This window comes from Burkholderia sp. AU33545 (assembly GCF_020419685.1).
GTDB lineage: Bacteria > Pseudomonadota > Gammaproteobacteria > Burkholderiales > Burkholderiaceae > Burkholderia > Burkholderia diffusa.
Genome location: NZ_JAIZRQ010000008.1, coordinates 343,700 through 399,010 on the forward strand (window position 1 = coordinate 343,700; position 55,311 = coordinate 399,010).

Here is a 55,311-nt window from a genome sequence, read left to right on the forward strand (position 1 = left end):
CGGCGCAGCGTGCAAAACGGAGTGTGCGCGACGATCGCTTCGTCGAGGTCGACGCGATGGCCGCCCACGTCGATCGACTCGATGGCGAACCGTGGCGCGTCGGGCTGCAGGTCGAGCAGGGGTTCGAACAGGTCGGTGTAGTACGACGAAGCGGCATCGGGCCAAAGGCCGCATGTGAACCGCGCCGCCGTGTCCCACGTTCGCAACCATTGCCGTTGCTGTTCGATCAGGTCATACCACATGGCGCATGGGCGGGAAGTCGCGTGAAATTCGGACAAGCCTACTGTCGCCGGATCATGCGGCGACGGGTTGACTTGCATCAGCGTCGCCCCGATCGCCGGTGCATGAGCTGGTGTACGGATCCCGGACGGATGCACGGAGCGAAACATGGACACGTCTCGCGCATGCTCGTCGTTTTCTACTCGCGCGGTGAAACGACGGCGGCGGTCGCGCGCCGGCTTGCCGACCGCGAACGGCACATGAGCGCGTAGCGGGCAACGTGACGGCGCGGACGACGCGCGCGTCGCCCGATGCGTGACGGTCGATCACACGACCGGCGATTTGCGAGCCGGTCGCCTCGCGGACGACGATGACGGCCCCATGCCTTGCCCGAACCACGGAATCTCGGCACCGAGCGAGGCGACATACCGTGCCCAGCCTCCCGGGTTGTCGGAGAACAGCCACGCGCATACGGGCTCCGCGAGGGCATCGCGATCGAGCGGCTCGTCGAGCAACAATTGCGGCCACAGACAGTATGCGTGGAGGACCGCGCGCGTGAATTCACGCACGGTCATGTGCGCGAACACCTGATTCAGCAGTGGAATGTCCGCGAGCATCGGCTGCGCGGCCAGCAGCGAATCTAGCGTCCTGTCATCCGGTTCGTATTCGAGCACGCAACTGAGCGTTCGCAGGATGCTGCCCAGGTGCACGAGCAAGGCGCGGCGAGCTTCGGCTTCGTTTGGCATGGGTGGCGTCCGGATTGGCGGAACGGATTGCTCCGCGTGTTTCCTTTAAATCTATGAGCGACGTCGCGCGAGAACGTTGATGGCGGTCAATCACAGCGGTCAGGACCGTTCGGCATATCGGCGACGGTGGCCTCAGCAGCGCGCGTATTTCCAGAGCGGGATTTCACGCCGCACCGGGCGACGGGAAGTTCGACGCGAAGACCGGGCAAGCAATCCGGGGCTGTCCCGCGAGGCGTGCGCATCGGTGTTTCGATGGGCTTGCATCAGACGAATCGGGGAACGTTTCGATCGTTCGCGTCTGCCGGATGACCTGCATCAAGAACGATTGCCCGGCAGGAGCGAATATTGATGTCCTTGCATGTCGACCTCTACATGTGCCGTGCCGTCTGCGTCTTCACGTTCATGATACGGACACCATCATGCCCGCCTTATTTACGAACACGTTGAATCGCCAGATCATTTCCCGTTCCGAAGCATCGGCACCGAGCGTGTCGGCTGCTACGCCTCACCAGCATCACCGGATCGACGCCGATGGCGACCGGCTGCTGAGTCCGCACGAAATCGCGATCCTGATGGTGCTCGCCAGCGAGCCGCGCCGCCAGCAGGGCGACCCCGTCGACCTGCGCTGCCTCGTCGATCGCGGTCTCGTTCGACTGGATGCAGCGTCGCTTGCCGAGGCGCCCGCCTGCCTGTCGGCGGACGGGCGCCAGATGGTGTTGCGACTCGCCAGAAGCGATCGCACCAGGCAAGGGCGCAACGTCGACGTCACGACTGCATTTCGCGCGATCGCGGCGGAAACATCGGCCGGGATCGCGCTCCACGCCGCGCGCTGACCTGTATCAATTCCGCGCGGCGCAGCGGGAATTACCGTTGTCTTCATCGATTGCGGACAGGAGTCGATGGCCATGAAAAGCGACAGCGAGCTGAAGAAGGACGTCGAACAGGAACTCGAGTGGGATCCGTCGATCGATGCGGTGCGCATCGGCGTCGAAGTGCACGAACGCATCGTGACGTCGACTGGCCAGATGGGCTCGCCGAGCGAACGGCGGCTTGCCTTCGATGCCGCGTGGTCGGTGCCGGGCGTGCGCGACGTGGTCGATCAACTTACCGTTGCATGATGGTTCGGGCGGCGGCGGGCATCGATCGATGGTCCGCCTTGCCCCGGCCGGGAGAACGAACATGAATGCCGCGATGCTCTGTACCCGCGATGTCGCCATGTGTTCGGCACGCGCAACCGTCGTCGAGGCGGCGGCAATGATGCGCGACGCGCACGCCGGCGATCTGATCGTCGTGCGCGAAGAGGAGGGGCGATGCGTGCCGGTCGGCATGGTGACCGATCGCGACATCGTGCTGACGGTGGTCAGCCCCGATGCGGAGGCCGGTTCGCTGTTCGTCGGAGACATCATGTCGGCGCCCGTCGCGACCGCGAACGTCGACGACGACATCTGGCTGCTCGCGAAGCGGATGCGCCAGCACGGCGTACGTCGATTGCCGGTCGTCGGCGACGACGGCGAGCTCATCGGCATTGTCTCGCTCGACGATCTGCTGCGCGCGGCCGCGGCGCTGCTCGACGAGTTGCGGCTCGTGGCGGCCCGCCAGCCGTATTTCGAGGAGAAACAGCGTGGCTGATCCGGTCGGTTCCAGCTTCCGTCGCGCCGTGCATGACGCAGCGGCGGTCTCGATGCAGGTGCGACGCGCCCCTCGGACGCGCGCGATCCCATGACACGCGGCCGGCATACCGGCCCGCGCACCCCGATGCGCCGGTGGCTCGGCGCAATCGGTCTCTGCCTGCTGCTGTCGAGCGCGACGACGTGGCTCGGGGCGATCCACGACCATCCGGTGAGCATCGGTGTCTTGACCGGCATGACCGCGCCGGAGTGTGGGCGCGTGAGCGCGCGGCCGGCTGGATCGCTGCTGATGACACCGATTCCCGAATACGACGTCTGCCTGCCGCTGTTCGTTTATCGCGCATCGTATCCGGATGCCGCGAGCGACGTCGCGTCGTACCGAACCTGGATTCTGCAGCAGCGAGTCGGTGAATTCTGGCAATTGTTCGGCTATGTGCTTCTGCTGTGGGCCGCGATCCTGGGCCTCGTTGCCGGCCCGATATGGATCTTCCGGCGGCGGGCCGGATATCGTCATCGCGCCTCGCGGCGTGGCGCGACCGATGATCGAAGCGGCATGCGCTCGCACGGCAAGCAAGGGGGCAATCATGACGATTTCCGGTGAATTGAACGCGGCGGACTGGACCGTGGCGATCGAAACGGTTGGCGTCGCGACCGGCGGCTATAGCTGCCGTGTCCACGTGATGGTCCGCTCGCCCGACTGCAAGTGCGAGCATGTCTTTCCGCATCACCGGGTATTCGCGACCGAGCGCGAGGCAGCGCTGGAGGGATTGCGCAGCGGAATGACATGGATCGAAATGAAGAAATCGGACACCTTCACGTACTGACGGACGGTGGTGCTCACCGTCATCTGCGCTGTATTCGAACCGGCGAGCACGGCGATACGAACCCTGCGCGCGGCATGACCTGAGACCTGCGAATGCCGCGTCGCCGGCATTCCGCCGGGCCGCGGGCATGCGTTGATCCCGATCAAAGCCGCGCGGCACGGCCTCAATACGATGGATCGCATCTCCGCGAAGAATGACGACCATGAACAGGCTCAGACGCGCATGCCGCGTGCTCGTGCTGTGCGCGTCGGCGTGCTGCCTTCCGACGCAGCCGGCACATGCCCAGCATGGGCGTCATGTCCCCCGCCAGGAATTTCACCGCAGGGATTTCCACGGGCGGGACTTTCGCCACTTCGCGCCGAGGGAGCGTGCGCGATGGCAGGGCGGTCGATGGGTGCAGGACTGGCACGGCGGGCGTTACGCGTGGTGGTGGATCGTCGACGGCTACTGGTACATCTATCCTGAACCGATGTATCCGTATCCGACCTACGTTCCGCCGGCGATCGTCGTTCAGCGGCCGCCACCGACCCCGGCCCGGCTGCCGCCGGCACGCGCGTGGTACTACTGCAACGACCCGCGCGGATACTATCCGTATGTCGCGTCGTGCAATGGCGTGTGGACCGCGGTTCCGTCGACCCCGGGCCCCGCGCCGCAATGACGGAAGCGACGCTTGTCCGCAACGAAGCGGCGGGATACCGGCTGCACGATTGCGCGCGAGCGACGCGGGAGGGTACATGATGAACGGATTCTGGCCGGACGCTGACGTCGACGACGTGCTGCTGGCGGATTGGTATGAACTGACGATGATGCAGGCCGCGTTCGATGCCGGAATGAACGACACGGCCAGCTTCGAGTTCTTCGTGCGGGCGCTGCCCGAGCATCGGGCATTCCTGATGGCGGCGGGACTGGAGCACGTGCTCGACTATCTGGAGGGCCTGTGCTTTACGGCCGCCACCCTCGAGCGACTGGCCGCGACCGGGCGCTTGCGAGCGGAGTTCCTCGCTTCGCTCGCCGGCTTCCGCTTTACGGGCACCGTCGACGCGATGCCGGAAGGCACGGTGTTTTTCGCAGACGAACCGATCCTGCGGATCACGGCGCCGCTTCGCGAGGCGCAGTTCGTCGAGAGCCGCGTGATGAACCTGCTTCATTACGCGACGCTGGTTGCCAGCAAGGCCGCACGCGCCACGCTCGTCGCGCATGGCAGGTTGCTGGTCGACTTCGGCCTGCGGCGCGCGCATGGCGCGGAGGCGGCGATGCTGTCCGCGCGGGCCAGTTACCTTGCAGGATTTTCCGGCACGGCGACCCTGCTCGCCGGCTTGCGTTACGACATTCCCGTCTATGGCACGATGGCGCATTCATACGTCCAGGCGCATGACGACGAAGCGCTTGCGTTCGAGCATTTCGCGCGGTCGCAGCCGGATAACGCGTTGCTGCTGATCGATACGTACGATACGGAGCACGCGGCGCACAAGGTAGTCGAACTGGCGCGGCGGCTTGCGCCCGAGAACGTGCGCATCAAGGGTGTCCGGATCGACAGCGGCGATCTGGCGGCGCACGCGCGCAACGTGCGCGCGATTCTCGATGAAGGCGGCCTGACGGACGCGACGATCTTCGCGAGCGGCAATCTCGACGAACACCGGCTGCAGGAGCTTGTCCACCAGCATGCGCCGATCGACGGTTTCGGAATCGGCACACAGATGAGTACGTCGGCGGACGCACCGTGCCTCGACTGCGCGTACAAGCTCGTCGAGTATGCGGGCCGGGCGCGCTGCAAACGCTCGGAGGGCAAGGCCACGCTGCCCGGCCGCAAGCAGGTGTTTCGGGAATACGGCCCGGACGGGCGAATCACCGCCGACAGCATCGGACTCGACGGCGAACACATCGACGGAACCCCGCTGTTGCGGCCCGTCATGATCGGAGGGGCGCGACTCGCTGCCCCCACGCTCGGCGAGAGCCGCATTCACGCAATGCGCGAACTGTCCACGCTACCCGATCCGATGCATGCGTTGATGCCCGTCATGCCGCTGCAGCCGGCGATGTCTCCGGCGCTGTCGGCACTCGTCGCGCAGGAGAATGCCAGGTTGGACACGCACGCTGGGCAGCAAGCGGCATGATCGATGCCCATGTCCCGGCCGGCCGCGCGATCACGCTGAGCGACAAGGTGGCCGCGTTGCGCATGCCCGCAGCCTGGCCAGACGGCACGGGATCGGTCGAGGCCGTGGAGACGCACATGTCATGGGTATTCCTGACGGACCGGTACGCGTGGAAGCTCAAGAAGCCCGTGCGCGCGCCGCAACTCGATTTTCGAACGCTGGCCGCGCGGCATCGCTTCTGTTGCGAGGAGGTGCGTTTGAACCGTCGGCTCGCGGCCGACGTCTATCTCGACGTGGTGCCGCTCGTCATCGACGCCCGCGGTTGCTTGCATGCGGGCGGACCTGGCGAAATCGTCGACTGGCTGGTCAGGATGCGGCGCCTGCCGGCTGCACGCATGCTCGACCGCGTGTTGTCGCGTGGCATGGCTACGGCAGGTGATGCGTGTCGCATCGCGGCTCGCCTGAGCGCGTTCTACCATACCCTGGCACCCGCGCGAATCGACGGTTCGGCTTATCGCGAAGCGCTGCGTTGCACGATCGACACCAATGAACGCGCGTTGTGCAAGCCACTCGCGGGCCAGTCCGCCGATACCGTGCGGACGCTCTGCGCGCGGCAGCGATCGTTGCTCGTCTGTGAAGCCGCGCGCTTCGACCTGCGTGTGCGACAGGGGCATGTCGTCGAAGGGCACGGCGATCTGCGTCCCGAACACGTCTGCATCGACGATCCGGTCGCGATCATCGATTGCCTCGAATTCTGCAGACGACTGAGAGTCCAGGATGCGGCCGACGAGGTCGGCTTTCTAGCGCTCGAATGCGAGCGTCTCGGCGCACCGGGTTTCGCGGAGGCGCTCGTCAATGCCTATCGCTCCGCGAGCGGCGACGATGTCGATGACGGATGCGTGAATTTCTACCAGAGCTGCCGGGCCATGACGCGCGCGCGGCTCGCCGCGTGGCACCTGCGCGATCCCGCATTCAGGGCGACGCCGGTCTGGCGCGATCGCGCGAGCACGTACGTCGCGCTCGCCCGGCGGCACATCGACGACTGCGAGCTTGCGTGGGTGGCCAGCCACGTCAGCGCCGCAGCAGGTCCGTGAGCGAGCCGCCGCGATGGATACGCGCAATCGCCTCGGCAAACAGCGGCGCGCTGTCGAGTATCGCGAGCTTGTCCCTGAGCGGCCCGGCCGGCACGCGCCAGGGCGGCACCGTGTCGGTCACGGCGATGCCGGCGAGCGCGTCGCCGCCGAGCAGGTCGGCCGCGTCTTCAAAGAACATCCCATGCGTCGCGACCGCGTAGACGGATTGCGCGCCGAGCGTGCGGCAATCCTCGGCCGTGCGGGCCAATGTCGTCCCGGTGCCGATCAGGTCGTCGACGATGACGGCGCAACGGCCGGCGACCTCGCCCACGATCGGCTTGGATGTCACGATGCCGCCCCTGCGCAGCTTGCCGGCGAACGCCGCGTCGACCGGGCGCCCGGTGCGCGCTTCCAGCCGTGCACGGAAATCCTCGGCTCGCCGCACGCCCCCTGCGTCGGGCGATACGACCACGACCGGCCGGTCGCCGGCTTGCCCGGCGAACCATTCGACCAGCATGCCGTTCGCCTCGAGATGCTCCGTCGGGCAGCGAAACGCGTTCTGGAACGCCGCGATGTTGTGGATGTCGATCGTGACGACGCGATCGACGCCCACAGCTTCGAGCAACGTGGCGACATAGCGCGTGGATACCGGGTCGCGCGGCTGGGACCGACGGTCCTTGCGCGAGTAGCACAGGTAGGGCGTCACCGCGCAAACGCGTGCGGCCGACGCGTCCTTCAACGCGCCGATGAACAGCAGCAACCGGCACAGCTTGTCGTTGACGGAACTGCCTGGCTCGCCGTGCAGCGACTGCACGACGTAGACGTCGTGTCCGCGCACGCTGACAAGCGCACGCGTCTTGTGTTCGCCGTCCTCGAACGGACGTTCCTCGTGCGCGGCGAGCGTGACGCCGAGACGGGCCGCGATTCGTTCACCGAAGGCGCGACACGAGGCGAAGGCAAACAGGCTGAAAGGGAGTCGTTCCATGGCATGGCTACCTCGATTCATGCGGTTATCGGGCGTTGCGAATCATGACGCGCTTTGACGTGTTCAACGGTGATGCGGACGGCATCTGTTCGCTTCAGCAGCTCCGGCTCGAGATGCCGGCCGAGTCGGTGCTCGTGACGGGGCCCAAGCGCGACATCGCGCTGCTCACGCGCGTGCCGGCCGCCCGAGGTGACATCGTCACCGTCCTGGACGTTTCGCTCGACGCGAACCGCGCGGCACTCGATGCGCTTCTGGCGCGCGGGGTCGACGTCGACTATTTCGATCACCACATGCCCGGCGCCGTGCCCACTCATCCGCACCTTCGCGCGCATATCGACACGGCGCCGGACACCTGTACGAGCATCATCGTCGACCGGTACCTGGCGGGCCGGCAGCGACTCTGGGCGGTGGTCGGTGCCTATGGCGACAATCTCGTCGGCGTGGCCGGCAAGCTCGCCGCCGCCTGCGGCCTGACGGATGCCGATGCCTACCGTCTGCAGGTGCTTGGCGAATCCGTGAACTACAACGGTTACGGCGATCGCCCGGACGATCTCTTCATGGCACCGCTGGCCGTGTATGCGGCGGTGCGGCAATATGCGAACCCGCTCGAGTTCGCGAGTTCGCCCCTCGCGCGGCGGCTCGACGCCAACCGGCGACGCGATATCGCGCGTGCGGAGCGACAGCGCGCGAACATCGCGCTGCCGGGGGCGGACGTCTATATCCTCCCCGCCACGCGCTGGGCGCGTCGCGTGCGCGGCGTTTTCGCCAATCGGCTCGCGCGTGGCGACGCGGCACGCGCTCACGCGGTGCTGACGTTGTCGGTCTCGGGTGGGTACACCGTCAGCGTTCGCGCGCCCGTCGCCGCGCCATATGGCGCCGATCGTCTTTGTCGCGCATTTCCGGAAGGCGGTGGCCGGGAAGGGGCGGCCGGTATCAACCGGCTCGCGCCCGAGCGCCTCGACGCGTTCGTCGAGGCGCTCGCGAACGCGTACCCTGCCGCGTGAGCCGACGCAGGCGCGCTCGTCGGTGCGGTACGGCGTAGCCGGAACGGGTGTCATCGGGGGGCGCTCCTGAACGGTGGCGCGTTGCGCGGCAGGACTCGCTGCAATCGTGGCGCCGCGCATTGCCAGGCGGTTGACGCAGGTCAAGCCTGCCAGCCGCCCCGCCCGGGAAGACGAGCCACCATCTTCGGCGGGGAGAGGCGTCGTGGAGCACCATGCGGAGGTAGTGCGCGGCGGGCGCTGCTCGGCACGATTGCATCGGCGCTCGCGCTCGCGCTCGCGCTCCGGACCGACGCGCTGTATTCGACGGCGGCCGCGCTCGATCTGCTCGCGTTTGCCGAATGGCGCGACCGGTCCATCCGGCTGAGTGCTGCGGGCCATGTATTCGCGCAAAGCGACGACGATGCCCGGCGGTGTCTGTTTCGCGAGCATGTCGTCCGGTCGTGCCGCTCGCCGAGCATATCGACGAAGTGCTGGGCGAACGCGAAGGGCATCGCGCGCCGCGCGAGCGTTTCGAGCTCGAACTCGAGGATCATCTCGATCCGCGCAGCGCGGACCAGGCGCTGCGGGTCGTGATCGACTGGGGCCGCTACGCGGGATTGCTCGACTACGACGACCATACCCGCACGTTCGGCCGCTGTCCGCTCGGGCTGCATGTCGGTCGCGTGCTTGATCGGCATCAAGCGTCTCACGGCCGGGCGTGCGACGCTGGATGAACCGTCGACGCAACCGCGTCGATCCGGCAGACACGCTCCGCAACTCGACGTCAATGACCGTTCACGGGAGGACTGACCATGAACTGGCTTTCCGAATACTTCGCCCAGCGCACGAGCCCGCTGGCGCTTTCGCTCTGGGTCCATCCGCCGCTCGCGCTCGGGCCCGACGGCCCGATCTGTCGGGAGCCTTACCGCCTGCCGTACCCGGGCGTGGAACTCGTTTTCACACCGGCGGAGGCGGTCGAGCGTGGCGGGAAGATCTATACGCTGCCGGCACGTTATGACTCCAGGGGGCTGCTTGCCGCGCGCAGCACGGCGCATGACGAGGCCACGTCGTTCTTCCGCGAGGTGACGATTTTCGCGCCGTCGCAGTTCAATTGCGACTTCGTCGTGACGGTCAATGGCGAATTTTCCTTCGTGCCGTCGTTCTGGCAGGACGGGTCGCCCGGTTTCTCGGGCGTCTGCGCGCCCGCCGCGAGCGGTTGCGCGACCGGCGAGAAAGCCGGTCCACCGTGGCTGTTCCAGGGATATCTCAGCATCTAGAGTGCGTCCCCGCCATCGGCGGGAACCGGCGTCACGCGCGCTCGTCCGCGCGTGTTCGCCAGAAGGCGAGGCACGCGAGCGCGCCGAGCATTCCGCCGAGATGGGCGAAATGCGCGACACCGCTCGTGTCGCCGCTGAGGCCGGACAGCAGTTCGGTCAACGCATAGCCGGTCGCGAAGAGCCATGCGGGCATCGGTACCGGTGGAAACAGCAGCATGACGCGTCGTTTCGGAAACAGCACGGCATAGGCGATCAGCGCGCCGAAAACGCCGGCCGACGCGCCGACGGTCGGTGCGTCGCTGGGCGGCAGGGCCAGGATCACCGCGAGCTGCGTGATCGCGCCGGCCAGCACGCTCGCCAGATAGAGCGCGAGAAAGCGCGCGCGCCCGAGCACGCGTTCGACGTCGCGTCCGAACATGTAGAGCCCGAACATGTTGAACGCGATATGGGCGAGGCTGGCATGCAGCACGCTGTAGGTCAGCAACTGCCAGACGTGGAAATCCGGTGTCGCCGGCACGCCCGGTCGTGCCGGCGGCCATAGCGCGAACAGATCGATGAGCACCGGCCAGCCGCTCGCCTCGGCGATGAACACGGCGAAGTTCACCAGAATCAATGCGTAGGTCATGGCGACGGAATCCGCGGGACGGAGGTGGCGTTGCCGGCCAGCGGTGCGGCCGGAATCGAATTTCACGACTTACCGTCACGTTATCGGTGGCACGTGCGTGGCCGTTGAGGCAGATCATGGCCGGTCGCCGCCTCGCCGTCCTCGCCGCGACAGGCCCCGACGGCGAGCGGCAGGTTGACGTGCGTCAAGCCTGCCCGGGGCGCCGCGCTTACCCTGAACTCGGGAAACATGCGTCGCCGCAGGGCGGTGCGCATGCGTATCGTCCATGCAAAGGGCAATGGGAGCCTCATCATGCACATCGGAAGAATCAGTACCCAACCGGTCGAAACGTGCACGGCCGAATGCAGTGCGTTTGAACTGGCCGATCGCATGCGGCACGCGCATGTCGGCGACATCGTCGTGATCGAGTACCGCAATGGCGAAGCCATTCCGATCGGCCTGATTACCGACCGCGACCTGGTGATCGAGGTGATGGCCCGCGGCGACGATCCGGGCGACGTGACGGCCGGCCAGATCATGTCGCGAGGTCTCGTCGTCGTGTCCGACACGGACGAGATCGGCGTCGCGCTCGAAGAGATGCGCCGGTCGGGCATTCGGAGACTGCCGGTGGTCGACGACGCAGGCCGCCTCGTCGGTATCGTGACGCTCGACGATATCGTCGAGCATCTCGCGGGGTTGCTCAGCGGCGTCGTGGAAGTCGGCAAGCTCCAGCAGATCGAGGAGCAGCGTTTCCGCGCGTGACGTTGCGCGGCCGGCGCCCGGCGCGGCCGGGCTGCTTGCCCGAGGCATGCGCCCCGCGCGCTCATGTGCGCAGCGTGGCGAGCAACGGCGCCCAGAACGCGGGGCTTTCGTACGCCGCGGCATCGCAATCAGTGTCGAAACGAATCGCGATCGCGGCTTCGGCTTCGGTGAGCGGGTCGGCATGCCCGATCTGCCGGACAAGCACGGCGGTGTCGGCATCGGAGGCATCGCGTCCGCGCGCCGCGCGGGCAGCGACGCGCGCGGTGAGCGTTGCCGGACTCGCGGTGAAATCGAGCATTGCGACGCGCACGCCGAGCCGTGCGGCGAGGGCGACGAACGCCGAACGGTTGTGCTGGCGCAGGAACGTCGCGTCGACGATCGCCGTGTAGCCGCTGTCGAGGACCACACGCGCCTCCGAAAGCAGTCTTTCGTAAATCTCGTCGATCGCCGTGTCCGAATAGGCGCCGGGGGACAGGCGGGTGTCGGTCGATGCACCGGCCAGGCGCTTGCGCTCGACGTCGCTGGACAACCTTATGGCGCCGAGTTGCGCGGCCAGCGCCCGGCTGGCCACCGATTTGCCCGAGCCGGAAACCCCGTGACACAGGAGCAACACCGGTTGCGCCTCGCGTCGCGCATCGGCCATCGCCGACGCAATGCGCAAGTAGCCGGCGCGCGCCGCTTCGTCACCGCGCAGCCGGGCGGTCAGCGCGCGTACCAGCGCACGGTAGACGAAGTAGCACGGCAGCACGCCCAGTGCCGCATGGTCGCCCGTGCGTGCCAGCCAGCCGGAAAGGAGGCGGTGGGCACAATCCGCACGTCCATGAGCGGAGAAATCCATCAGCGCGAACGCAAGATCGCTCGCCACGTCGATCCAGCGCAGCGTGTCGTCGAATTCGATGCAGTCGAACATCAGGATCCGGTTCCGCCAGCATACGATGTTGTCGAGATGCAGGTCCCCATGGCACGCGCGCACGAAACCGAGCGCATGCCGATCGGCGAGCAGCGGTGCGATGCGGGTCAGTTCGGCTTCGTACCAGGCGCGCAGCGCGGCTTCGTCCGGCACGGTGACGTCGAGCGTGTCGAGCAAGGGCCGGCACTGGGCGGCGACGCTCGCTGCGCTGCCGGCACGGCCGCGTGGCGCACGGCGCGACGCGTGCAGATGATGGCGGGCCAGCGTATCGGCGAGGGCGTCCGCATCCGCCAGACCGTCGTCGTGCGATGCGCTGCGAACCGACAACATCGCCCGCGCGTCGAACCGGCGCATGCGCACCACGTACTCGCCCGGCACCGTCTGCTGCCGACGCCGGCGCCCGCCGGTCGGCACCGGTGCAGCGAACGCGCATCGCCGGCCGTGCGAGATGAGCGGCCAGACACCCAGGTACAGCGGGCCGGCGAACGGCCGATTGAGCGTGCACTCCGCGAGCGCGCAGCGGCGCCGCAGTGCGGGCCGCATGAGATCGACGAAGGCGAAGTGCACCGGCTTGATGCGCTTGTACGCGTAGCGCCCGGCCAGATAAACGACGGACAGATGGGTTTCGATCCGCTCGATCCGGCCCGCGGGGTGGGGATAGGTGGCGGGTCGGCGCATTGCGCGATCGAATTGCGTCGACTTTCGTCGGGCATCTCCGCGACTCAGCGCGAACGGAACATGCGGCGATCGGGGCATGATGAACGGGTCGGTTATACGGGGCGCGCGTTCGGGTTGCCGCACCCGCTGGAGTGGGTTCGAAACGAGCATCGGGCATGGCAGGTTCTCGCCAGCTCGATGTCACTGGATCGGGTTGACCGGCCAAGGATTGCCGATTCGACGCCCCCTATTGCAGCCGACCCACGCATGTTTCGACTTGATGTCCGTCAAGCAGGGCTGACTGGGAGGGCGGCCTGCGTCGGCCGCCCGCCGCCTCCACACCGGCCGCGATGATGCGCTGTCCGTCGCGCGCGAACGCGTCTGATGACACACATCAACCGCGTTCGGCGGAGTGGCAATACAGTTGAATTCAGCGCTTGCGCAATGGTGGCGCGTGACTGCATGCGAAATGCCGCATGCCAGTCGCGATGCGGTCGGCTTGATGTCGAGCGCGATCATGCCGTTCCGTTGCGAGCGGAACTCACGGCCTCGCGAGGCATTGGCGATGAAACGACGGATGTTGATGGTTGGCGTGCTGCTTGCGCTGGGTGCGTGTGCAGGACCGGACCGGCTCGCGACCTTCAGGTCGACGGAGACGCAGCTACTTGCGATGCGTCAGGCCGCATCGCTGCAGTGTTCGACCCCGTCCGAATGCGACCGCGCGTGGAGCCGCACGCGGCGCTACGTCCAGGATCATTCGTCAACCCGAATCACGCAATTCAGTGCGGACCGGATCGAAACGGCGCAACCGTATCTGGCTGGAGAAGTCTATCTGTGGGCATCACGCGCGGAATCGGGCGGCGGCTCGGTGATCCGGCTCAAGGCGATGTGCAAGGGCATGTATGACAGCAACGGCGGCCCGGGATGGCAATACGACGTGTGCGCCAGGAAAATCCTTCAAATCGAGCAAGGCTTCCGGTCAGACGAGAAACCGCCGGGCTAGCGACAGATTCCGTCAGCCGTCGGCAATGCGGCGTCTCGCCTCTCGGTCGGCCGGATGCCGGCCAACGGCGCCCGTTTCTTCTCGTGCCGGTTTCGGCGCGGCTCCAAACCGTTGACCTCGGTCAACGCCTGCTTGCGGCGAGCACCGATGATGGAAACGAATCCGGACGCCGCCGGCGCGTCGCTTCATCAGCGAGGTTCGCATGTACACGAATATCATGGTCGCCACGGACGGTAGTCCTTCGGCGAATCAGGCGCTCGACGAAGGCCTCAGGATGGCCAGGTTATGCGGCGCCCGCCTGTTTGCCGTGTTCGTCGTCGACAAATCCACGCTGTTCGCCTACGGCGGCCGCATGGAGCCGGAAGCCTTGCTCGACGAGATCCGGCGCCATGGCGCCGCGATCTTGCGAGACGCCGACCGGACGATCTCGCGCGCCGCAGTCAACGGCGAGACGGAAATCATCGAGACCGATCTGGGTCAGGACGTCGCGGAGCGCCTGCAGCGCTACGTCGTCGATCGTTCGATCGATCTGGCCGTGGTCGGCACGCACGGTCGACGCGGTGTCCGGCGGCTGGTGCTCGGCAGCGTCGCCGAACGCTTCCTTCGCGCATCGAGTTGCGCGGTCATGCTCGTGCGCGGCGAGGACACCTCACACGCCACGGTCGCGGCCTAGGGCCAGTGCGCCACCTGTGCAGGTGATCATCATGCAGATATCGTTTCCTTCCGAACATCCGACGTATTGCGACCTCGATTCCGCGCTGAGCTTTCCGGCGCTCGTCGAAGGTCGCCGCGTGCGCTGCGCGATCACCTCGGCCGCGCTGGAAGACCACTTCCGCGCGGCGTCGCCTCGCGAGCAGGATCTCGTCGAGGCCTTTGCGCGACATCGTCCCGCCATCGAGCGCACTGCCCGCTGGCTGCTCGAGGAAATCGGCGGACGTCCGATCCTGCTCCACAGCGGCCATTTCCGGTTCTGTACGTAATCGACCGCCACCCTTGACGCGCATCAAGCGCGTGCCGGGGCGTGCGGGTACGCTGGATTTCGAAAGATCATTCGTCCCATGCGCGGCATGTGGTGTCGCGCCATCCGATCTTCATTGCGGCCGATGCTGTCGGGACGAAAGCGCCGGTCGCATGTCACCGTATGAGGAGTACGAACCATGAGCAACATGACGCGTTACGATCCGTTTTCGATGGAACCCGTGTCCGATCTGTTCCAGGGGCTGTTCAGGCCGCTACGCGGCATGGCACTGGCAGACGAGCCCGATCTTGCGTCGATGAAGATCGACGTCTCCGAAAACGACAAGGCGTATACGGTCAACGCGGAACTGCCCGGCGTCGCAAAGGACGACATCGACGTCCAGGTGACGGGAAATACCGTATCGATCAACGCGAAGATCGAGCGCAACACCGAACAGAAGAACGGCGAACGCGTGATCCGGCGCGAGCGCTACAGCGGTGCGATCAGCCGCACGTTCTCGCTGCCCGGCGACATCGATGACGCCAGCGCGACGGCGACGTATCAGGACGGCGTGCTGTCGCTGACGCTGCCGAAGAAGGCGCAGGTCGGGCAGAAGAAACTCACGATCAGCTGATCGGACGACGGGCAACGGGCGATGCAGGCACGCATCGCCCATCGGGAGAACCCGGCGCGCGGAGCGATCCGCGCGCTGTTTCGTTGGAACGCAAGCATTCGCCCTCACCCTCACGCATGCGATGGCGTACTGCAGGGCCGATAGCCGACCGTCTGCGCGAGGATCGGCAGCTCGTCCTCGTTCAGCCTCAGCGCGTCGGCGAGCGTGCGGTGATTGATCCAGCCGCGCACGACCGTTCCGAGGCCGGCCGCCGCGCAATACAGCGAGACGTTCTGTGCGATGGCGCCGGCCGCGATCGCCGAGAACACGTCGCGTTGCTGCGGCGGCATGTCGAGTATCGCGCCCGTCCGGACGACGTAGACGAGATCCAGCGGCGCGCGGCCGACGAAGTCCTGATAGCCCGTGAGGTTGCGCGCATCGACCGCGTGTTTCAGCACCAGCCGATGCGCGGGCGCATCGTAGCGATAGACGCCGTACGGCAGCGCGACATAGATGTCGATTTCATTGAATGCGTGCGCGGACGGCGCGGTACGACCGCCGCTCGCCGGGCGGTTGATGCCGTCCGCTGCCCACAGCATCGTGCCGAGCGTCATCGGCGGGAGCGGTGTGGAGGCGAATTCGCGGGTGCTCATTCGGGTCGCGAGCGCCGCCATCAGCGGCACGTCGTTGTCGAGCATCGGGCGCGGCAGATCGACGATCGCCGGCGAGTCGCCCTCGGGCGACGCCGGCTGCATCACGGGCGCCGGCGAATAGGTCAACAGCTGCTGTTCGGTCATTCGAGTCTCCTTGAAGCGTGATTGCGCGTGCCTGGAACGGCGCGCATCGGCGATTTCACGATAAGACGGCCGGGCCGTAGCGGCTTGACTTCCGTCAAGTGGTGCACCGGCCGGCCACGATGTGCGGCGCGCGGCATCCGTTGACCTGCATCAGCGATCGGGCGCCGCACATGTGCAAATCTGGCTAGGTGCGGCGGACAGGCACGCCGTGGCTCACAGGAGAGCAGACGATGAAAACCGACAAGCAGTTGAAGCAGGATGTCCAGGACGAACTGGAGTCCGACCCGTCGATCGATTCGACACGCATCGGCGTCGAGGTGACCGACCGGATCGTGACGCTTTCGGGGCACCCGCCGAGCTACGCGGAGAAACTGGCGATCGAGCGCGCGGCGAACCGCGTGGCTGGTGTCAAGGCGCTCGTCGTCGACATGACCGTGCATCTGCCGGACGACGACGTGCGTACCGACGAGGACATCGCGAAAGCGGTGCGCTCGGTGCTGCACTGGACGGTCGGTCTGCATGACGATGCGGTCAAGGTGCAGGTCGAACGCGGCTGGATCACGTTGTCCGGCAGGGTCGACTGGGCGTACCAGAGCCACCTGGCCGTGCGCACGATCTCGCAGATGCGCAGCGTGACGGGCGTGACCGACCACATCGCGGTACAGGGGACGGTCGGTGCGGACGACATCGGCGGGAACATCAAGCGCGCGATCATGCGTCACGCGGAGCGCGAGGCGAAGCACATCGCCATCGACGTGCACGACGGCACCGTGCGGCTGTCCGGCAAGGTCGGCTCGTTTTCCGAGCGCAAGGCCGTGCGCGGTGCCGCGTGGTCGGCGCGCGGCGTGCGTGCCGTCGTCGATGATCTGGTGGTCGAGTAAATCCCGCTGGCGGATGTGCGATTCGCGGCGGGCCAGGAGGGCGGTCGGATGACACTTTCGGGTGAACTTCACGAAGCGGACTGGTCGGTCGCGATCGAGACGGTCGCGGCCGAATCAGGCGGCTTTTATTGCCGGATCCACGTCACGCTCAAATCGCCGGACGGCGCTTGCGAGCGAACGTTCTCGCACAGCAGGACGCATGCAACCGAGCGCGAAGCCGCGATCGACGCGCTGCGAGCCGGGATGACGTGGATCGAGATGAAGAAGTCGAACACCTTCACGCTCTGAACCGGTGGGCGGGGCAGGTCGACGAAGGCGTCGGTCCCGTCGCGCGATGCGGCGAGCGCCACATCGATTTGCGCCGCAGTCGTCTACCGCGTCTTGTGCGAGACGCGCCGGCGCTGCGCGCGCTTTCTCTTGCAGCCACGCGTATGTCGCTCCGGCCGTCGAACATGCCTGGCAACCGCATCGGTCACGGTCGGGAAGAAGCTGGCCTCACCGAACACGTCGAACAGGCCGTAGGCGCGCAGGCGGTCCTTCACCGGCCCCTTCATCTCCGCGAAATTCATCGCGATGCCGCGTTCCCCGAGTTCCGCGTGCAGTGCCACGAGCCGATCCGCGGCGCTGACGTCGATGTCGGTGACGGGCTCGGCGGCGACCACGACTCGCGTGACCGGATCCGCCGCTCGCGCGATCGCCGTGAGCAGATGCTCGCAGAAGATCTCGACGTTCGCATAGAAGAGTGGGGCATCCCAGCGGAACAGCACGAGCCCGGGCGTTTGCACCGCGTCCGGATGCCGCGCGACGTCGTGATAGCCGCGCACGCCCGTCAGCCGGCCCAGCAACGCGTCGTACGGATGCCAGGCCCGCCAGACGAATGACAGCAGCGACAGCGCGCTGGCGAGCAGGATGCCGGGTACGACGCCCATGCCGATCACGCCGGCGAAACACAGCATCGAAATCAGACATTCGCCACGGCGCATCCGGTATAGCCGCACGACGCTGCGCACGTCGGCGATGCCGAACGCCGCATAGATCACGACAGCGGCCAGCGCCGTACGGGGGACGAACGTGAGCAGCATCGGCGCGGCAACGAGCAGAATCGCGATGCACGCGGCCGCGACGACATTCGTGACCTGGCTTTGCGCGCCCGCGGCGATCGCGACCGGTGTGCGGGACGCGCTGCTGCTGACCGCGCAGCCCTGCGTCACGCCGGCGAGCAGATTGGCCGCGCCCAGTGCGATCAGCTCCTGGTTGCGGTCCGGCGCATCGCCTGCCCGTGCGGAAAGCGCGCGCGACAGCATGCTGATGTCGGCGAATGACACCAGTGCGACGGCGATCGCGCCGGACGCAAGTGCGCCCACGTCGGCAAGCGAGACGGCCGGCAGGTGCGGGGTGGGCATGCCGGCCGGCAACGCGCCGACCGTGGCGACGCCGTGCAACGACGGCAGGCGAGCGGCGAGCGTTGCCGCCAGCACGGCGATCAATATGCCGGGCCAGCGCGGCGTCACGCGTTTGATCAGGATGATGGTCGCCAGCACCGCGACGCCGAGCAAACCGGCAGCGGTGGAAAAACGACCGTCGACGAAGGCATGCACGATGTGCGGCACGCTGGAAAACACGTCGCTGCCCGACACCGGCATGCTGAACAGTTCGGGCAGCCGCCCGACCACGAGCGCGATGGCGATGCCGTTGAGGTAACCGTACTGGATCGGGCGCGACAGCAGATCGGTGACGAAGCCGAGACCGAGCGCGCCGAGCAGGATGCAGATCGCGCCGGCCGACAGCGCCAGCGCGCCGGAAAGCGCGATCGCGCGCTGCGGATCATGGGCGGCAAGCGGGACGATGGCACCCGCGATCAGCGCCGCCAGCGCGGAATCCGGGCCGAGAACGAGAATCCGGCTCGGGCCGAGCAGCGCATAGGCGAGCAATGCAGCAATCGACGCATAGAGGCCCGTGATGGCGGGCAGCCCGGCTGCCTGCGCATAGCTCATGCCGACCGGCACCAGGACGGCCGAAAGCGCGATCCCCGCGTACAGGTCGCGCGAAAGCCACGCACGACGATAGTGCGCGAGCAGCGCTACACCCGGGAGCATGCGGGTGATCCGTCCGGATAACGCGCGGTTCATCGCGGAAAGGTCGGGACGAAAGGGGTGCCTTGCCCCGACAGCCAGACGTTCATCGGAATGTGGCCGCCCCCGAATAGACGCGTGAAACCGCGCAGCAACAGGGACCGTCGCAGCGGCGACGGAGGCCGAGGCACGACGCCACGACGCCGCGCATCACGCCACCTTGAGCGTGGAAAGCTGCAGCGCCTGGGCGAAGCGGGCCAGTGTGGCGATCGATCCCGTCACGCTTTCGTACCGCTCGCGCCCGATCTGCCCGTCGAGTATCACGAGCATGCCGGCGTCTCGAGCGAGCGCGACGAGTGCCACCGTGTCGAGCGCGGCTGTGTCGGACGTGTCAGATGTGGCGGCCCGCATCTCCGAATCGGAACGATAGTCGGCGTGTGACATGACGTCTCTCCCAGGTTGTTGTGCGATCGGTGTGCCGGTCGGCCGGTATCCGTAGTTTCAGTATCGTTGCCGCGCACCCCCGATTCAATCAGCCGGCCCTGAAGTCGCGGTAGGAAACACGCCCGCGTCGTCGGCGGATTCCTACACTGCGCGGGTCTTCGCAGACGCCTTGCAGCGTGCCGGCGCGCGTTCCCGACGCCGCGCATACCAGCTTCCGATCGCGTGCCAGATCGCCGCGGCGGATTCGCAATACGTGAACAGTTCCAGATCGCGGCGGTCGATCATCCCTTCGTCCGCGAGAAACGCCAGGTCGACCGCGCGGCGCCAGTACGCCTCGCCGACGAGGACGACCGGCAGCGGCGCGATCTTGCGCGTCTGCAGCAGGGTCAGCACCTCGAACAGCTCGTCGAACGTGCCATAGCCGCCAGGGAAGAAGACGGCCGCTTTCGCGCGCTCGAGCAGGTGCAGCTTGCGGATCGCGAAATAGTGAAACCGGAAGCAGAGATCCGGCGTGATGTACGGATTCGGCGCCTGCTCGCGCGGCAGCTCGATATTGAAGCCGATGCTCGGGGCGCCGCGCTCGTAGGCGCCGCGGTTGGCGGCTTCCATGATGCCGGGGCCGCCGCCGGTGACGATGGCCAGCCGCGCGGTGCGCGTGCACCGGTCGGCATGGGCGACGATGCGCCCGAACTCGCGCGCGACGCGGTAATACACGCCGTATTCGACGAGCCGGCTGGCGATCGCGACGGCGCGCCGCCGGCTCGGGTCGTACGGACGCTCCGCGAGCAGGCGATTCGCTTCGTCCAGCCGCGCGTTGGCGACCGACGGCGCGACGATACGCGTGCTGCCATAAATCACGACCGCATGGCCGATCCGCTCGTTCTGCAGCCGCTCCTCGGCCTTCCAGTAATCGAATTGCAGCCGGATACCGCGCATGCCGGAGCCTTCCAGAACGGTCGCATCGTCGTTGGCCCGGGTGCGGTTCGGGATTTTGGCGGTGCGCCGCGCGCGGCGTGAGATGCGCTGGATGCCATCCTTGCGGACGACGGCATCGGGCCTCGTGCGTAGCCGTTTGCCAGGCGCCTTCGCGATGGTCGCGACGGGGGCGGGACGGCGGCGTGCGTTGCCTTTTGCCATGCCGGCCGGAGCGCGTTTGACGGTGGTCGACATCAACGGAAGCGCCGTGCGACGGTCACTGGCTCAGCACCCATTGCACGAGCCGGTGCGCGTCGTCGGCAGACAGCGGCCCGCCGCGATCGATGGCCGACGGCATCGGCGTGTCGCCCCAATGCATACGACCGCCGACGCGCAGCTTGCTCTCCAGTTCCGCGGCGGCGTGCGGATCGTCGCGGTACCGCTCGGCGATCTCGTGAAACGACGGCCCGAGGAACGTCATGTCCTGCGTATGACAGAACATGCAGTGCTGCGCGTTGACGAGTTCGGTCGGCTCGGGCACGGTCGTCTGCGCGGCGGCCATGCCGGCCATGCCCGTTGTCACGGCGATCGCGCAGAGGGCGGCGCAACGCATGATGCTCATGTTCGTTTCCTCGTCGAGATCAGGAGAAGGAGATCACTTCGTCGAGCGGGCGACGCGGCGAATGCGGCGTGTGCGGACCGCGCCCGACGCGCAGCAGCAACTGCGGCTGGCCGCGCAGTCCGAGCATATGGCATAGATGGGCACGCAATCCGGCCGTCTCGATCGGCTGGTTCAGGTACGACGCGGTATAGCCCGCGCGCGTCGCAACGAGCAGGATGCGCTCCAGCGCCTGGCCGGCGGCGAGCCACGCTTCGCGATCGTCGCGCACGGTCGCGATGCACACGATCAACGGTGATGCGCCGACGAGCTGGTGATGCAGCGCGGCCAGCCCGTTGCCGAGATCGAAGGTCCGTACCGCCATTGTCACGACGGGCGCGGCGAAGTCCAGCAACGTCGGCACGCCAGCCGCGAATGCCGGCATGCCGTCGACGTGCCGGCGCGGATCGATCCAGCTCGCCAGCTCCCGCCTGAAGCGCGGGTCCGCGAACTGCTGACGGTCGGCCTCGGCGACCAGCTCCGCGACGCGTGCGCGATGCGCGATCGAGTCGACGCACGCGACATCGGCGCCTTCCGCGACACCGGCCGCGATCAACGCTTGCTGGATTTCGTCCGGCACGGCCGTCGATTCGAAAGGGGCGCGCGTCGTGACGCGGTCAGGAATCGCATCGAACAGCGCGCCGAGGGACGCATCGGAATAGCCGTCGTCGCAGATCCGGACCGTCGCAAGGAGATCGGGGTCGACTTCGGAAGGGAACGTGCTGATCGTGTGGGCGAGCCCGGCGTGATCGAGTGCGACACGCAGGTTGAGCAACGCCGCGCCGCAGCTGATGATCAGTTCGCGATCGAACGGATCGACCACGGGCAACGCGCGAACGCGATCCGCGCACAAGGAAATCGTGGCGCCGTTGACCAGGAAGCGCCACGGCTGGGAATTGTGGCTGGACGGAGCCAGCACCGCATAGCCCAGCAACTCCCTCAACTGATGCTCGGGACGGGCGCTTGCGGCAAGCGGGGGAACGGATATCATCGATCATCTCCAGGTTGCCGCGCGGGCGGCGTCACGCCACTTCATCGTGTCAGCAACCGTCCCGCGGCCGTTGACCCACGTCAAGCGCCCTTCATCGGGGCCAACGCAGGCGGTCCCCGACGACTACGCTTGGGAAGCGAAGCGCGCGAAACCGGTCGCGCAGGGAGGCGAGCATGCTTGCGATGATGTTTGATGGCACGACACCGCATTTGCGCGAAGCGCGCGTGCCGGATCCGTCGCCCGCGGCGGGCCAGCTGCTGATCGACGTACATGCGTGCGGCGTGTGCCGGACCGATCTGCACGTCGTCGACGGCGAGCTCGCGCACCCGAAGCTGCCGCTGATTCCAGGGCACGAAATCGTCGGAACGGTGCGCCGACTGGGCGAAGGCGTGACGGCCTTCGCCGTGGGCGACCGGGTAGGCGTTCCCTGGCTAGGGTCGACGTGCGGGCATTGCGCGTACTGCACGTCCGGCCGCGAGAACCTGTGCGACAGCCCCGGATTCACCGGCTATACGATCGACGGCGGTTATGCCGAGTGCGCGGTCGCCGATCACCGCTATTGCGTGCATCTGCCGCAACGCTATTCCGATCTGGAGGCGGCGCCGCTCCTGTGCGCCGGCCTGATCGGTTATCGAACCTTGCGCATGGCGGGCGGCGCACGCCGCATCGGCATCTACGGTTTCGGGGCGGCGGCCCATCTCGTCGCGCAGGTCGCGCATTTCGAAGGACGCAAGGTGTTCGCGCTGACGAAGCCCGGGGACATGGCGGCGCAGCAGCTCGCGCTGTCGCTGGGTGCCGCGTGGGCCGGCGGCAGCGACGAAGCGCCGCCGGAGCCGCTCGATGCCGCGCTGATTTTCGCGCCGGTGGGCGCGCTGGTGCCGGCCGCGCTGCGCGCGGTCGACAAAGGCGGGATCGTCGTGTGCGGCGGCATTCACATGAGCGACATCCCGGGCTTTCCGTACGCGTGGCTGTGGGGCGAGCGCCGCATCGCATCGGTGGCCAATCTGACGCGTGCGGACGCAGTCGAATTCATGCGGATCGCCGCCGCGATGCCGCTGCGGGTCGAGGCGGTGCGCTACGCGCTGACGGATGCGAACCGCGCACTCGACGACCTGCGCGGCGGGCGCGTATCGGGCGCCGCCGTGCTGGGCATGCGCGGTTGATCGCCTCGACGGCTTCGCGGCGCGCTCAGATCTGCCGCAGGCCGTCCGAATCGACGATCCGGATCTGCTTGCCTTGCGCTGCGAGGAGCCCCTTGTGCTGGAACTTCGACAGCATGCGGCTGACCGTTTCGAGCTTCATGCCGAGATATTCGCCGATTTCGTCGCGCGTCATCCGCAGCACGAATTCCGCGGCCGAGTAGCCGCGCGCCTTGAAGCGCGCGGAAAGATTCAGCAGGAACGCGGCCACCCGCTGCTCGGCACTCATCGTGCCGAGCAGCAGCATCTGGGAGGATTCGCGCACGATCTCGCCGCTCATCATTTGATACACGTGGTGCTGCATGGGCCGCACTTCACGGCACATCTGCTCGAGCTGGCCGAACGGGATGATGCAGACCGTGCTGTCCTCGAGCGCGATCGCGTCGCCGTTGTGGTGCCCGGTGTGCACGCCATCCAGCCCGAGCGATTCGCCGACGATCTGAAAGCCGGTGATCTGCTCGTCGCCGTCGCGATGCATCACGATGGTCTTGAACGATCCGGTTCTCACTGCATAAATGCTGTTGAATGCGTCGCCCGCGCGGAACAGCGTTTCGCCGCGCCTGACGTGGCGCGTCGTGCAGATCATCGCGTCGACGCGCACGAAATCGTCGGGCGAAAGATCGGGCGGCAGGCAGACGGTACGCAATGCACACGTCGAACAACGGGACGCGGCGCGCTTGGGCTGATCCGTCGGTTCGACGGCGTGCAGCGGGATGAACGGGCGTAACGGCATGGTCGTCAAGACTTCTGCACTGCTCTGCATGATCGGCTCCAGTTCGGGGGCAGCGGCGGCTCGCCGTCGGGCGGGGTGCGCTGACCGTTGTACCGGCGGCCTTGGTCTCTGCCGCCTTCCTGTCGGGAAAACCCCACCGGACGCGCCGGGAGACCGATATGCCGGTCTCGTCGATGATGCGGCCTTGGCTCCGGGAGGCACGTGTGTTCGCTTTTCTTGATGTGCAGTATGGATGTTGCGCAACGTCAAGAAAATCAGCCGGAATTGAAGTTGGCGTAGGTGAGATGGAAGTCTTGTAGGGGGGTTCCTACAAAGGCGCGGCAACTTGTCGCGAGCGTCGCCGCGCCCGCATGGCCGTCGTCAGCGAGACTTTCGGGGCATCAAGACCGGGGCGCGGCCATGCCGGATGCCGCCGTCAGAGGTCGTCCGGGTCCTCGAACAGCTTGTGGCGCATCGCGTAGCGCACGAGTGCCGTGTCGTTCGGCATCTGCATCTTCTCGAGGATCCGCGTCTTGTACGTGCTGACGGTCTTGACGCTGACGCAGAGCGCCTGCGCGATTTCGGAAATCGACTCGCCGATGGTGACGCGCCGGAAGACGTCGAACTCGCGGTCGGACAGGCGCTGGTGCGGCAGGAGATCGGTCGGCTCGTTCAGACTCTGCGCGAACTGCTCGGCCATGGTCAGGCTGACGTAGACGCCGCCGGCCGCGATCTTGCTCAATGCAGCGACCAGTTCGGCGCTGGCACTTTCCTTGGTCATGTAGCCCGAGGCGCCCGCCCGGAACGCACGCACCGCATATTGCTGTTCGGCATGCATCGTCAGCACGAGGATATGCAATCCCGGCTTCTCGTCCTTGACCTGCTTGATGAGTTCGACACCGTTGCGACCGGGCATCGACAGGTCGAGCACCAGCACGTCGGCGTCCGTGTCGCGCATGAGCGCGATCGTCGAGGCACCGTCGTGCGCTTCCCCGACGACCTCGAAACCGTTCGCGCTCTGCAGGATGTGTCGAAGACCCTCCCTGACGAGTGCGTGGTCGTCGGCGATGAGTACCCTGATCATGACAGCACATCTCCTTGCTGGATGGCGTGAAGCGGCAGCGCCACGGTGATCGTGAATCCCGCGCCTGGCCGGTTGTCGATCGTCACCGTCCCGTCGAGCATGTGCGCGCGCTCGCGGATGCCGATCAGGCCGAACGACGGGCGTTCCTGCGCATCGCGGGTGTGCTCCGGCGCGCCGTGACCGTTGTCCGCGATGCGCAGCATGCAATATCCGTCTTCCACTTTCAATGCCAGCTTCACGTTCGTGGCGTCCGAGTGCCGCGCGACGTTGGTCAGCGCCTCCTGCACGATGCGGAACAGCGTGGTCGCGCCGGTGCCCGTGAACGCGGTATCGACGGGCGCGATGTCTCGGTCGACCGCGATCCGGTAGCGGCGCGTGAAATCGTTTGCAAGCCATTCGATCGCCGGGACGAGGCCCAGGTCGTCGAGCATCACCGGCCGCAGATCGGCCGCGATGCGCCGCACGGACGCAACGATCGAATCGATCAGGCGATGCATGCCGCCCAACTGCTCGCGCACATCGGTATTGGGGGCGACAACACCACCGAGCCCCAGCTCGACGGCCGAAAGATCCATCTTGAGCGCGGTGAGTTGCTGGCCGAGGTCGTCGTGCAACTCGCGGGCGATGCGCGTCTTCTCTTCCTCGCGCACGTTCTGCAGGTTGGCGGACAGGTCGCGCAGTTCCTCGCGTGACTGCTTGAGGGCATTTTCCGCGCGCATGCGCTCGGTCACGTCGCGCAGCATGACCGTGTATAGCTTGCCGGTGCCGTCGCGAATCTGCGAGATCGACGCCTCGATCGGAAACTCGGTGCCGTCGGCGCGCAAGCCGAACAGCACGCGCTGCCGCCCCATCTGGCGCTCCGACACGCCCGTCACGCCGAATTGCTCGACGTGTCGCGCATGCGCGGCGCGGAAGCGCTCGGGGATGAAGCGGGACAGCGGCGCGCCGACCGCCTCCATCGCGGAGACGCCGAACACGCGTTCGGCTGCCGGGTTGAAGATCACGATCGTCTGGCTTTCGTCGACGGTGATGATGGCCTCCATCGACGACCGGATGATGCCCATCATCCGCGCCTCGGTGGGTTGGCTGTCGCCGGCGGGTAGAGCGGCGAGCCCTCGCTTCGCGACGACCTGCTGCACGAGCGCGGCCAGCGTCAGCGAGAGCGCGGTGCCGGCCAGCAGGACGGCCATCATGAAGCCGGACGTGTCGGCGCGCGGCGCGCTGTAGCGCAGCGAGAGCGGCGTGCCGCCGAACGTCAGCGAATCGGTTCGCTGGAGCATGTCGCGTGCGGCAGTCGAGTCGCCGACCCCGACGCCTCCGGAGTACACCGGCGCGGCCGGATTGTCGGCCGTGATTTCCAGGTGCAAGCGGTCGAGAACGGACGAATCGACGAGGCGATCCGGATTCAGCGCCGCAAAAACGTACCCGGTGGCCGTCGCGTGCTGCGGCCCGGACGAAGCGATATCTTGAGTGTTCCCATAAATCGGCAGGTACAGCGTCAGGTCCGTCCGGGCAATCATTGAATCCGTGCTGTCCTGGATCGCGTTCGCGGCGAGCGCGACCCTGCCGGTTTCCGCCGTGCGCTGCAGCGCCTGCCGGGTCGCCTGATTGTCCTCCGCCGCGCTCGGCTCGATTCTCCCGAGGCTGCGGACGGGCGACTGCAATCCGTCCAGATTCAGACTGGCGAGATAGCGGCGCCACGCAGCCCCGGATTGCGGCGCGGGCAGGGTTGACGCAAAGCCGCGCGCGCTGCGCAATACGGCAGCCGCGCCGAGGAGGGTGCGCCGAAGGTCGGCCGTCGCGAGTATCGCGGTTTGCTCGAACCTCGCCTGGGCGACGTGCTGTGCCCCGTTCTGCAGTACCCGGGACGCCGCAAACGTTGCAGTCAGGCCAAGCGCCAGCGTCAGTAGCGCGGCCATGGCTGCATATCGCGCGGGCCGAGTCCGGTGCGACGCCGGCCCGGCCCTGGAGGGGGGCGAATTCGTTGTCATTGCCGTTGATCCTGACGGACTTCGTCGGTGGCTGGCTGGCGGCGGGCCGGACGCGAGGCACGAACAGCGGGGCGGGCCGCAACTGCGATATCGCCCCGGATTGTGCGCGTTTTCCTGACGTTCGCCAATCGGGACCGATTCGTACGGGCGGCAACGTGCGTGCTTGACCCGCGTCAACGGAAAGGCGCCCGCCGGGATCAGACTGGTTTCACGAACCGGTCGAACCCGGACGGCGGCAGGGAGGCACCATGTACCAAAGGATCTTTGTGGCACTCGACGGCAGCCGCAGTGCGCGGCTCGCGCTCGACGAGGCGATTTCGCTCGCCCGCGATTCGGGTAGCCTGGTCATCGCCATGTGCGTGGTATCGGATGCGCCGCGGCTGGCCGACGTCGACAGCGGCTATATCGACCAGCGCGATCCGGCAGGACTGGACGCGGACAAGGCCGCTATCGCGGTCTCGGACGCGGAAACCGCGTTCCAGCTGTCCGGCGTGCGTGGCATCGCGCAAACGATCGACGCGTGCGGAGAGGACATCTCGGACGTGCTGGCGCGAGCCGCCGACGAATGCGATGCGGATCTGATCGTGATGGGCACGCATGGCCGGCGCGGCGTGCGCCGTGCGTTGCTCGGCAGCGTCGCCGAATCGCTGGTGCGAATCGCAAATCGGCCGGTGCTGGTCGTACGGGAGGGGCCGGGCGCCTGCGCCAGCATGTTGTGACGGTCGGAGCAGGAAACGGGGCAGCCGCGAGTGGCTGACCCCGTTTTGGTTCGCTCAGTGAGACAGCAGGACCGGCACCGTCATCGTCTCGAGGATCGTGCGCGTCGCGCCGCCCAGCACGCGTTCGTGCATGCGGGCATGGCTGTACAGGCCCATCACCAGCAGATCCGCGTGCAGGTCGGTCGCCCGGTTCAGCAGCGTCGCACCCACGCTCACCGACCGTTCGCGCGGCGTGGTCGAGAACGACGCGCGAATGCCGTGCCGTTCGAGATACGCGGCGACGTCGACACCCGCCGGCGTCTTGTCCGGATCGGGTTGCCCGCGGGCGACCGTCTCGACGTTGACGAAGCGCGCGCGGGTGAGCAGCGGCAGTGCGTCGGCCATCGCGCGCGCGGCCTCGCGCCCGCCGTCCCAGCCGATCAGCACGTTCTCGCCGAGCGTGCGCACGTCGCCCGCGTAGGGCACGACGAGCGCCGGGCGCCCGCTGCCCATCACGACGTCCTCGACGAAATGCCGTGCGACGTAGGTCATGCGGTCGTCGGGGTTCTCCTGGCCGAGCACCAGCAGATCGGCGTGGCGCGCATGCAGGACCGCGGCCTCGGTGACGTTGCCGGTCGGCGCTTGCCATTCGACGCTGCGCCCGGCGCGTTCGGCGGCGATCAGGAACCTTTCTTCCGCGTCCTTGCGCCGCTGGTCGCACAGGCGTTCGTAGACCGCCAGCTTCAGCGGTTCGTCGGGCCGTCGCAACGGCTCGAAGAGGTCCTGGCAAACCACGTAGAGGCCGATCAGATGGGCGTTCCAGCGTCCCGCGAGTTCGAGGGCGAGGTCGACGCGCGTCGCACAGCGCTCGCTGTCGTCGAGATGAACGAGCAGGGTCTTGTAGCTCATGACGGCTCCTTTTCGGTTGATGCCGCGGTGGTCTCGGCGGACGCCTTCGCCGCGCTGCTCGCCGGAATCATCAGGACCGGGCACCTGGCCTGACGCAGCACGCGCTCGGCCACGCTGCCGAGGAAGAGGCGCTGGAAACCGCGCCGGCCGTGCGTGCCCATCACGATCAGGTCGGCGTTGATCTCGCCGGCGAGACCGACGATGTGTTGCGCGACGTCTTCACCCGCCGGCGCGACATTGGAGATCCTCGGCGTGCCGGCCACGTCGCGCGCTTTCATGCGTTTCGCCGCGTCTTCCGTGACGCGCAGTCCTTCCTCGCGGAATGCATCGATCAGGATCGACGGGTCGTATCCGTACGTGTCGTAGGCCGGCACCAGGAAATCGACGACATAGACGGGGGTCAGCCGTGCACCCGTCTCCGACGCGAGGTTCAGCGCGGCGTCGAGTGCGCGGGACGACGTATCACTGCCGTCGAGCGCAACCAGAATGTTCGAGTACATGACGATTCCCCTGAACGGATGTTGATGCAATCATCATCGGCGCGCGCACGCCGATCGCGCTGATCTGGATCAACCGTCGCGGTTGCCGCGCAGCACGCGCACCGCGGCGCGCGCCGCGACCCACGCTTCGTTGGTCGGCTCGACGACCACGGTGACCGCGCTCGACGCGGACGACACGACATGCGCGTGGGCGGCATTCGCGCGCGCGTCGAGCGCGATGCCGAGCCACCCGAGCGACGCGCAGATCCGCTCGCGCAGTTCCGCCGAGTGTTCGCCGATGCCGGCGGTGAAGACCAGCATGTCGAGGCCGCCCAGCAGCGCGGTCAGCGCGCCGGTTTCGCGCACGATGCGATGGACGTACAGCGCCAGCGCGTCGCGGGCCTGCTCGTCGCCGGCCGCTTCGCAAGCGAGCAGCACGCGCGGATCGCCGGATGCCCCCGACACGCCCTTGAGCCCCGACTCGTGATACAGCAGGTGTCCCAGTGCGTCGCCGGACAGCTTGCCGACCTCGAGCAGATGGAGGACGACGCCAGGGTCGAGCGTCCCGCAGCGGGTGCTCATCATCAATCCGTCGAGCGCGGAGAAGCCCATGGTCGTCGCGACGCTGCGGCAGTCGCGCAGCGCGCACAGGCTCGCGCCGCTGCCGAGATGGGCGGCGATCACGCGGCCATGCGCACGTGCGCCGAACGATTCGGCGAGCGCGATGGACAGGTATTCGTACGACAGCCCATGGAATCCGTAGCGGCGCACACCCTGGTCGAACCACGCATGCGGCAACGGCAGCAGCTGCTCGACGCGCGGCAGCGTGCGATGAAACGCGGTGTCGAACACGGCGATCTGCGGGACGTCCGGAAACGCGTCGCGCAGCGCGTCGATCGCATCCAGGCTGTGCGGCTGATGCAAGGGTGCCAGCGGCGTCAGGGTGCGCAGCGCGTCCAGCGCTTCACCGTCGACGATCATCGGCTCCACGTATCGCGCGCCGCCGTGTACGACGCGATGTGCGATCGCACCCAGCGTGATGTGCGGCAACCGTACGCGAATCCACATCGCGATCTGCGCGAGCACGGCGCGGTAGGGATCGCCACCGACAAGCGGTAGCGAACCGTCCGAATCGGCATCGAACCGGATCGACACGCTGTTGCCGGCCGCGACCGCTTCGCCGCCGTGCAACGGCTGCCGCACGGGATCGCCGTGCGGCGGATACGCGAAGATCGAGAACTTGACGCTCGACGAACCGGCATTCACGACGAGCAGTGCGAGCGTACGCATCGGCCGGCTCAGTGCGACATCAGCACTGGCAGCGTCATCGACGCCAGCACAGTGCGCGTGGCGCCGCCCATCACCAGCTCGCGCCAGCGCGGATGGCCGTAGGCGCCCATCACCAGCAGGTCGGAACCCGTTTCATAAGCGCGCGACAGCAACGTGTCGCCGATCGCCGAGCCGGCGCCGGCATCGATATCGAGCACGTTCACGTCGCGTGCATGGCGCGCCAGCATCAGCGCGGCGTCGGCGGCCGGAATACGCGTGGTTGCCGCTTCCGAATTGCCGTCGATCACGGCGGCGACCGTCGTGCGCTTCGCGTGTTCGAGAAAGGGAATCGCGTCCTGCGCGGCGCGGGCCGCTTCCCGGCTGCCGTCCCACGCGACGAACACCCGTTCGCCGATCGACGGGAATTCGCCGGTGTACGGCACGAACAGCACCGGGCGACCGGCGGACAACACGAGGTTTTCAGGAAACTGGTCGTCGATGAAGGTCTCGGGATCGTTCGGGTCGCTCTGGCCCGCGATCACGAGGTCGGCCAGGCGTGCGGCGCGCGGCACGGCTAGGTTGGCGCGATCGTCGGCACGCACCCAGGCGGCCTGCACTTTCGCGCGGGCCGTCTCCGCATGGAACAGGCGTTCCAGCGCGGCGAGCCGTTCGTCGCGCTGTTCGCGGTGTTCACGGAAGTAATCGGCGGACCCGGCCATCACGTAGAACGAATGCGGTTCCGGTGTGTAGACCGCGTACAGGCCGGTCAGATGCGCACCGAAGCGCCGGGCGAGACGCAACGCGAGCTCGAGCCGCGAATGCGCGCGGGCGCTCGAATCGAGGTGCACGACTATGCTCTTGTAGCTCATCGGGATCGCTCCATCGACGGGGGAACCGCCAGTGCAATCCAGTCTACGGAGCAGGGTTTCCGCGTACTTGACTCAGATCAACGGCCCCCTTGCGCGATGCCCGCACAGTGAAGCGGTCGCGATGCCGATCCCGGGCAGGCGGCATGTGGCGGAATGCCAACCCATTGACCGGATCGAAAGAGGAAAGCCGATGAGTACGTACGCTTTGACGACACCGAATGACGTTTGCCGCGCGGGCTGCGATCTCGCGTTGCGCATGGTCGCGCAGAACCGCGACTGGCAGCATGAATGGCATGCGCTGGCAGGGCGGCGCATCGAGCGCGACCGCGACGCGGTTCGTCATCTGCAGCAGGCGCTTGCGGACACGAAGGAGTGGACGGCCTTCGGCGAGGCGGCCCGGCAGGTGATGCGCGACTACGCGATCGCGAGCGTCGCGATCTGGCAGGATGCGACCGAGCTGTGCATGCGAGCGCAATACGAGAGCGCCGGCGCATGGCGTACCTGGGCGCGCGAATTCGGCGCAGGCGCGCTGTCGCGTTATCAGACCGACTGGTTGCCCGATCTGGAACGACTGGCCGTGGTCAACGAAGCCAGCATGCCGTGGGCAGACTGGATGACGGCACTGGAACACGGGATCGAGGACGAGGCCGGCGCGGCGCCGGGTGCCCCCCGCCGCCTGAACGGCATGGCTGGCGCACGGGAGAACGGCCATGCGCGCTGAACGTGTCGCGTTCGTCACGGGAGGCATGGGCGGGCTCGGCGCCGCGATCAGCCGTCGCCTGCACGATGCCGGCATGACGGTGGCGGTGTCGCACACCGAAGGCAACGACCACGTCGCGACGTGGCTCACGCACGAACGCGAGGCGGGCAGGACGTTCCACGCGTTCGAGGTCGACGTCGCCGACTACGATTCGTGCCAGCATTGCGGGGCCCGCGTGCTGGCCGAGTTCGGGCGCGTCGACGTGCTCGTCAACAACGCCGGGATCACGCACGACGCCACCTTCGTGAAGATGACCAAGAGCATGTGGGATGCGGTGCTGCGCACCAACCTCGACGGCATGTTCAACATGACGAAGCCGTTCGTGCCGGGGATGATCGAGGCCGGCTTCGGGCGGATCGTGAACATCGGCTCGGTGAACGGTTCGCGCGGCGCATACGGGCAGGCGAACTACGCGGCCGCGAAGGCTGGCATCCATGGCTTCACGAAGGCGCTGGCGCTCGAGCTCGCGCGCCACGGCGTCACGGTCAACACGGTTGCGCCTGGCTATCTGGCGACCGCGATGCTCGAGACGGTGCCGAAGGAAGTGCTCGACACGAAGATCCTGCCGCAGATTCCGGTCGGCCGCCTTGGCAATCCTGACGAAATCGCCGAGCTCGTCGCCTTCCTGTGTTCCGACGCGGGGGCTTTCGCGACGGGCGCGGAATTCGACGTCAACGGCGGCATGCACATGCGATGAAAGCATCCGTCATGCACTTGCCGATCGAGCACGAATCGATGCGGCCAACGGGTACGAGCGAACCGGCGTCGCGCGCGGCCGAATGCACGCCGGTCCGCACGTCGCCCGCCGAACAATGGAACCGCGCCGCGCATGCGAACGTGGCCGCGATGACCTTCGGGCTGTCGCCCGCGTCGATGGCGCTGGCCATGCTCGACTGGGGCGCGCATCTGGCCGTGTCGCCGGGAAAATGCTTCGAGCTCGCGACGCAGGCGTGGCTGGCTGCCGCTGCACCGGCCGCAAGCCGGGGCGAGGGCGAGGCCGACGAGTCCGACACGACCGGTCTGGCCGTGCACGCCGGGCAGGCCGACCCGCGCTTCGCCGCGCCCGCGTGGGCCGGATGGCCGTTTTGCGCGTATCGCGACGTCTTCCTGTCGATCCAGCGCTGGTGGCGCGACGCGACACGCGGCGTGCCGGGTGTCGAACGGCACCACGAGGAACTGGTCGGATTCATCGCGCGACAGTGGCTCGACGCGTGCTCGCCGGGCAATTTCCTGGCGACCAACCCGGTCGTGCTCGACGCGACGATGCGCAGCGGCGGCGCGAATCTCGCGGCAGGCTTCCGGAACTGGCTGGACGACGCGAATGCACTGCTCGATCGCACGAGCGGCACGCGGGCCCGCGACACTCGCAGCTATTTGCCGGGGCGCGACGTGGCGATCACGCCGGGCCGCGTCGTGTGGCGCAACGCGCTGTGCGAGCTGCTGCAATACGACCCGACGACGCCCACCGTGGCACGCGAGCCGATCCTGATCGTGCCGTCGTGGATCATGAAGTACTACATCCTCGACCTGCAGCCGCACGATTCGCTGATCCGCTTCCTGGTCGATGCCGGCCACACGGTGTTTGCCGTGTCGTGGCGCAATCCTGGCGCGGAGGCGCGCGAGCTCGGGCTCGACGATTATCTGCGTGACGGGTGCATGGCGGCGCTCGACGCCGTCCGGTCGATCTGCGGCGAAGCCGTCCACGCGGTCGGCTACTGCCTCGGCGGCACGCTGCTGGCGATCGCTGCGGCGGCGCTCGCGCGCGACGGGCGGCAGCACGACGCATTGCGGTCCGTCACGTTGCTGGCGGCCCAGACCGATTTCAGCGAACCCGGCGAACTCGGCCTCTTCATCGACGCGAGCGAACTGTCCGCGCTCGATGCGCTGATGTGGCGGCAGGGCTACCTGGACGGCGCGCAGATGTCCGCCGCGTTCCAGCTGCTGAACGCGCGCGACCTGATCTGGTCGCGCATGATGAGCGAATACCTGCTCGGCACGCGCACCAAGCCGAATGACCTGATGTCGTGGAACGAGGACACCACGCGCATGCCGTATCGGATGCATACGGAATACCTGACGCGGCTCTTTCTCGACAACGATCTCGCGGCCGGCCGCTACTGCGTCGACGGGCGACCGGTCGCGCTGTCGGATATCGACGTGCCGACGTTCGTGGTCGGAACCGAACGCGATCACGTGTCGCCCTGGCATTCCGTCTACAAGCTGCATCTGCTCACGCACCACGCGCTGACGTTCGTGCTGACCTCCGGCGGCCACAATGCCGGCATCGTGTCCGAGCCCGGGCATCCGGGGCGCCACTATCGCTGCGCGACGCGCGCGCCCGGCGCGCCTTACCGCAGCCGGCACGACTTCGTGAGCGAAACACCCGCGGTCGACGGATCGTGGTGGACATGCTGGCGCGACTGGTTGCGCGCGCATTCGTCCGGCGACGTGCCGGCGCGGGTGCCGGCCGCCGGGTTCGGCGCCGCACCCGGCACCTACGTGCTCGAGACATGAACATGAACCTGCATCCGGATGTGTCCGTCGGCGCGTGCCTGCCCGGGCTGTTGCCGCGCGCGGACGGCGAACTTCCCGAACTGATCGAGCGTGCGCGCCACGCGCCGCCGCTGACGGTGGCCGTCGTGCATCCGTGCGACACGGCCAGTCTCGTCGCGCTTGCCGCGATCAATGCGTCGCCGTTGGGCGCGTCGATCGAGCCGCTGATCGTCGCGCCGCGTGCGAAGGTGTTGCGCGTGGCGGACGAGGCGGGCGTCGATCTGTCGAAATGGACGATCGAGGACGTGCCGCACAGCCACGCGGCGGCGGCTCGGGCGGTGGAGCTCGCGAAGTCGGGCCGCGTCGGCGCGCTGATGAAGGGCAGCCTGCATACCGACGAGCTGATGGGCGCGGTCGTCGCCGCGGAATCGGGCCTGCGCACGGACAAGCGCATGTCTCACTGTTTCCTGATCGAGGCGCCCGCCTATCCGCGCCCGTTCCTGCTGACCGACGCGGCCGTCAATATCGCACCGGATCTCGCGCAGAAGGCGGCCATCACGCAGAACGCGATCGACGTCGCGCATGCGCTGGGCGTTGCATGCCCGCGCGTGGCCGTGCTGTGCGCGGTCGAGACCGTCAATCCGGCGATGCGCTCGACGCTCGACGCGGCGGCGCTGGCGAAGATGGCCGAGCGCGGGCAGATCACGGGGGCGATCGTCGACGGCCCGCTCGCGTTCGACAACGCGATATCGCTGCGGGCCGCGCGCGAGAAGGGGATCGACTCGCCGGTTGCCGGCCGTGCCGACATCCTGGTCGTGCCCGATATCGAAGCGGGCAACATGCTCGCGAAACAGCTCGAATACCTGGGCGGTGCCGCCAACGCGGGCGTCGTCGTGGGCGCGCGCGTGCCGATCGTGCTGACGAGCCGCGCCGACGGCGTCGCCGTCCGGATCGCATCGTGTGCGCTCGCGGTGTTGCTGGCACAGGTCCGGCCTGACGCCGCCCCCATGCCTGAACAGGCCCCCCTTTCGATGGAGGAATCGCGATGAAAGCACTCGTTTACCACGGCCCAGGGCGCAAGGCGCTCGAACGGCGGCCCAAGCCGGAACTGCAGTCGCCCACCGACGCGATCGTCCGCGTGACGCGCACGACGATCTGCGGCACCGATCTGCACATTCTCAAGGGCGACGTGCCGACGTGCGAACCGGGCCGCATTCTCGGTCATGAAGGCGTCGGTATCGTCGAGCAGGTCGGCGCCGCGGTTGATTCGTTGAAGCCGGGCGATCACGTGCTGATTTCGTGCATCTCGTCGTGCGGCCGCTGCGAGTATTGCCGTCGCGGACTGTATTCGCATTGCACGACCGGCGGCTGGATACTCGGCAACCGGATCGACGGCACGCAGGCCGAGTTCGTGCGCATCCCGCATGCGCCGACCAGCCTGTACCGGATTCCGGCCGGTTCGGACGAGGACGCGCTCGTGATGCTGTCCGACATCCTGCCGACCGGATTCGAATGCGGCGTGCTGAACGGCAAGGTGCAGCCGGGCTGCTCGGTCGCGATCGTCGGCGCGGGGCCGATCGGGCTGGCCGCGTTGCTGACCGCGCAGTTCTATTCGCCCGCGCGGGTCATCATGATCGATCCGGACAGCAACCGGCTCGAGGTTGCACGGCGTTTCGGCGCGACCGACTGCTTCGACGGCAGCGGCGGCGACCCGGTGGCGGAAGTCATGAAGCTGACCGACGGCGTGGGCGTGGATTGCGCGATCGAAGCGGTCGGCATTCCGGCGACGTTCGAGATGTGCACGTCGCTCGTGGCGCCCGGCGGGGTCGTCGCGAACGTCGGCGTGCACGGTGTCAAGGCCGACCTGCACCTCGAGAAGCTGTGGGATCGCAACATCTCGATCACGACGCGGCTCGTCGACACGGTCAGCACGCCGATGCTGCTTAAAACCGTGGGCGCCGGACGCCTCGATCCGGCGCGCCTGATCACGCACCGGTTCTCGCTCGACGACGTGGAACGCGCGTACGACACGTTCGGGCGCGCCGCGCAAACCCATGCGTTGAAGGTCATCATCGAAGTCGGCTGATTGCCGGGCCGTGCGCGGCGGGAACCGGCGGCCTCCGCCTCCCGTCACGCGCGGCGGGCATTTCGCCCGCGATTCGTCGGCAATTCGCCGGCAGTCAGGACGACAGCGCGGCGGGTTCCTGCGTGTTGCTTGATTCAGCCTCGTCCAGATCGACGCACTGCCCGTAGGTCGGCACCTCGCACCGCCAGTGCAGGCTCTCCGAGATGCGCCGGCGCATGGCGTCCGCAGCAGCGGGTTCGCCATGCGTGACGAACGTCCGCACGGGCGCGCACTGCATCGTGCCGAGCCACTTCAGAATCTCTTCGTAGTCGCCATGGGCCGACAGCGTCGTGATCGACTCGACCTGAGCGCGCACGCGAACGTACTCGCCATGAATCTTCAGCGTCGGCTCGTGCGCCGCCAGCGCCGCGCCGCGCGTGCCGGCGGCCTGGTAGCCGACCAGCGCGATCGTGTTGCGCGCATCGGGCGCATAGCGGGTCAGGTGATGCAGCACGCGCCCGCCCGTCGCCATCCCGCTGCCGGCGATGATGACCATCGGGCCGTGGTGTTCGGCAATCGCCTTCGACTGGTCGACCGAGCGGATCATCGTCGCCGCGTGGCCGAGCGCGTTCGCGTCGGAGACGGTCAGGCGGTGCTCGAGGATATGGTGGCGATAGATCTCGGTCACGTCCGTCGCCATCGGGCTGTCGAGGAACACCGGGACGCGCGCCATGCGGCCGGACGCCTTGAGGCGCGCGATGTAGTGCAGGATTTCCTGCGCGCGGCCGACGGTGAAGCAGGGCATCACGACGACTCCGCCGCGCGCGAAGGTCTTGTCGAACATCGCGGCCAGTTCGTTCTCGGGATCCGACGTCGGATGGAGCCGGTCGCCGTATGTCGATTCCACGACCAGATAGTCCGCATGCGCGGGCGGGCGCGGCGGCTGCATGATCGGGTCGTGATACCGGCCGAGGTCGCCCGAGAACGCGAGCACCTTGTGATCCCAGTGCATCACGACGCTCGCCGCGCCGAGGATGTGCCCGGCCGGGAGCAGGCGGAACGACAGGCTGCCGCCCAGCGCCGTGCATTCGTCGAAGGCGACGGGCTTCAGCAGGCGTAGCGCGCGCTGCGCATCGTCCAGCGTGTAGAGCGGTTGCGCCGGATGATGCTTCGAGTAACCGTGCCGGTTCGCGAAGTCGGCTTCCTCTTCCTGCAGCCGCGCGCTGTCGCGCAGCATGATGTCGCAGAGTTCGGCCGTGGCCGCCGTGCAGTACACCGGCCCGCGATAGCCTTCGCGTACCAGCACCGGAAGATAGCCGCTGTGATCGATGTGCGCGTGCGTGAGCACGACCGCACTCAGCGTGTCGGGCGCGAGCGGCAGCGCTCCCCAGTTGCGCAGCCGCAGGTTCTTCGTCCCCTGGAACAGGCCGCAATCGACCAGGACGCGCCGGCCGCCGTGCTCGACCAGATACTTCGAGCCGGTCACCGTCTCGGTCGCGCCGAGAAATGTCAGTTTCATGGATTGCCTCACCGGAAGTCGACGGAACAGTAAGTCGATTAGATTCCGAACGCGCGGGCAGCGGTTGACCGAAATCAGGAATTGAGGGATCACCATGCCGTCCGGGCGAGAATCCCCGACGGCGCCCGGTTTGACGACGATCAACCTCGAGCCGCAGTGGCGGCAGGATAGTGATTTCGTGCGCGCATGCGGTGTCGTGTCGTGACCCGTTATCCGCGCATGCCGTGCGCGCGATGTGTATCGGCATCACGAGTCTTTCGGGATGAACCCATCATGACGTTGATCGCCAATCTGGATGGCGCCGGGCCCCTTTACCGGCTGTGCTTCGTCCGCTCGCCGTGGGCGTGGTTCACATGCTTGCCGCTCGACGAGCAATGCGGCGAGCGCTGGGCGGACGTGCCGTACCAGAATGCCGCGAAACCGCCGTACAGCGATTCGCGCGCGCAACTGCTCCGGGTCGCGTTCGACGCGCCGAGTCTTTTGCCGCCCGAGGCGGGGCGGCACGGGCATGCGTGGAGCGTCCAGCAGATCAACCACGGCGCGGCGCCATGGCTGCGCAGCGAGGATTTCGTCGATGCGTTGACGCTGACCGTGCCGGCCGGGGCGACGCTCGCCACGTTCGTCGAAAGGATCGAGGCCGCCGGCGGCACCGTCTACGGGCCGCTCGGCTGGGCGGAATTGCCGCCGTGGCAGCGGCCCGACGTCGCGGCGCAGACGGGCTGAATGGGGCCGGACGGGCTTGAATGGGCCTGAAACGGAGCTGAATGCCCGTGCGGCGCGCGTGTCAGCCCGCGTCGCCCCAGCCGCCGCCGAGCGCGACGTAGAACGCGACCGTGTCCTGCAGGCGCTGCGCGACCGTTTGCAGCCACGCAATCCGCGCCTGATGGTATTGCACGTCGGCGACCAGCAACTGGACGTAGCCGGCGATCCCCGCGTCGTAACCGGCTTGCGTGAGTTTCAGAGCGTCGCGGGCCGCGGCCATTGCGCGCGCCTGCGCATCGAGTGCCGCCGCGTCGTTCGCAAGCGCGCGCAACGTGTCGGCCACCTGCGAGAACGCCGACAGGACGACCTGCCGATAGGTCGCATCGGCTTCGTCGTACGCATCCTGCGCGGCGCGCCGCTGGTTCAGCAGCGTGCCGCCATGAAAGATCGGCGCGGCGAGCCCGGCGCCGACACTCCATGCGCGGCCGGCCGGCGCGAACAGCGTGCCGGCGACGACGCTTTCGAACCCGCCCGATGCGGACAGCGTGAGGTTCGGGTAGAGCGCGGCCGTCGCGACACCGACCTGTGCGCTGGCCACGTGCAGTTCGGCTTCGGCCCGCAGAATGTCGGGGCGGCGGCGCACCAGCGACGACGGCGCCGTGTCCGGCAGGCTGGCGGGCAATTCGATCCCGTCGAGCGACAGGTCCGGCGTCCGCCAGTCGACCGGGTAGCGGCCGGCCAGCAGCGCGAGCAGATCGTCGGCCTGCGCGCGCTTCTGGTCGAGCGCGGGCAGCGTCGCCTCGAGCGATGCCCGCTGCGATTCCAGCGTCAGCACCGCGACGTAGGCCGCCGCGCCGGCCGCCACCTGTACGCGCGTCAGACGAATCTGCTCGTCGAGCAGGCCGATCATCTCGCGCGTCGCCGCGGCTTCGTCGTGATAGGCCGCGCGCGCGACCATCGTATTGACGACGTTCGCGGTCAGCATCAGATACGCGCCCGCCAGCGCCTGCCGTTGCGCATCGACGTCGGCCTTGAGCGCTTCGACCTGGCGCCGTTCGCCGCCCCACAGGTCGAGCGTGTAGCTGACCGTCGCCGACAGCGTGAACAGGTTGAAGATCGATGCCGGCAATGCCTGGCCGGTACGCAGCGGCGTGGCGCGCTGGCGCGACGCGCCGGCCTGTGCATCCACCTGCGGAAAGAAGATCCCCTGGCCGGCCCGCAGCGCGTGCTCGCTGCGCCGCAACGTCGCTTCGGCGAGATCGAGCGTCGGGCTGCCGGTCAGTGCTTCGTCGACGGTCGAGTCGATCGCGCGGCTGCCGAAGCGCGTCCACCAGTCGCGCGTGAGCGCCGTGTCCGCCGACAAGGCCTGCGTCCGTCCATCGCCGGTCCAGGGGCCGGACGCCGCGCCCGGATCGTCCGGCGGCACGAAGCGCGCGACGCGCGGCGCGGGCGGCGGGACGAAATTCGGCCCGACCGTGCATCCGGCGAGCAGCACGGCGACGGCCAGCGCACCGGCTCCGCGGTGCAGCGTGGGTGCGCGACGGGCTCCGTTATTTGCCTGCGACGTAGACATCGACGATCTGCCCGGGAAACAGCCGCACGTTCCTGTTCGGCACGATACGGAAAATGACCGGCAGCACGCGCACGTCGACGCGCTCGGTGCGCTGGTCGGACAGCTCGATCTTCGGCGTGACGTACGGCTGCACGCGCACGAACTGAAGGTCGGCCTCGACTGACGTCCCGCGCACGAACATGTGCGCCTTCAACGCATGCAGATCGGGTAGCTGGTGGATCAGGATTTCGTCGATGTAGCAGCGCACCTGCAGCTGGTCGGCCGGTGTGCCGAGCACCACGACCGGTGTGCTGCCGCGCGTATAGGTGTCGTAGAGCCCCTGGGAGTTCAGGTAGGCCCCGACCGCCGCGTTCATCGCCAGAACGGTCCCGTCGGCCGGCGCGCGCAGCGTGTAGCGGGCGAGCAGGGCGGCCGCCGCATCCGCCGCGCGTCGCAGCGCGATGGCCTGCGCTTCCTGGTTGCGCACGTCGTAGCCCCAGGCACCGGCTTTCGTCAGGCGATACTGCCGCGTGACGACGTCCAGGTTGGCCGCCGCGACGCGCACCGCGTTCGCGGCCGTGTCGAGCGCGTCGCGGCTCACCGCCTTCGGATCGATGTCGTACGCGTGCCGCTGCTTGTCGTACTGGTCCTGGGCGAGCTTCAGGCTCGCCTGCGCGGCCGCGGTTTGCGCACTGGCCACGTCGAGCACCTCGCGGCGCGGCTGTGCCTTCAGTTCGCCGAGCAGGGCGACGGCCGCGTCGGCCTGCGCCGCGAGCTGGGCGGCGGTGGCGCGCTGCACCGCGTCGTCGATCGTCAGCAACGCGTCGCCGGCCTTCACCGGATCGCCGTCGTGCACGAGGATGCGCGTCACTGCGCCCGAGACGTCCGGATAGACGTTCACGTTCGCGCCGGCCGGTTGCTCGCTCTCGACGATGCCGTTCGCATAGACTCCGCGCGCGTACGGATTGGCGGCCGGCTTGAATACCGGCGGCTGCGGCGGCTCCTGGCGGCTGTAGAGCCACGCGGCGGCGACGCTTGCCAGGAAGCCGAGCACGGCCAGCACGAACACGAGGCGGTGCTTCATCGCGCACCTCCGCGCTCGATTCCGTTCAGCCTGCCGTCTTCCATCCGCAGGATGCGATCCGCGTATTCGAAGATCCGCGCGTCGTGCGTGACGATCACGATGCAGCGCGTGTCGCTCAGCACCTTGTGCTTGACGAAGTCGATGATCATGCGGCCCGTGTCGCCGTCGAGCGACGCGGTGGGCTCGTCGAGGATCAGCAGGTCGGGCTGGCTGACGATCGCGCGCGCAATCGCGACGCGCTGCTGCTCGCCGCCGGACAGCTTGACCGGCGGGAGTTGCGCGCGGTTCGCGAGCCCGACGACGTCCAGGTACGTGTGCGCTTCCTTGATCGCGTCGTCCCACGGCCGGCGCTTCAGGATCAGCGGGATCGCGACGTTTTCCGCAGTGGTGAGCCGCGGGAACAGGTGGTAGTCCTGGAACACGAAGCCGATCCGGTTCAGCCGGAAATCGGCGATCGAATCGTTCGACTGCGCCCACAGATCGACGCCGTCGATCGACACTGAGCCGTCGTCGGGCCGAAGGATGCCCGAGATTACGCTGAGCAGCGTGGTCTTGCCGCTACCGGACGGCCCGACGATCAGCAGCATCTCGCCGAAGTTCGCCTGGATCGATACGTCGCGCAGCGCCTGCGTGCGTGCATCGCCTTCGCCGAACCATTTGCTGACGCCGCGCGCGTCGATCGCGATGCCGGCCATCGTCAGCCCCGGAAGATGTCGAACGGCTCGATGCGCAGCACGCGCCGCACGCCGAGATAGCTCGAGATCGTTGCGATCACGACCACCATGCCGAACGCGAGCGACAGGTTGCCGTAAGTGATGAGCGCCGCGTAGTCCGGAATCCTCAGTTTGGCGAGCGTGATCATCAGCACGCACAGCCCGACGCCGATACCGTAGCCGGTCAGCGCGGTGAAGGTCGCCTGGAACAGGATCATCGCGACCAGCTCGCGGCTCTTCGCGCCGATCGCCTTCAGCGCGCCGAACTTGTCCAGGTTCTCGAGGATGAACGCGTAGAACGTCTGCCCTGAAATCGACAGGCCGATGATGAAGCTGATGATCGTCATCAGCATGATGTTGGTGCCGAGGCCCGTCTCGTACTTGTAGAAGCGCGCGATCTGCGCGATGAATTCGTCGCGCGTGTACGCGCGATAGCCGAGCGACGTCACCACCGCCTTGATGTGTGCAACGTCCGCATCGGACTTCGGCTCGACGAGGATGTACGAGGTCGTGAAGCGCGGCGACGGAATGTAGCGGATCGCGCGCGCGTACGTGGTGTAGAGCGTCGGCGTGCCGAACAGGCCGCTCGCGGCGACCTTCGCGATACCGACGATCACGCCGCGATGGTCGTTCAGTTCGAAATCGGTGCCGACGGACGGATTCTCGAGCTTCCGAAACTCGGGATCCTGAATCGCGATGAAGCCGTTTTCCGCGTAGATGTCCTCGATGCGGCCCTGCAGCATCGTCGGGCGGCCGAACAGGCTGGCGTCGTCGAGGCCGACGACCGTCACGGCCTGGTAGGTGCCGGAACGCAGCTTGACGAGCGCGCCGCCGGAATAGAGCGGCACCGCATACTTGACGCCGTCGATGCTGCGCACGGCGTCGAGCACGTAGTCGGGCATGCCGATGCTGTTCGCGATCGTCTTCACGGCCGGGTCCATCACCCAGACCTTCGCGCCAATATTGATGACCGACGCCGACGACTTGTTCAGGATGCCGGCGAATAGCGACGTCATCTCGATCATCAGCAGTACCGAGAAGGTGATGCCGACGGTCAAGGCGGTGAATTTCGCACTGTCGTTGACGAGCAGCTTGAACGCGAGACGGAGGATACCGTTCACGATGACGAATCCAGCGCGTCCGGTCCGTGCCGCTGATGTCCGGACGACGCGGGATCGAGCTGCGCGATGAACGCGACGATGCCCGACACCAGCGCAATGATCGCGTACGGAACGACCGTCTCGTCGATCAGCATCGCATGCACGACGCCCAGCAGCGAAGCGAGCGCGATGAACACGCAGAGCGTCGCAAGCGCGCTTCGGTATGGCAGACCCATCATGACGTTCTCCCGGGAAGCGGCCGCCGTGGACGGCGTTGCCGTCAACGTAGCTGCCACTGGTTGCGCAAGACATGGCGTCATGATCGCGTGCCGCGCTCCGGCACGATTGATCTGTATCAACGGACAAATTCCGGTGTCACGGGCGCGACTCGTCGATCAAGTCATCTGACCAATCGTCTTGCGGAATCGCGTGAGCGACAGCAGGAACAGCACGCAGCCGATCGCGAACAGCGCGGCAAACTGGGTCCACACCGCATCGAGCCCGGCGCCGCGATACAGGATGCGCTGCGCGAGCTCGACGAAATGGGTGGTCGGCGCGGCCAGCATGATGTCCTGCACGACGGGCGGCATGCTTTCGCGAGGCGTCAGTCCGCCCGACAGCAGTTGCAGCGGCAGCAGCACGAGGACGAGCAGCATGCCGAACTGCGGCATGCTGCGCACGAGCGTCGCGAGAAAGATCCCCATCGACGTGGTCGCGAACAGGTGCAACGCCATGCCGGCCACGAACAGCGGCACGGACCCGGGAATCGGCACGTGCAGCGCGCCGCCCACGACGAGCGTCAGCGACGCGACTGCCGCCGTCGCGACGACGAGCCCCATCGACCAGACCTTCGCGAGCATGATTTCCGCCGCGGTCACCGGCATGACGAGCAGATGCTCGATCGTGCCGTGCTCGCGCTCGCGAATCAGCGCGGCCCCGGTGAGGATCATCGACAGCATCGTCACGTTGTTGATCAGCTCCATCAGCGCGCCGAACCAGACTTCGTCGAGATTCGGGTTGAAGCGCATCCGCATCGCGAGATCGACGGGCGGCAAGGACGTGCCGCGATGGCGCCGCACGAAGGCATCGATCTCGCCCGCCACGATCTGCTGGACGTAACCGCCGCCGGTGAACGCCTGCGTCATGCGGGTCGCATCGACGTTGAGCTGGACCGTCGCGTGGCGGCCGGCGAGCACGTCGCGCTGGAAGTCGGGCGGAATGTCGAGCGAGAATGTGTAGTCGCCGTTGTCCAGCCCGCGATCGGCCGCGCCGGCGTCGACGATCGGCGGCGGTGCGAATTGCGGCGGGAAGAACGCCGCCGCGATGCGCGCCGACAGCGGCGACGCATCCTCGTCGACGATCGCGATCGGCACCTTGTGCAGCGTTTCCGGGCGGGCGGTGGCGGCGACGTAGATCGACGCGCTGAACGTATAGACGATGAGCGCGAGCAGGATCGGGTCGCGAGCGAGGCTCCACAGTTCCTTGACCCCGAGCCGGAAAACGACGAGCAGGCGGGACATGGTCAGCGCTCCTGCTTGCGCAGCAGCACGCCGGTCATGACCAGGATGACCGGCACGGCCGCGAGCATCGGCCAGAACTGGGACGACAGGTCGGCCAGCCCGAGCGCCTTGTTGTAGACGCCGCGGCTGATCGCGAGCATGTAGGTGGCCGGATAGACGGTGCCGATCCACTTGCCGCTGCCCTCGAGCGACGACAGCGGCGTGAGCAGGCCCGAAAACTGCACGACGGGAATCAGCGTGCCGACGATCGTCATGAAGATCGCGGCGATCTGGCTGCGGGTGAACGTCGACGCGAACAGCCCGATGCCGGTGGCCACGACGTTGAATATCAGCACCGCGGCCGCCAGCGTCGCGAAACTGCCCTTGATCCGCACGCCGAACACGACGTCGGCCAGCACGACCATCAGCAGGAAGTTCAACATGGCCAGCATGACGTACGGCGCCTGCTTGCCGAGCAGGAATTCGGCCCGCGTGACGGGTGTCACGTAGAGGTTGACGATCGACCCGAGCTCGCGTTCCCGCACGACGGCGAGCGCGGTCAGCATCGCGGGCAGCATCAGCAGCAGCATCGGCATGATCGCCGGAATCATCGCCGGCAGGCTCTTGACGTCGGGGTTGTAGCGATAGCGGATCGCGATGTCCACGGCGGGGACGAGCGACACGCCGAGCCGGCGCTTCGCCTGGTCGCGCAGCCAGTTTTCGTGCATGCCGGCCACGTAGCCGCGGATCGTCTCCGCGCGCATCGGCATCGCGCCGTCGACCCATGCGCCGATCTCCACGCGGCGGCCCCGCGCGACGTCGCGCGCGAAACCGGGCGGGATCTCGAGCGCGAGCGACAGCTGGCCGTTGCGCATGCGGCGCTCGATGTCGCGGTCGTCCGCGAGCGGTGCGCGCGGCACGAAATAGCGGGAACCGGCGAGATTCTGCGCATAGTCCTGGCTCAGGATCGACTGATCGCGGTCGAGCACCGCGAACGTCAGGTTGTCGACGTCGAGACTGATCCCGATGCTGATCACGCACATCAGCACGAGCGAGCCGAACAGCGCCAGCGTCGCGCGCAACGGGTCGCGTCTCAGTTCCAGCACTTCGCGCCACAGATAGCTGCCGGCGCGCGCCGGGCTGAACCATGCGGCCGCATGGCCGGTGCCGGCCGCAGCGGGCGGCGCGGCGAGCCAGCCGGCGTCGGACGGCGCATCGGCCGTCGTGCCGTCCGACCCGCCCGCGCCATCCGCTTTCTGCGCGTCGCTCAGGTAGCCGATAAACGCGTCCTCGAGCGTGGCCGCGCCGCGCAGGCGCACCAGTTCCTCGGGCGCGGCGCTCGCGAGCACGCGGCCCGCATGCATCAGCGAGATGCGGTCGCACCGCGCGGCCTCGTTCATGAAGTGCGTCGAGATGAAGATGGTGACGCGATCGTTGCGCGCGAGCTCGATCATCAGCCGCCAGAAGTCGTCCCGCGCGACCGGGTCCACGCCCGACGTCGGCTCGTCCAGGATCAGCAGCTCGGGCTTGTGCACCATCGCTACCGCGAGGGACAGCCGCTGCCGCATCCCGAGCGGCAGGCGCTCGGGCAGCGCGTCGAGTGCGTCCGTGAGCCCGAAGCGCGCGATCATTTCGGTCACGCGTGCGGGCACATCCGGTTCCGGTACGCCGAACAGGCGCGCGTGCAGCACGAGGTTTTGCCGGACGGTCAGTTCGCCATAGAGCGAAAACCCTTGCGACATGTAGCCGACGCGCCTGCGCGTGTCGATGTCGTTCGCGGTGATCGGTCGGCCGAACAGCGTCGCAGTACCTTCAGACGCGGGCAGCAGGCCGGTGAGCATCTTCATGGTCGTCGACTTGCCGCAGCCGTTGGAGCCGAGAAAGCCGAAGATTTCGCCGCGGCGGATCTGCAGGCTCACGTGGTCGACCGCGACGAAATCGCCGAACCGCATCGTCAGCGCGTCGGCCTCGATCGCGTAGCCGGCCGCCTGATCGGGCTGGAACGGCGCGATCACGACCGGCTGGTGTCCGCGCCGGCGGGCCTCCGGCAGCAACGCGATGAACGCGGCTTCCAGCGTGTCGCAACCGGTGCGTTCGAGCAGCTCGCCGGGGCTGCCGGTTGCCAGCACGCGGCCCGCGTCCATCGCGATCAGACGGTCGAAACGTCGAGCCTCGTCCATGTACGCGGTGGCGACCAGCACGCTCATCGCCGGGCGGGCGGCGCGAATGCGTCCGATCAGCTCCCAGAACTGCGCGCGCGACAGCGGATCGACGCCGGTCGTCGGTTCGTCCAGGATCAGCAGGTCGGGATCATGGATCAACGCGCAGCACAGGCCGAGTTTCTGCTTCATGCCGCCGGACAGCTTGCCGGCCGGGCGATCCAGGAACGGCTGCAGGCCGGTGCTGCGTGTCAGCGCGTCGATCCGGCGGCGGCGCTCCGCGGCATCGTGGCCGAACAGTCTCGCGAAGAACTGCAGGTTTTCCTCGACCGACAGCGTCGCGTACAGGTTCCGGCCGAGGCCTTGCGGCATGTAGGCGATGCGCCGGCATACGCGCGCGCGATGACGGCGCGACGACAGGTCGCCGTCGAGCGTCCATACGCGGCCCTGCTGGATCGCGCGCGCGCCGGACACGAGCGCAAGCAGGCTCGACTTGCCGACGCCGTCCGGCCCGATCAGCCCGATCATGCAGCCGGCGGGGATGTCGAGGGTCACGTCGTCGAGCGCGTACTTGTCGCCGTAGCGCAGCGAGACGCCGGACAGCCGGGCGACCATGCGCGGATCGGCCGACACCGGCGAACGGTCGATCGATCCCGCATCCGTCTCGACGGGCGTCGTCGCATTCATTGCGGCACCCTGATCGCGAGGCGATCCGGCCAGCCCGCGTGCGGATCGGTCTTCAGCCACGCGACGCCCGGCAACCCGGTCTTCACGAGTTTCAGGTGGCGCTGCAACAGATCGCGATCGATGCGCGCCTTGACCCGGAACATCAGCTTCTGCCGCTCGGTGGCCGTCTCGACCGTCTTCGGGGTGAACTGCGCGGTGCTCGACACATAGGACACGCGTGCGGGAATCACGTATTCCGGTGCCGCATCGAGCACGATCCGCACGTCGGCGCCGAGCGGGACCCGGCCGACGACCGCTTCGGGCAGGAAGAACGTCATGTAGACGTCGGACAGGTCGACGACGTTGAGCACCTTGCCGCCTGCCGGCAGGACTTCGCCCGACTCGGCAATCCGGTACTGGACGCGCCCGTCGCGCGGCGACGTCAGTTCGCTGTCCGAGATGTCGGCCTGCACGCGCGCCACGGTCGCCTGCGCGGCCGTCACGGCCGAGCGCGCCGCGACGAGCTGGGCCCGGGTTGCGTCGACGGCGGCCTGGGCCGCTTCCACCTGGGCGCGTGCGGCGTTCACCGTCGCGCGCAGGCTGCCGGCGCGCGCGCGATCGTCGTCCAGTTCCTGCATCGACGACGCCCCGTCGCGCGACAGCGTTTCGGACCGCGCGAGCCGCCGCGAGGCCGCGTCCAGCTCGCTTTCCCGCTGCACGACGACGGCCGCGGCCGCGGCCTTGTCGCTGCGGCGCTGCGCGACCTGCGCGTCGACGCTCGCCGCGGTGTTCACCGCCTGTTGCTCCCGCGCCCGTGCCTCGTCGAGCTGCGCCTGCAGGACGACGACGTCCATGCGGGCGAGCGGCTGGCCGGCCGTCACGAAGTCGCCTTCGTCGACGAGCATGGCGGTGACGCGCCCCGGCAGCTTGGTCGCGACGTCGATTTCGGTCGCCTCGATGCGGCCGTTGCCGCTGACGAGCCCCGCATCCGTCTGGCCGTCGCGCCAGCGCGTCCACCCGTAGTACGCGAGGCCGATCGCGAGCACGGCCGCACCGACACCGATCAGAAGAGGGCGCGGGATGGTTTTCATGGTGTGTTGTCCGAGTCTGTCGAAAGGGGAGCCGTTGCCGCGGCGGTCTTGCCGGTGTCGATCACGCCGCCGCCGAGCGCGCCGTACAGCGCGACGCGGCTCGAGAGCAGCGCACGACGGGTCATGACCAGTTGCTGCTCGGCGTTCATCAGGTCCCGTTGCGCATCGAGCACTTCGAGGAAGCGGGTCGCTCCGCTGTCGTAGCGCAGCTTCGCGAGGCGTGCCCGCTCGGCCTGCGACGCCAGCGTGGCGCGCTCGATGGCGACCTGATCGGCCAGCCAGTGGCGCGCCGCGAGCGCATCGGACACGTCACGGAACGCGCGCTGGAGCGTCTTCTCGTACTGCGCGAGCGCCTCGTCGCGTTGCGCGTGCGAGAGCGCGAGATTCGACCGGTTGCGGCCGCCGTCGACGAGCGGCAGCGTGACGTTGGGAATCACCGACCACACGCCCGCTCCGGACGACAGCAGGTCATGCAGCGCGCTGCTTCCCGAACCGATCGCGCTCGTCAATGCGATGCGCGGAAAGAATGCCGCGCGCGCCGCGCCGATGTTCGCGCGGGTCGCCTCGAGTTCATGCTCCGCCGCGATCACGTCCGGACGCCGGGTCAGCAGCGACGAAGGCAGGCCGGGGGCGAGCGACGGCAGCACCGCACCGTCGTCGAGCGCGAGCGGCGTGGCGGCCAGCGCGGGCGGCGCACCGACGAGCAACGCCAGCGCATCGGCCGCCGCCGCGCGGGCTTGCTGCAACTGGACGCCGAGCGATTCCGCCTGCTGCAGCAGGATCTCCGATTGCGTCAGGTCGAGGCGCGAGATGGCGCCGGCCGCGTGACGGAGCCGGAAGATCCGCAGCGATTCACGGCGTGTGTCGATCGTCGCGCGTGTCAGCGCGATGCGTTCGTCGATCTCGCACAGCGTCAGGTACGCGTCCGCTACGCCGGTGACGACGCTCAGCGTCACCGCCTGCCGGGCCGCATCACTCGCGAGGTAGCGCTGGAGCGCCGCTGCTTTCAGGTTGCGCACGCGGCCCCAGAAATCGATCTCCCATTGCGTCTCGGCCAGCTGGACTTCATAGACCTGGCCGATGACGGGCGCCGGGGAGAGGAAGCCGCCCGGCGTGCGAAACCGTGCATAGGCCGCGCCCGCACCGATCGTCGGCCATTGATCCGCGCTGCGGATGCCGTAGACCGCGCGAGCCTGCTCGACGCGTGCAACCGCCGCGCGCAGATCCCGGTTGTTGGCGAGCGCCTGCCCGATCAACGCGCGCAGGCGCGCGTCGACGAAGTAAGCCTGCCACTCGGGCACGGGCGCCGCCGCTGTCGCGTCGGCGGAAGGATCCGGAAAGGATGCGGGAATCGGTGCGACCGGACGCTCGTCCGGTGGCGCAAGCGACAGGCAGCCCGACAGCAGCCCCATGCCCGCCGCGAGCGCAATGGCACGCAAGCGCCGCATGGCGGCAGGATGAAAGCGAACGGGAGGCGCGGCAGCGCGCATGGGATGCCTCGTCGAATACGAAAATGCAGGAATACGGGATGGCGCAGCCCTCCAGGCGTCGCCGATTCGGATTCACTTATATCCGACGAATGCCGGGTTTCCCCTTGATCTGTGTCACTCGGGCGGGAATGCGTTTCGAGCGGCCCCTCGCTTGACGCGCGGGTCGCCGCGTGCCTCGGCCGGTTTCGTGATGGCGTGCCGGACCGAACCACGCGGTGCCCGTCACGGGCGGTCGCCCGGCCTGAGATTGAGCAGCACGACGAACGCGAGGATGCTGGAGATCAGCGTGACGATCGAGTACCGGAACACTTCCTCGTCGAACAGCATCCCGTGAACGATGCCGACCAGCGACGCAATCGCGATGAACACGCTGAGCGTCGCGAGCATGATGCGGTACTGCTTGTGGATCATGACGGTCTCCCGGAAAGCGATGGACGTCGACGGTCATACGAATGCGAAACGTCCGTGTTGCTGCGGTTTTGGCGACGTCTGCGGATTCATGATCGCGTCGCGCCTCGTCGCGCGGTTGATCTGCGTCAACGGGCAAACCGGCCATCGCCTGCCCGCCAGACTCTGCCGCCAGCCCGCCTTTGATTGATCCTCGTCAAGCCGCCGGCGCGGCCGTGGGCGATGCTGAACACGGTGTCGCACGCATTCGCTCGCGAGCTTTGCGGCCGGCACGGGCCGACGGGAGACCGACATGAAGTCCGATGCAGTACTCAAGCAGGATGTCGAGCAGGCGTTGTTCTGGAATCCGGCGATCGATGCGCGCCGGATCGACGTCGAGGTCCGCGACCGGATCGTGACGTTGCGCGGCACGGTCGACAGCTGGGCCCAGAAGCTCGAGGCGCAGAAAACGGCACTGCACATCGCCGATGCGCGTGCGCTGGTGCTCGAGCTGAATGTCGACCCGCCGGAGAACGCCTGCGCGGACCAGGAACTGGCGATCGCGATCACGTTCGCGCTCGGATGGCAGGATGCGCTGCGCGATCACAAGATCGGCGTCGAGGTCGATCACGGCTGCGTGACGCTCGACGGCGAAGTCGATCATGCGTATCAGAGCCGGGCAGCGGAAGCGATGGTGAGCCGGATGATCGGCGTCGTCGGCGTGGCGAACCGCATCCGGGTGCGCGCCGACCATACGGTGCCGGACGTCGGCGTCCGGATCGCCGAGGTGCTTGCGCGTCGTGCGCAGCGCGAAACCGCGGGAATTTCGATCGACGCAACCGACGGCATCGTCACGCTGACGGGCACGGTCGCGTCGCTGGCCGAAAAGCGCGCCGCATGCGGCGCGGCCGGGTCGGTGAAGGGGGTCCGGCAGGTCGTCGACCGGCTGACCGTTTCCTGACCCGCTTGCACGTGCTGTCTACTACCAGGAGAAACAGCGATGAACCGTTCGCATACCGGCCCCGGCCGAAACCATCTGCGCCGCGACAAGCGCATGCAGCCGCATACGAAGGACAGTTACCGTGATCCGAAGCGGCCGACAGGCGACCACATCTGCGAAGGCTGCGGCGCGGTCTGCGAGGCGGGCCGCTGGACCTGGTCCGCGACCACGCTCGACCGGCGCCAGCTCGAATGCCCGGCCTGCAAGCGCATGCGGGAAAACGTGCCAGCGGGCGAGCTGGTGTTGAACGGCGAGTATCTGCGCGCGCACCGGTCGACGATTCTCGAGTTGCTGGAGCGTCAGGCCGATCTGGAGACGAGCGAGCACGCGCTCGAACGCATCATGGACATCGAGAAATCCGCCGATTCGCTCATCGTTCGAACGACGGGCATGCATATGGTCCGCCGCCTCGGCGAAGCGTTGCTGCATGCGCACCACGGCGATCTCAAGATCAACTATCGCGACGGCGAGGACGTGCTGCGAGCGCACTGGACGCGCGACGACGCGTGAGCGTGTGGTAGTCCACCGGTCAGGTTCGATCCCATGAAAAAAGCATTCGACTACTCCGGGCTGCTGATCCCGATCGCGTTCGCCGTGCTGGTGGCGGTTCAACTGCTGGCGCGCCAGCCGGCGGCGACGTCGATTTCCTACAGCGATTTTCACCACCTGGTGGACGCACGGCTCGTCGACGATCTCGAGATCGGCCAAACGTCGATCTCTGGCACGCTGCGCATGCCGGAGGCCGGCGCCGCGCTGCCCGCGTCCGACGCGGCCGAGGTGAAGGGAGCCGGCCCGCCGTGGCGCTTCACGACGAACCGGGTGAGCGACGAAGGCCTGGTCGCTACGCTGACGACTGCCGGGATTCGCTACCGCGGCGCGACGGATACGGGCTGGATCGGGACGCTCGCGTCATGGATCTTCCCGTTGATCGGCTTCGTCCTGATCTGGAATTTCATGATGCGAAGGCCGGGCGGGATGAGGGACCTGAGCGGCATGGGCAAAAGCCGCGCCCGCGTGTACGTGCAGAAGGAAACCGGCATCACGTTCGACGATATCGCGGGCATCGACGAGGCGAAGGCCGAGTTGCAGCAGATCGTCGCGTTCCTGCGCAACCCCGAACGCTACCAGCGGCTCGGCGGCAAGATCCCGAAGGGCGTGCTGATCGTCGGTGCGCCCGGTACCGGCAAGACGCTGCTGGCCCGTGCGGTCGCCGGCGAGGCCGCGGTGCCGTTCTTCACGATCAGCGGCTCGGCGTTCGTCGAGATGTTCGTCGGCGTCGGCGCGGCGCGCGTGCGCGATCTCTTCGAGCAGGCCCAGCAGAGCGCGCCGTGCATCGTGTTCATCGACGAGCTCGATGCGCTCGGCAAGGCGCGCGGTGTCGGCCTGATGTCGGGCAACGACGAGCGCGAGCAGACGCTGAACCAGTTGCTCGTCGAGATGGACGGCTTTCAGGCCAATTCGGGCGTCATCATCATGGCCGCGACCAACCGGCCGGAGATCCTGGATCCCGCGCTGCTGCGCCCCGGGCGTTTCGACCGTCACATCGCGATCGACCGGCCGGACCTGACCGGGCGCAAGCAGATCCTGGCCGTGCATACGAAGCACGTGAAGCTCGCGCCGGAAGTCGACCTGGCCGAGCTGGCGCAGCGCACGCCGGGCTTCGTCGGCGCCGATCTCGCGAACGTCGTCAACGAAGCCGCGTTGCGTGCGGCCGAACTGGGCAAGCCCGCGATCGGGATGGCCGATTTCGACGAAGCCATCGATCGCGCGATGACCGGCATGGAGCGCAAGAGCCGCGTGATGAACGAACAGGAAAAGCGGACCATCGCGTACCACGAGTCGGGGCATGCGCTCGTCGCGCAAAGCCGCGCGCACTGCGATCCCGTGAAGAAGGTGTCGATCATCCCGCGCGGAATCGCGGCGCTAGGTTACACACAGCAGGTACCGACCGAGGATCGCTACGTGCTGCGCCGGAGCGAATTGCTTGATCGGCTCGACGTATTGCTCGGCGGACGCGTGGCCGAGGAGATCATATTCGGCGACGTGTCGACCGGCGCGCAGAACGATCTCGAACGGGCGACCGCGCTGGCGCGTCACATGGTGATGCAGTACGGAATGAGCGAGAAGGTCGGCCTCGTGACGCTCGACGATGGCGCACGCCAGGGCGCGGCGCCGGGCGTGTGGACGCCGGGCGACGGTCACTGCAGCGAGCACACGGCGCAACTGATCGACGAAGAGGTGCGCGCGCTGCTCGAGGATGCGCATGCGCGGGTCACGGTAACGCTCGGCGAGCAGCGCGATGCGCTCGAACGGATCGCGCGCAGCTTGCTGCAGCACGAATCGATCGATCACGACATGCTGGTGGCGCTCATCGCGCCGGCGGACGATGCCGGCGACACACCCCGGCCGGCGGAAACCGACTCGGAAACGACCACGGGCGTCTCCGCCTGAAGGAACGACCGCCGCGATCGCGCCCGACGCCTGCCGTCGGCTATCGTTATCGTTCAACAACCGATGCAGACAGGGCCGTCGCGCCGCGCGTGCGCCGCGTCATCGGTCACAACCGACGCGAGCCGCGGATCGGGCCGGAAAACCGTGATGCCCTTGAGCCCGTCGCGCCACGCCTGGAAGAACAACGCGTCGACCTCCGCGAGCGAACACTGGCCGGGCATCGTCACGGTCTTCGAGATGCCGGCGTCGACGCACGGCTGCAGCGCCGCGAGCATCGCGACATGATCCTCCGGCGCGATTTCCGCGGCCGTGACGAAATAGCCCGGCAGCTTGACGCTCTCGCCATGCAGCTCGCGGAACAGCCGGTAAGCGTGATTCTCCGCACGAAACGACCGGACCTGCCCGTCGGCGGTGCGGACCATGCGACGCTGCGTCCAGCCGACGGCCGGCTCGATCCCGTTCGAGCAGTTGTCGCAGAACGCGAGGCTCACGCTGCCGGCCGGCGCGAACGACAGCAGATGGCTGTTGCGCAGCCCGTGCCGCGCGATCGCGTGATGCACCTTCAGCGGCAACGGCGTGCGATATGCGGGGCCGGTCAGATAGGCGGCCGGGTCGTAGGCCGGAAACACGCCGCGCTCGGCTGCAAGCGCGGCCGATGCGGCAAACGCATGCTCGCGCATCGTCAGCACGATCCCGCGTGCGAGCGTGCGTGCCTCCACGCTGTCGTAGCGCAGCCGCAGCATCGTCAGCGCGTCGGCCAGCCCGGTCACGCCGACCCCGATGCGCCGTGTCCGCCGCGCCTCGTGCTCGTGCGCGGCGAGCGGCCACGCGGTCAGGTCGAGCACGTTGTCGAGCATGCGGACCTGGATGCGCACCGCGTCGGCGAGTGTCGCGAAGTCGAAGCGCGGCTTCCTGTCGACACCGAACGGATGTAGAACGAACCGCGACAGGTCGATCGGCCCGAGCACACAGCTGCCGTACGACGGCAGCGGCTGTTCGCCGCACGGGTTCGTCGCGTCGATCCGCTCGTGCTCGCGCAGCGGATTCGCGTCGCGGATCGTGTCGAGGAACAGTAGCCCGGGTTCGGCGCTGTCGCGCGCGGCATTGACGATCTCGTGCCAGAGCGTGCGGGCCTGAACCGTCGCGTAAAGGTAACGTCCGTCCGGCCGCCGGGGCGGTGTGCCGGATACGTAGCCTGGCGGTGCGTGATGGACGAGCGCCCACGGCAGGTCGTGCCGGACCGCCTGCATGAACGCGTCCGTGACGCCGACCGACAG

58 protein-coding genes and 1 pseudogene (2 of these 59 only partly in view) are annotated in these 55,311 nt (G+C 67.6%); 29 read left to right on the forward strand and 30 right to left on the reverse strand.

The genetic code is table 11. From position 1 onward, the window contains the following. Together phaZ and LGM71_RS26685 are read right to left on the reverse strand one after the other, a co-directional pair. Positions 1-242, reverse strand: the 5' end (the start) of a protein-coding gene (gene phaZ / locus LGM71_RS26680; RefSeq protein WP_226117420.1) for a polyhydroxyalkanoate depolymerase. It extends 973 nt beyond the left edge of the window; only the first 242 of its 1,215 coding nucleotides appear in the window; it begins with the start codon at positions 240-242; the stop codon falls past the left edge of the window. A 303-nt stretch (positions 243-545) separates the two neighbouring features. Next, positions 546-965 (reverse strand): hypothetical protein, encoded by a 420-nt coding sequence (locus LGM71_RS26685; RefSeq protein ID WP_124625357.1) that lies wholly within the window; start codon positions 963-965, stop codon positions 546-548. Between the two features lie 305 nt (positions 966-1,270). On the opposite strand from LGM71_RS26685, the gene LGM71_RS26690 reads away from it, so the two are divergent. From LGM71_RS26690 to LGM71_RS26725, 8 genes are all read left to right on the forward strand, one after another. After that, positions 1,271-1,798 carry a hypothetical protein gene (locus tag LGM71_RS26690; protein WP_226117422.1) on the forward strand — a complete coding sequence of 176 codons (528 nt, stop codon included), beginning with the start codon at positions 1,271-1,273 and terminating at the stop codon, positions 1,796-1,798. A 72-nt stretch (positions 1,799-1,870) separates the two neighbouring features. After that, complete coding sequence (locus LGM71_RS26695; protein WP_226117424.1) at positions 1,871-2,083, forward strand: BON domain-containing protein; 213 nt, start codon at positions 1,871-1,873, stop codon at positions 2,081-2,083. 61 nt (positions 2,084-2,144) lie between these two features. Further along, positions 2,145-2,594, forward strand: a complete 450-nt coding sequence (locus LGM71_RS26700; RefSeq protein ID WP_226117426.1) for a CBS domain-containing protein — start codon at positions 2,145-2,147, stop codon at positions 2,592-2,594. Positions 2,595-2,819: 225 nt separating this feature from the next. Beyond that, positions 2,820-3,194: a hypothetical protein gene (locus tag LGM71_RS26705; protein WP_226117427.1), complete on the forward strand. Its 375-nt coding sequence runs from the start codon at positions 2,820-2,822 to the stop codon at positions 3,192-3,194. Continuing rightward, positions 3,178-3,417: a hypothetical protein gene (locus LGM71_RS26710; RefSeq protein WP_151047991.1), complete on the forward strand. Its 240-nt coding sequence runs from the start codon at positions 3,178-3,180 to the stop codon at positions 3,415-3,417. The genes LGM71_RS26705 and LGM71_RS26710 overlap by 17 nt, the downstream gene beginning before the upstream one ends. A 394-nt stretch (positions 3,418-3,811) precedes the next feature. Further along, positions 3,812-4,075 carry a hypothetical protein gene (locus LGM71_RS26715; RefSeq protein ID WP_226117428.1) on the forward strand — a complete coding sequence of 88 codons (264 nt, stop codon included), beginning with the start codon at positions 3,812-3,814 and terminating at the stop codon, positions 4,073-4,075. Between the two features lie 79 nt (positions 4,076-4,154). Continuing rightward, complete coding sequence (locus LGM71_RS26720) at positions 4,155-5,531, forward strand: nicotinate phosphoribosyltransferase (protein ID WP_226117512.1); 1,377 nt, start codon at positions 4,155-4,157, stop codon at positions 5,529-5,531. Continuing rightward, complete coding sequence (locus LGM71_RS26725; RefSeq protein ID WP_226117429.1) at positions 5,528-6,604, forward strand: hypothetical protein; 1,077 nt, start codon at positions 5,528-5,530, stop codon at positions 6,602-6,604. The genes LGM71_RS26720 and LGM71_RS26725 overlap by 4 nt, the downstream gene beginning before the upstream one ends. Here the strand turns inward: LGM71_RS26725 and LGM71_RS26730 are convergent. Continuing rightward, positions 6,582-7,568, reverse strand: a complete 987-nt coding sequence (locus tag LGM71_RS26730; RefSeq protein ID WP_226117430.1) for a ribose-phosphate diphosphokinase — start codon at positions 7,566-7,568, stop codon at positions 6,582-6,584. The genes LGM71_RS26725 and LGM71_RS26730 overlap by 23 nt on opposite strands. Positions 7,569-7,612: 44 nt before the next feature. On the opposite strand from LGM71_RS26730, the gene LGM71_RS26735 reads away from it, so the two are divergent. The 3 genes and pseudogenes from LGM71_RS26735 (at position 7,613) to LGM71_RS26745 (ending at position 9,828) form a co-directional block, all read left to right on the forward strand. After that, entirely contained in the window at positions 7,613-8,572 is a 960-nt protein-coding gene (locus LGM71_RS26735; RefSeq protein WP_226117436.1) for an acetyltransferase, read from the forward strand. A gap of 81 nt (positions 8,573-8,653) precedes the next feature. Beyond that, positions 8,654-9,285, forward strand: a pseudogene (locus LGM71_RS33465) (AAA-associated domain-containing protein). A gap of 78 nt (positions 9,286-9,363) precedes the next feature. Further along, positions 9,364-9,828, forward strand: coding sequence for a hypothetical protein (locus LGM71_RS26745; RefSeq protein ID WP_124625339.1), 465 nt, complete (start codon positions 9,364-9,366; stop codon positions 9,826-9,828). A 31-nt stretch (positions 9,829-9,859) separates the two neighbouring features. Here LGM71_RS26745 and LGM71_RS26750 read toward each other — a convergent pair whose 3' ends face one another. Continuing rightward, a complete protein-coding gene (locus LGM71_RS26750) occupies positions 9,860-10,453 on the reverse strand; it encodes a rhomboid family intramembrane serine protease (RefSeq protein WP_226117437.1) in 594 nt (197 codons plus the stop codon). 291 nt (positions 10,454-10,744) lie between these two features. Between LGM71_RS26750 and LGM71_RS26755 the strand changes: the two genes are divergently transcribed. Continuing rightward, positions 10,745-11,194, forward strand: coding sequence for a CBS domain-containing protein (locus tag LGM71_RS26755; RefSeq protein WP_059602622.1), 450 nt, complete (start codon positions 10,745-10,747; stop codon positions 11,192-11,194). Positions 11,195-11,255: 61 nt separating this feature from the next. On the opposite strand, the gene LGM71_RS26760 is transcribed toward LGM71_RS26755, so the two are convergent. Continuing rightward, positions 11,256-12,860: an AAA family ATPase gene (locus tag LGM71_RS26760; RefSeq protein WP_226117439.1), complete on the reverse strand. Its 1,605-nt coding sequence runs from the start codon at positions 12,858-12,860 to the stop codon at positions 11,256-11,258. A 403-nt stretch (positions 12,861-13,263) separates the two neighbouring features. Between LGM71_RS26760 and LGM71_RS26765 the strand changes: the two genes are divergently transcribed. From LGM71_RS26765 to LGM71_RS26780, 4 genes are all read left to right on the forward strand, one after another. Further along, a complete protein-coding gene (locus tag LGM71_RS26765) occupies positions 13,264-13,764 on the forward strand; it encodes a hypothetical protein (protein ID WP_226117441.1) in 501 nt (166 codons plus the stop codon). A 202-nt stretch (positions 13,765-13,966) separates the two neighbouring features. Continuing rightward, positions 13,967-14,437 carry a universal stress protein gene (locus LGM71_RS26770; protein WP_059602627.1) on the forward strand — a complete coding sequence of 157 codons (471 nt, stop codon included), beginning with the start codon at positions 13,967-13,969 and terminating at the stop codon, positions 14,435-14,437. A 31-nt stretch (positions 14,438-14,468) separates the two neighbouring features. Then, positions 14,469-14,744 (forward strand): DUF1488 domain-containing protein, encoded by a 276-nt coding sequence (locus tag LGM71_RS26775; RefSeq protein WP_059602631.1) that lies wholly within the window; start codon positions 14,469-14,471, stop codon positions 14,742-14,744. Between the two features lie 177 nt (positions 14,745-14,921). Beyond that, positions 14,922-15,356 (forward strand): Hsp20/alpha crystallin family protein, encoded by a 435-nt coding sequence (locus tag LGM71_RS26780; RefSeq protein WP_059602634.1) that lies wholly within the window; start codon positions 14,922-14,924, stop codon positions 15,354-15,356. A gap of 110 nt (positions 15,357-15,466) precedes the next feature. Here the strand turns inward: LGM71_RS26780 and LGM71_RS26785 are convergent, their stop codons facing one another. Then, on the reverse strand, positions 15,467-16,132 hold the full coding sequence (locus LGM71_RS26785; RefSeq protein ID WP_059602637.1) for a nitroreductase family protein: 666 nt from the start codon (positions 16,130-16,132) through the stop codon (positions 15,467-15,469). A 230-nt stretch (positions 16,133-16,362) separates the two neighbouring features. Between LGM71_RS26785 and LGM71_RS26790 the strand changes: the two genes are divergently transcribed. Both LGM71_RS26790 and LGM71_RS26795 read left to right on the forward strand, forming a co-directional pair. After that, on the forward strand, positions 16,363-17,013 hold the full coding sequence (locus tag LGM71_RS26790) for a BON domain-containing protein (protein WP_174907461.1): 651 nt from the start codon (positions 16,363-16,365) through the stop codon (positions 17,011-17,013). A 48-nt stretch (positions 17,014-17,061) separates the two neighbouring features. Further along, entirely contained in the window at positions 17,062-17,301 is a 240-nt protein-coding gene (locus LGM71_RS26795) for a hypothetical protein (protein ID WP_226117443.1), read from the forward strand. 83 nt (positions 17,302-17,384) lie between these two features. Here the strand turns inward: LGM71_RS26795 and LGM71_RS26800 are convergent, their stop codons facing one another. From LGM71_RS26800 to LGM71_RS26820, 5 genes are all read right to left on the reverse strand, one after another. After that, positions 17,385-19,142: a SulP family inorganic anion transporter gene (locus LGM71_RS26800; protein WP_226117445.1), complete on the reverse strand. Its 1,758-nt coding sequence runs from the start codon at positions 19,140-19,142 to the stop codon at positions 17,385-17,387. Positions 19,143-19,295: 153 nt separating this feature from the next. Beyond that, complete coding sequence (locus tag LGM71_RS26805) at positions 19,296-19,496, reverse strand: hypothetical protein (RefSeq protein ID WP_226117513.1); 201 nt, start codon at positions 19,494-19,496, stop codon at positions 19,296-19,298. A gap of 174 nt (positions 19,497-19,670) precedes the next feature. Then, a complete protein-coding gene (locus tag LGM71_RS26810; protein ID WP_226117447.1) occupies positions 19,671-20,699 on the reverse strand; it encodes an LOG family protein in 1,029 nt (342 codons plus the stop codon). A 22-nt stretch (positions 20,700-20,721) separates the two neighbouring features. Then, on the reverse strand, positions 20,722-21,066 hold the full coding sequence (locus tag LGM71_RS26815; RefSeq protein ID WP_059602656.1) for a c-type cytochrome: 345 nt from the start codon (positions 21,064-21,066) through the stop codon (positions 20,722-20,724). A 19-nt stretch (positions 21,067-21,085) separates the two neighbouring features. Then, entirely contained in the window at positions 21,086-22,093 is a 1,008-nt protein-coding gene (locus LGM71_RS26820; protein ID WP_226117449.1) for an Acg family FMN-binding oxidoreductase, read from the reverse strand. A 173-nt stretch (positions 22,094-22,266) separates the two neighbouring features. On the opposite strand from LGM71_RS26820, the gene LGM71_RS26825 reads away from it, so the two are divergent. Further along, the gene (locus LGM71_RS26825) at positions 22,267-23,256 is read left to right on the forward strand and encodes a zinc-dependent alcohol dehydrogenase family protein (RefSeq protein ID WP_124901614.1); all 990 of its coding nucleotides are present in this window, start codon (positions 22,267-22,269) and stop codon (positions 23,254-23,256) included. A 25-nt stretch (positions 23,257-23,281) separates the two neighbouring features. On the opposite strand, the gene fnr is transcribed toward LGM71_RS26825, so the two are convergent. The 3 genes from fnr to LGM71_RS26840 all read right to left on the reverse strand — a co-directional run bounded on the left by fnr (position 23,282) and on the right by LGM71_RS26840 (position 27,079). Beyond that, the gene (fnr, locus tag LGM71_RS26830; protein ID WP_124901615.1) at positions 23,282-24,055 is read right to left on the reverse strand and encodes a fumarate/nitrate reduction transcriptional regulator Fnr; all 774 of its coding nucleotides are present in this window, start codon (positions 24,053-24,055) and stop codon (positions 23,282-23,284) included. Between the two features lie 385 nt (positions 24,056-24,440). Next, positions 24,441-25,088 carry a response regulator transcription factor gene (locus tag LGM71_RS26835; protein WP_226117451.1) on the reverse strand — a complete coding sequence of 216 codons (648 nt, stop codon included), beginning with the start codon at positions 25,086-25,088 and terminating at the stop codon, positions 24,441-24,443. Beyond that, positions 25,085-27,079, reverse strand: coding sequence for a PAS domain S-box protein (locus LGM71_RS26840; RefSeq protein WP_226117453.1), 1,995 nt, complete (start codon positions 27,077-27,079; stop codon positions 25,085-25,087). Before LGM71_RS26840 ends, LGM71_RS26835 begins: the two co-directional genes overlap by 4 nt. A gap of 248 nt (positions 27,080-27,327) precedes the next feature. Between LGM71_RS26840 and LGM71_RS26845 the strand changes: the two genes are divergently transcribed. Beyond that, entirely contained in the window at positions 27,328-27,798 is a 471-nt protein-coding gene (locus LGM71_RS26845; protein WP_226117454.1) for a universal stress protein, read from the forward strand. Between the two features lie 54 nt (positions 27,799-27,852). Here the strand turns inward: LGM71_RS26845 and LGM71_RS26850 are convergent, their stop codons facing one another. From LGM71_RS26850 to LGM71_RS26865, 4 genes are all read right to left on the reverse strand, one after another. Beyond that, entirely contained in the window at positions 27,853-28,686 is an 834-nt protein-coding gene (locus LGM71_RS26850) for a universal stress protein (protein WP_124625288.1), read from the reverse strand. Next, entirely contained in the window at positions 28,683-29,186 is a 504-nt protein-coding gene (locus LGM71_RS26855; protein ID WP_124901619.1) for a universal stress protein, read from the reverse strand. The genes LGM71_RS26850 and LGM71_RS26855 overlap by 4 nt, the downstream gene beginning before the upstream one ends. A 69-nt stretch (positions 29,187-29,255) precedes the next feature. Then, positions 29,256-30,455: an acetate/propionate family kinase gene (locus LGM71_RS26860; protein ID WP_124625281.1), complete on the reverse strand. Its 1,200-nt coding sequence runs from the start codon at positions 30,453-30,455 to the stop codon at positions 29,256-29,258. An 8-nt stretch (positions 30,456-30,463) separates the two neighbouring features. Beyond that, entirely contained in the window at positions 30,464-31,303 is an 840-nt protein-coding gene (locus tag LGM71_RS26865; protein ID WP_059602684.1) for a universal stress protein, read from the reverse strand. Positions 31,304-31,493: 190 nt separating this feature from the next. Between LGM71_RS26865 and LGM71_RS26870 the strand changes: the two genes are divergently transcribed. From LGM71_RS26870 to LGM71_RS26890, 5 genes are read left to right on the forward strand one after another with little or no spacing between them, the layout of a single operon-like run. After that, positions 31,494-32,024, forward strand: a complete 531-nt coding sequence (locus LGM71_RS26870) for a hypothetical protein (protein WP_226117456.1) — start codon at positions 31,494-31,496, stop codon at positions 32,022-32,024. Continuing rightward, on the forward strand, positions 32,014-32,760 hold the full coding sequence (locus tag LGM71_RS26875; RefSeq protein WP_226117458.1) for a beta-ketoacyl-ACP reductase: 747 nt from the start codon (positions 32,014-32,016) through the stop codon (positions 32,758-32,760). The genes LGM71_RS26870 and LGM71_RS26875 overlap by 11 nt, the downstream gene beginning before the upstream one ends. Then, a complete protein-coding gene (locus LGM71_RS26880; RefSeq protein WP_226117460.1) occupies positions 32,757-34,577 on the forward strand; it encodes a PHA/PHB synthase family protein in 1,821 nt (606 codons plus the stop codon). Before LGM71_RS26875 ends, LGM71_RS26880 begins: the two co-directional genes overlap by 4 nt. Next, positions 34,574-35,605 carry a bifunctional enoyl-CoA hydratase/phosphate acetyltransferase gene (locus LGM71_RS26885; protein ID WP_226117462.1) on the forward strand — a complete coding sequence of 344 codons (1,032 nt, stop codon included), beginning with the start codon at positions 34,574-34,576 and terminating at the stop codon, positions 35,603-35,605. The genes LGM71_RS26880 and LGM71_RS26885 overlap by 4 nt, the downstream gene beginning before the upstream one ends. Next, the gene (locus LGM71_RS26890; RefSeq protein ID WP_124901624.1) at positions 35,602-36,642 is read left to right on the forward strand and encodes a zinc-dependent alcohol dehydrogenase family protein; all 1,041 of its coding nucleotides are present in this window, start codon (positions 35,602-35,604) and stop codon (positions 36,640-36,642) included. The genes LGM71_RS26885 and LGM71_RS26890 overlap by 4 nt, the downstream gene beginning before the upstream one ends. 94 nt (positions 36,643-36,736) lie before the next feature. On the opposite strand, the gene LGM71_RS26895 is transcribed toward LGM71_RS26890, so the two are convergent. Further along, positions 36,737-38,140 (reverse strand): MBL fold metallo-hydrolase RNA specificity domain-containing protein, encoded by a 1,404-nt coding sequence (locus LGM71_RS26895; RefSeq protein WP_174907433.1) that lies wholly within the window; start codon positions 38,138-38,140, stop codon positions 36,737-36,739. Between the two features lie 273 nt (positions 38,141-38,413). Here LGM71_RS26895 and LGM71_RS26900 point away from each other — a divergent pair, with 273 nt between their 5' ends. Then, complete coding sequence (locus LGM71_RS26900) at positions 38,414-38,863, forward strand: hypothetical protein (protein WP_124625261.1); 450 nt, start codon at positions 38,414-38,416, stop codon at positions 38,861-38,863. Positions 38,864-38,924: 61 nt separating this feature from the next. On the opposite strand, the gene LGM71_RS26905 is transcribed toward LGM71_RS26900, so the two are convergent. The 10 genes from LGM71_RS26905 to LGM71_RS26950 all read right to left on the reverse strand — a co-directional run bounded on the left by LGM71_RS26905 (position 38,925) and on the right by LGM71_RS26950 (position 50,607). Beyond that, positions 38,925-40,415, reverse strand: a complete 1,491-nt coding sequence (locus LGM71_RS26905) for an efflux transporter outer membrane subunit (protein ID WP_226117464.1) — start codon at positions 40,413-40,415, stop codon at positions 38,925-38,927. Then, the gene (locus tag LGM71_RS26910; protein ID WP_226117465.1) at positions 40,393-41,478 is read right to left on the reverse strand and encodes an HlyD family secretion protein; all 1,086 of its coding nucleotides are present in this window, start codon (positions 41,476-41,478) and stop codon (positions 40,393-40,395) included. The genes LGM71_RS26905 and LGM71_RS26910 overlap by 23 nt, the downstream gene beginning before the upstream one ends. Next, a complete protein-coding gene (locus tag LGM71_RS26915) occupies positions 41,475-42,179 on the reverse strand; it encodes an ABC transporter ATP-binding protein (protein WP_174919943.1) in 705 nt (234 codons plus the stop codon). The genes LGM71_RS26910 and LGM71_RS26915 overlap by 4 nt, the downstream gene beginning before the upstream one ends. Next, a complete protein-coding gene (locus LGM71_RS26920; RefSeq protein WP_226117467.1) occupies positions 42,176-43,312 on the reverse strand; it encodes an ABC transporter permease in 1,137 nt (378 codons plus the stop codon). The genes LGM71_RS26915 and LGM71_RS26920 overlap by 4 nt, the downstream gene beginning before the upstream one ends. Further along, positions 43,309-43,530: a DUF2964 family protein gene (locus LGM71_RS26925; RefSeq protein ID WP_059602720.1), complete on the reverse strand. Its 222-nt coding sequence runs from the start codon at positions 43,528-43,530 to the stop codon at positions 43,309-43,311. The genes LGM71_RS26920 and LGM71_RS26925 overlap by 4 nt, the downstream gene beginning before the upstream one ends. Before the next feature lie 156 nt (positions 43,531-43,686). Next, the gene (locus tag LGM71_RS26930) at positions 43,687-44,811 is read right to left on the reverse strand and encodes an ABC transporter permease (RefSeq protein WP_124625249.1); all 1,125 of its coding nucleotides are present in this window, start codon (positions 44,809-44,811) and stop codon (positions 43,687-43,689) included. 2 nt (positions 44,812-44,813) lie between these two features. Continuing rightward, a complete protein-coding gene (gene rbbA, locus LGM71_RS26935; RefSeq protein ID WP_319000404.1) occupies positions 44,814-47,636 on the reverse strand; it encodes a ribosome-associated ATPase/putative transporter RbbA in 2,823 nt (940 codons plus the stop codon). Continuing rightward, positions 47,633-48,706, reverse strand: coding sequence for an HlyD family secretion protein (locus LGM71_RS26940; protein WP_124625243.1), 1,074 nt, complete (start codon positions 48,704-48,706; stop codon positions 47,633-47,635). Before LGM71_RS26940 ends, rbbA begins: the two co-directional genes overlap by 4 nt. Next, a complete protein-coding gene (locus LGM71_RS26945) occupies positions 48,703-50,196 on the reverse strand; it encodes an efflux transporter outer membrane subunit (protein ID WP_413226915.1) in 1,494 nt (497 codons plus the stop codon). The genes LGM71_RS26940 and LGM71_RS26945 overlap by 4 nt, the downstream gene beginning before the upstream one ends. Positions 50,197-50,418: 222 nt before the next feature. Next, entirely contained in the window at positions 50,419-50,607 is a 189-nt protein-coding gene (locus tag LGM71_RS26950) for a DUF2964 family protein (RefSeq protein ID WP_059602737.1), read from the reverse strand. Positions 50,608-50,896: 289 nt separating this feature from the next. Here LGM71_RS26950 and LGM71_RS26955 point away from each other — a divergent pair, with 289 nt between their 5' ends. Genes LGM71_RS26955 through ftsH form a run of 3 tightly spaced genes read left to right on the forward strand, consistent with a single transcriptional unit; the run spans position 50,897 to position 54,034 of the window. Further along, positions 50,897-51,544: a BON domain-containing protein gene (locus LGM71_RS26955; protein WP_226117469.1), complete on the forward strand. Its 648-nt coding sequence runs from the start codon at positions 50,897-50,899 to the stop codon at positions 51,542-51,544. A 39-nt stretch (positions 51,545-51,583) separates the two neighbouring features. Continuing rightward, positions 51,584-52,093: a BCAM0308 family protein gene (locus LGM71_RS26960; protein ID WP_226117471.1), complete on the forward strand. Its 510-nt coding sequence runs from the start codon at positions 51,584-51,586 to the stop codon at positions 52,091-52,093. Positions 52,094-52,126: 33 nt separating this feature from the next. Next, positions 52,127-54,034, forward strand: a complete 1,908-nt coding sequence (gene ftsH, locus LGM71_RS26965; RefSeq protein ID WP_226117473.1) for an ATP-dependent zinc metalloprotease FtsH — start codon at positions 52,127-52,129, stop codon at positions 54,032-54,034. 53 nt (positions 54,035-54,087) lie between these two features. Here the strand turns inward: ftsH and LGM71_RS26970 are convergent, their stop codons facing one another. Beyond that, positions 54,088-55,311: the 3' portion of an adenosylcobalamin-dependent ribonucleoside-diphosphate reductase gene (locus LGM71_RS26970; protein WP_226117476.1), read on the reverse strand. The gene runs 573 nt beyond the window's last position; the window shows 1,224 of its 1,797 coding nt (coding positions 574-1,797); its start codon lies off the right edge, out of view — the gene reads right to left on this strand; its stop codon occupies positions 54,088-54,090.

Bases quoted from the DNA above. Each gene is read 5' to 3' on its own strand.
- LGM71_RS26685 (WP_124625357.1), bottom strand. From the start codon at position 965: ATGCCAAACGAAGCCGAAGCTCGCCGCGCCTTGCTCGTGCACCTGGGC.
- LGM71_RS26690 (WP_226117422.1), top strand. From the start codon at position 1,271: ATGACCTGCATCAAGAACGATTGCCCGGCAGGAGCGAATATTGATGTC.
- LGM71_RS26695 (WP_226117424.1), top strand. From the start codon at position 1,871: ATGAAAAGCGACAGCGAGCTGAAGAAGGACGTCGAACAGGAACTCGAG.
- LGM71_RS26700 (WP_226117426.1), top strand. From the start codon at position 2,145: ATGAATGCCGCGATGCTCTGTACCCGCGATGTCGCCATGTGTTCGGCA.
- LGM71_RS26710 (WP_151047991.1), top strand. From the start codon at position 3,178: ATGACGATTTCCGGTGAATTGAACGCGGCGGACTGGACCGTGGCGATC.
- LGM71_RS26720 (WP_226117512.1), top strand. From the start codon at position 4,155: ATGAACGGATTCTGGCCGGACGCTGACGTCGACGACGTGCTGCTGGCG.
- LGM71_RS26725 (WP_226117429.1), top strand. From the start codon at position 5,528: ATGATCGATGCCCATGTCCCGGCCGGCCGCGCGATCACGCTGAGCGAC.
- LGM71_RS26730 (WP_226117430.1), bottom strand. From the start codon at position 7,568: ATGGAACGACTCCCTTTCAGCCTGTTTGCCTTCGCCTCGTGTCGCGCC.
- LGM71_RS26735 (WP_226117436.1), top strand. From the start codon at position 7,613: ATGACGCGCTTTGACGTGTTCAACGGTGATGCGGACGGCATCTGTTCG.
- LGM71_RS26745 (WP_124625339.1), top strand. From the start codon at position 9,364: ATGAACTGGCTTTCCGAATACTTCGCCCAGCGCACGAGCCCGCTGGCG.
- LGM71_RS26750 (WP_226117437.1), bottom strand. From the start codon at position 10,453: ATGACCTACGCATTGATTCTGGTGAACTTCGCCGTGTTCATCGCCGAG.
- LGM71_RS26755 (WP_059602622.1), top strand. From the start codon at position 10,745: ATGCACATCGGAAGAATCAGTACCCAACCGGTCGAAACGTGCACGGCC.
- LGM71_RS26760 (WP_226117439.1), bottom strand. From the start codon at position 12,860: ATGCCCCGATCGCCGCATGTTCCGTTCGCGCTGAGTCGCGGAGATGCC.
- LGM71_RS26765 (WP_226117441.1), top strand. From the start codon at position 13,264: ATGTCGAGCGCGATCATGCCGTTCCGTTGCGAGCGGAACTCACGGCCT.
- LGM71_RS26770 (WP_059602627.1), top strand. From the start codon at position 13,967: ATGTACACGAATATCATGGTCGCCACGGACGGTAGTCCTTCGGCGAAT.
- LGM71_RS26775 (WP_059602631.1), top strand. From the start codon at position 14,469: ATGCAGATATCGTTTCCTTCCGAACATCCGACGTATTGCGACCTCGAT.
- LGM71_RS26780 (WP_059602634.1), top strand. From the start codon at position 14,922: ATGAGCAACATGACGCGTTACGATCCGTTTTCGATGGAACCCGTGTCC.
- LGM71_RS26785 (WP_059602637.1), bottom strand. From the start codon at position 16,132: ATGACCGAACAGCAGCTGTTGACCTATTCGCCGGCGCCCGTGATGCAG.
- LGM71_RS26790 (WP_174907461.1), top strand. From the start codon at position 16,363: ATGAAAACCGACAAGCAGTTGAAGCAGGATGTCCAGGACGAACTGGAG.
- LGM71_RS26795 (WP_226117443.1), top strand. From the start codon at position 17,062: ATGACACTTTCGGGTGAACTTCACGAAGCGGACTGGTCGGTCGCGATC.
- LGM71_RS26800 (WP_226117445.1), bottom strand. From the start codon at position 19,142: ATGAACCGCGCGTTATCCGGACGGATCACCCGCATGCTCCCGGGTGTA.
- LGM71_RS26805 (WP_226117513.1), bottom strand. From the start codon at position 19,496: ATGCGGGCCGCCACATCTGACACGTCCGACACAGCCGCGCTCGACACG.
- LGM71_RS26810 (WP_226117447.1), bottom strand. From the start codon at position 20,699: ATGTCGACCACCGTCAAACGCGCTCCGGCCGGCATGGCAAAAGGCAAC.
- LGM71_RS26815 (WP_059602656.1), bottom strand. From the start codon at position 21,066: ATGAGCATCATGCGTTGCGCCGCCCTCTGCGCGATCGCCGTGACAACG.
- LGM71_RS26820 (WP_226117449.1), bottom strand. From the start codon at position 22,093: ATGATATCCGTTCCCCCGCTTGCCGCAAGCGCCCGTCCCGAGCATCAG.
- LGM71_RS26825 (WP_124901614.1), top strand. From the start codon at position 22,267: ATGCTTGCGATGATGTTTGATGGCACGACACCGCATTTGCGCGAAGCG.
- fnr (WP_124901615.1), bottom strand. From the start codon at position 24,055: ATGCAGAGCAGTGCAGAAGTCTTGACGACCATGCCGTTACGCCCGTTC.
- LGM71_RS26835 (WP_226117451.1), bottom strand. From the start codon at position 25,088: ATGATCAGGGTACTCATCGCCGACGACCACGCACTCGTCAGGGAGGGT.
- LGM71_RS26840 (WP_226117453.1), bottom strand. From the start codon at position 27,079: ATGACAACGAATTCGCCCCCCTCCAGGGCCGGGCCGGCGTCGCACCGG.
- LGM71_RS26845 (WP_226117454.1), top strand. From the start codon at position 27,328: ATGTACCAAAGGATCTTTGTGGCACTCGACGGCAGCCGCAGTGCGCGG.
- LGM71_RS26850 (WP_124625288.1), bottom strand. From the start codon at position 28,686: ATGAGCTACAAGACCCTGCTCGTTCATCTCGACGACAGCGAGCGCTGT.
- LGM71_RS26855 (WP_124901619.1), bottom strand. From the start codon at position 29,186: ATGTACTCGAACATTCTGGTTGCGCTCGACGGCAGTGATACGTCGTCC.
- LGM71_RS26860 (WP_124625281.1), bottom strand. From the start codon at position 30,455: ATGCGTACGCTCGCACTGCTCGTCGTGAATGCCGGTTCGTCGAGCGTC.
- LGM71_RS26865 (WP_059602684.1), bottom strand. From the start codon at position 31,303: ATGAGCTACAAGAGCATAGTCGTGCACCTCGATTCGAGCGCCCGCGCG.
- LGM71_RS26870 (WP_226117456.1), top strand. From the start codon at position 31,494: ATGAGTACGTACGCTTTGACGACACCGAATGACGTTTGCCGCGCGGGC.
- LGM71_RS26875 (WP_226117458.1), top strand. From the start codon at position 32,014: ATGCGCGCTGAACGTGTCGCGTTCGTCACGGGAGGCATGGGCGGGCTC.
- LGM71_RS26880 (WP_226117460.1), top strand. From the start codon at position 32,757: ATGAAAGCATCCGTCATGCACTTGCCGATCGAGCACGAATCGATGCGG.
- LGM71_RS26885 (WP_226117462.1), top strand. From the start codon at position 34,574: ATGAACATGAACCTGCATCCGGATGTGTCCGTCGGCGCGTGCCTGCCC.
- LGM71_RS26890 (WP_124901624.1), top strand. From the start codon at position 35,602: ATGAAAGCACTCGTTTACCACGGCCCAGGGCGCAAGGCGCTCGAACGG.
- LGM71_RS26895 (WP_174907433.1), bottom strand. From the start codon at position 38,140: ATGAAACTGACATTTCTCGGCGCGACCGAGACGGTGACCGGCTCGAAG.
- LGM71_RS26900 (WP_124625261.1), top strand. From the start codon at position 38,414: ATGACGTTGATCGCCAATCTGGATGGCGCCGGGCCCCTTTACCGGCTG.
- LGM71_RS26905 (WP_226117464.1), bottom strand. From the start codon at position 40,415: ATGTCTACGTCGCAGGCAAATAACGGAGCCCGTCGCGCACCCACGCTG.
- LGM71_RS26910 (WP_226117465.1), bottom strand. From the start codon at position 41,478: ATGAAGCACCGCCTCGTGTTCGTGCTGGCCGTGCTCGGCTTCCTGGCA.
- LGM71_RS26925 (WP_059602720.1), bottom strand. From the start codon at position 43,530: ATGATGGGTCTGCCATACCGAAGCGCGCTTGCGACGCTCTGCGTGTTC.
- LGM71_RS26930 (WP_124625249.1), bottom strand. From the start codon at position 44,811: ATGTCCCGCCTGCTCGTCGTTTTCCGGCTCGGGGTCAAGGAACTGTGG.
- rbbA (WP_319000404.1), bottom strand. From the start codon at position 47,636: ATGAATGCGACGACGCCCGTCGAGACGGATGCGGGATCGATCGACCGT.
- LGM71_RS26940 (WP_124625243.1), bottom strand. From the start codon at position 48,706: ATGAAAACCATCCCGCGCCCTCTTCTGATCGGTGTCGGTGCGGCCGTG.
- LGM71_RS26945 (WP_413226915.1), bottom strand. From the start codon at position 50,196: ATGCGCGCTGCCGCGCCTCCCGTTCGCTTTCATCCTGCCGCCATGCGG.
- LGM71_RS26950 (WP_059602737.1), bottom strand. From the start codon at position 50,607: ATGATCCACAAGCAGTACCGCATCATGCTCGCGACGCTCAGCGTGTTC.
- LGM71_RS26955 (WP_226117469.1), top strand. From the start codon at position 50,897: ATGAAGTCCGATGCAGTACTCAAGCAGGATGTCGAGCAGGCGTTGTTC.
- LGM71_RS26960 (WP_226117471.1), top strand. From the start codon at position 51,584: ATGAACCGTTCGCATACCGGCCCCGGCCGAAACCATCTGCGCCGCGAC.
- ftsH (WP_226117473.1), top strand. From the start codon at position 52,127: ATGAAAAAAGCATTCGACTACTCCGGGCTGCTGATCCCGATCGCGTTC.